The following is a 45,562-nucleotide window of genomic DNA, read 5'->3' as shown; positions in this document are numbered from 1 at the left end:
CTGATCACGGGCGATTGGCAGTGGCCTGTCGGTGGACCCGGACTGCCTTAGCAAGCCAACGGTCACGAGAGTCGCGAAAATCCCGCCGAGACCCGATTATCGGCCTGATCGCAAACTCCGACCAAGCCTCCATTTCTTCACCGCACCCTGATAGGATCCATGGGCGTGACAGGTGACATCGTAGCGAATCCGCTTTGCTTGACATGCCTGGGCTTTTCACCTTGTCTCACCCATAGCTTCAAGAAGGGGAGAGGCCGATGCGCAGCTTGAACGTCTTGATGGCGGTATCCGTGCTCATGGCATTTTCTGTGTCTCCGTCAATCGCAGAGACGAAGAGGATTTTCGCCATTACCTTCGACATGTGCGATCCCATCTGCGAGGGCTTTCAGGCCGAGGTCGAGGAAAGCGGCTTTGATGTCGAGATCGTCTGGCGCGACTATGAACTGGACAAGTCTCGCCTGCCGGGCCTGGTCGCCGAAGCCCGTGAGCTTGAGGCAGACCTGATCCTGACGAACGGCACGAACGCGACACTCGGTGTCGTCGGCACCTTTGACGATCTCGGGGACGACGGATTTATCGGCGAGATCCCCGTCGTGTTTACGAATGTCGCAAATCCCTTCAGCGCAGGTATCGCCGTTGATTTCGATGGCACCGGTCGTGCCAACGTGGCCGGCACGTTCAACCGGCCGGAGGAAGCCCTGAACATCCAGGTCATCAAGACCTATGACGACAGCTTTGATACGCTGGGCCTCCTGTACAATTCGGACGAGGCGAACTCGGTGATCAAGCATGATGAATTGGTGGACCTGTCCCGGACTATGGGCTTCAATCTGGTCGCGGTCGACATGTCCCAGAACGGCGCGCGCCCGGAGCCAGAGGACCTGCCAGCTTGGCTGGACCGACTGAAAGAAGCGGGTGTTCGCTGGATCTATATCGGCTCGAGTTCGTTCCTGCAAAGGAACGCAGACGCGTTCACGCGTGGCGCCATTGTTCGCGACATGGCGGTGGTGAGCCCATACGAGCACCTCGTGCGCAAAAGCGATGCGCTGATCTCCGTGGCAGCGCACCTCAAGGATGTTGGACGGCTTGCCGCGCAACAGGCCCTGAGGATACTGCGCGACGGCGAAAGTCCTGGCGACTTGCCGATCGTTCGCGCCGCCGACTTTGCCATTGTCGTGAACATGGACGTCGCGCGGGAGCTGAACAGAATGCCGCCCTTCGCCTTTCTTCAGATTGCAGATACGGTTCATGACTGACCGCGAAAACTGAAACCGGTTCCGCTGCGCGGAAAAAATCTCGATTGGCCATTGTATGCCTAATACAATGGCCGTTCTGTGGAGAAAGTCGTCATTATTACACCGCGCAGCAATCGACAATATGGGCTCGCTGCCGACATTCTCTGCGGCTCGCACCGACTGGCAGTTTGAGCCCTTTGCGGTCGTCCGCCTCCTGGTATCCTCTCGCATGTGCAGTACGCCGCGAACGGCGCTTTGCGGCCATCCAAAACACGTCCTACGAATGATAGCGGTGCGGGACAAAACCGCCTTGTGCACCTGCAGCTATTGCTTACGCAGCATCGGTTCGCGGTCGCAGTACGCAAATTTCTTGCACGGCGACGCAGACACCGAAGCGGCCGTTCAAAGCAGCTAAAGTTAATAGAAAATCATCGGCACAGTCGCAGCAGCGAAATCAGGCATGCGAGATTCTGCCAAATGTGACTTTCCATCTCTATTGGCTTTGTGGCCTGACAGTCGTTCGCTAGGCGGATTGCAAAAGACCTTGGAACGCTAGCGCGTCGATCGGTAGTCGCTGGGTGATTTGCCAAACTTATCGCGAAACGCGCGGTTGAAGGGACCGATGGACGCAAAACCCACGTCGTAGGCAATTGACAGGATCGGCGTGTCGGCTCGTACAGGATCGGACAGGATCGCTTTAGCTGCATCGATCCTTCGTTCGTTGACAAACTGCGCGAAGTTTCGGTACCCGAGCCCCTTGTTGATCGCTCGCCGGACACGATGTTCCGGCGCATCCACATGTGCCGCAAGTTGTGCAATCGAAAGCCCCTCTTGCCGCCAGATGTTCTCCGCCATGGCCGCCTCCACCCTTTGCAGGACCGCTGCATCGGCGGCTGAAAGTATGGCTATGGGTCTCGGCTTGTTTGCACTCTGACCTGACCACAGATCATCCGAGATCCGGGTCGCCCAGATGAGAAACAGGATCGTCAAACACAGAAATGCTGATGCATGCAGCGGGTACGCCACGGGTGGCAGGTCAGCATCGAGTCGCAGAAGTTCGACCAGCGAAATTCCGAGACCGGTCAGTGCCATCAGCGCCACGAACCATCGTCGAAAACGCCGGCGGCTTTCGACCAGGTCGCCGGCAGCTGTGGACAGTGCGATGTACAGCAACCCCGCATAGAGCAGGACGACAAGGATGCCTCTGACGGTTGCCGCGAAGGGAAGAACCGGCGCAAGCCAGGCGCCAAACGCGACAAGGGCGGCCACTGCGCCGTGCCAGAGCCGGTAATCCGGCCGATCAAGGAACAGTTCCGCCCCGGCCCAGATAGCCAGGATAGGAACCACGCCGGCCGTCATGACGAGAACCGCTTTCAGCGAGGTCCCGTAGAGATCGAGGTTCGGCGTGGAGACCAGCAGGTAGGCGCCCAGCCCGACGCATAGCGCTGGCACCGACAGGCTTCTTGGCCACTGGGTACGGTCAGCCAGGAAGATGAGCGCGCAGAGCGCGAGCGCGGTCACCGCACCGCCTCTGAAGAGCAGGTCAAGTCTCATCAGCAGGTCATCCATGACCAAATCGAACCGCAGACTGGCCGATCGGTCAACCAGGTCGGATCGCCGGATCTCGAGAATCCGCGCCGATTCCGGAAACTTCGCGGTGCATTCCGAAAACGGCGCGCGTTCTTACTCCGGTTCCGCAATGTGGACTGAAGCAACGCAATCAGGAGCACAGAATGCCGGATCAATGCCTTTTCACTCACCTCGCCGGGGTCTTTTCCGGCGTCCTTACCGCAGATTTCCTGCGTTACGCGATTGGCGCAGGTGGCGTGTACCTGATCGTCAACCTCCTTCTCGCCGCCCGACTCAGTGCCCGGAAGATCAGGGCCGGCGATCCGCCCGGCGGTCAGATCCGGCGTGAGGTCCTGGCCAGCCTGCGCACGGTTCTTGTCTTCGCGCTGAACGGGACGCTGATCGTGTTGGGGGCCGAAGCGGGGATCGTCCCGATCTATACTGAGATCGGTGCTTATGGCTGGGCTTATTTGGCCTTCAGTACTGCCGTTCTTATTGTCGCGCACGATGCCTGGTTCTATTGGTCGCACCGGCTGCTGCATTATCCGCCGCTATTCCTGCGTTTTCACCGGCTGCATCACCGCTCGCACAATCCGACGCCCTTCACCTCCTACAGTTTCGATCTGGGCGAGGCGATTGCGAATGCCATCTTCCTGCCATTGATCCTGCTCGTCCTGCCCGCCCATCCGGTCGCGATTCTCATATTCGTCACGCACATGATGCTGCGGAACTCCCTGGGGCATTCGGGGTACGAGCTGTTCCCGTCCAACCGCCATGGCCGACCGCTGTTCGACTGGATGACCACCGTCACTCATCATGACCTCCACCACGCCCACGCGGGTTATAACCTCGGTCTCTACTTCACTTGGTGGGATCGCTGGATGGGGACAGAACACCCGGACTACCACGAAGAATTCCGACGGGTCGCACGGCCGGTTTCGGGACCGGAGGTGCGAGCCATATTTCTCGCCGCCGCCATTCTCATTGGTCTCGGCGCCAGTGAGGCTCGTGCCGACGCTTTGATCGGTGCATATGCCTCTCCAGGTCTTGGGATCATCTTGCAGTTCGCGCCCTGCGAGACTGACAATGCGGGAACCTGTGGTCGGTTGGTCTGGACCTGGGATCCTGCCGATACCCCGCACGCGCAACCGGGCGATAACATCGTCACTGACCTGCGACGTTCTGGAGAAGGCTGGTCGGGTCGACTTCTTAATCCCGAAGACGGGCGCACTTATCGAGGTGCGATTGCGCGGCATGGGCCTGAAACGATCATCCTGAAAGGCTGCGCCGGTCCTTTCTGCACCACGCAACGCTGGCACTCGGTGCGCGCACTCCGCCGCGTCCTCAACAGCGTTGATTGATCCCCATACTCGAAACATGGAGACTCAAAAATGACCAAACCTGAATTCATTGCCCGCCAGGGGCGCCGCCCGACAGGACTGCTCGGCGCCATCGTCGCCCGCGTCATGGCCCGCGAAACGCGACCCGAGAACAACCGTGCCCTTGATTTGCTTGACCTCGCGGATTGTGACCGCCTGATCGACATCGGCTGTGGCCATGGCGAGACGCTATTCACGGCGGATCGAAAGGTGCGTTTGAGGGAAAGCGCAGGTGTCGACTTCTCCGATGTCATGCTGAGGCGCGCCCGTGCCCGCAACCTCGAGGCTGTCTGGGACATGCGGCTCACACTGCAACGTGCCGACACTGCGTCGCTGCCCTTTGACACGAACCGGTTCGACAAGGCGCTTTCGGTGCACACAATCTACTTCTGGCCGGAGCCGGCCGCGCATCTCGCCGAAGCGTTCCGCGTGCTTCGCCCACACGGCCGGTTCGTGCTATGCTACCGGTCGACGGCGGATCAGCGAGCCGTGGACGGGTTCCCCGACACGATCTACCGCTTTCCGAGTGTGCAAGAGACAGAAGACACGCTGCGGCTGGTCGGCTTTGACCAGCCCGAAACGTTGACCGCAAATCTAGCCGGGCGTTTGACGCATTGGACCATCGCCGAGAAACCCGCGCCCGTGGATGGCGTTCGTCAACCGTCTTGCGATGATAGTGCGCCCTGTCGCGACATCGAGATTACGAAGGAATCTTGAGATGACCGGTTACAATTATGAAACGTTTTCGTCTGACGAGGTTGATTTCCACGCCCCCGGCGGTCCGGAGATTGGCACGAAGGCCTCGGATGCGCGCGTGTTTGATACTACAGGCGAGCCTAGCAAGTTGCTGGATTTTGAGGGCGACTTTTTGGTCCTTGAGATCGGAACCATCACGTGTCCTCTGTTCCAAAGCCGCCGCAGAGCAATGTCTGGTCTTCGTGATGTGGCAAGCATTGTTCTTTATGTGCGCGAGGCGCATCCCGGTGCGAACATCGCCGCGCATCGGACGATTGAGGACAAGATCGCGAGTGCCCGCCGCCTCGTCGACGAAGATGGTGAAACGCGCCGCGTTCTGATCGACGATCTGGATGGCACGGCTCATCGGGCCTATGGCGAGCTGCCCAACTCGGTTTTCATCATAAACCGCAACGGCTGTGTCGTGTTCAAATCCGACTGGAACGACCCGGCAGCCACCGCGAAGGCCTTGCAGGCGTTGGGAGCAAGCCAGCCGATCCGCGCAAAAAGCCTCTTCCGCCCTGCAAGGCCCTCGGTCGCGCTTTTCACGCTTGGTCGCGCGGGCAAGGGCTCGGCCCAGGATTTCCTTAGGAGCTTTCCCTAACTCTTCTGGAACAATCTGATCAAGCGCAATCTGCATGTACTGCTTGGCCGTCCCGTTGAGGTGACAGGCGACATCACCTGTTAGCGGAGGATCGGGCTATGCCGAAAGGCTTGTCGCCACCTCGCGCCCGTCCTCGCGCCATTCCGGCAAACCGCCTTCCAGCCGTCGCGCATTGAACCCTCGGCTCCGCAGGGCTGCGACAGCCTGATGCGCGTAGACGCAATAGGGTCCACGGCAATAGGCGACGATTTCGTCCTCCATTGCGAGCTTGGGGAGGATCCCGTCCAACTGCGCCAGCGTGATGTTCAGCGCGCCGGGAACGTGCGCCATGGTGTATTCGTCCTTCGGTCTCACGTCGAGCACGGTGACGGAACCTTCCGCGAGCCGGGCGGCAAGGTCCGCGCGGCTGAGGGGCTCCGGTGCGTCCTCGCCGCCCGATAGACCCCGCAAGATGCGCTCGACCTGCGCGAGGTTCCGCTCCGCCACGATGCGCAGTAGGTCCATCAGCTCCAGCGTCTTCGCGTCGGTCAGCCGATAGATCATCGCCTTGCCTTCGCGGCGGCTGGTGACGAGGCCCGCGCGGCGCAGCTGCTGCAAATGCTGCGAACAGTTGGCGAGGGTCAATCCCGTCTTCTCCGCCAGCCGCTCCACCCCGCGCTCGCCCTGCGCGAGTTGTTCGAGCAGCGAGAGTCGGGCCGGAGCCGACAGAGCGCGGGCGACGCGCGCGTATTCCTCCAGAAGTGCAGTCTTCGGGCAGATTGACACGGGACGCCTCCAGACGGTAAATCATTCAAGCGATAACTTGAATGATAGAGATTCCGTCGCGCCCCACAAGCCCGAAGTCTAAGACCCATGTCCGAGACCATCCTTGCTGTCGAACCGACCATCCGCCTTGCCGCTTTTCTCGGCGTCCTAGTTGCCATGGCACTGTGGGAGGTGGCGGCGCCACGGAGACGTCGGGAGATCCCACGCGTTATCCGCTGGACGAACAACCTGGCTCTCGTGGTGCTCGATACAGTGATCCTGCGGCTTAGCTTCCCGATCCTCGCGGTCGCGCTTGCTGTGATGGCCGAAGAGCGCGACTGGGGTTTGTTCAACAACATCGACATACCGGTCTGGGCTGCCGTCGTCGTATCGATGCTGCTGCTCGATCTCGCGATCTACCTCCAGCACGTCATGTTCCACGCGGTGCCGGGGCTTTGGCGGCTGCACCGGATGCACCACGCCGATCTCGACTTCGACGCGACAACAGGGCTGCGGTTTCACCCGTTGGAAATCCTGATTTCGATGGGGATCAAGCTGGCAGTTGTCGCGGCGCTCGGCCCGCCTGCGGTGGCGGTGCTTCTGTTCGAAGTGATGCTTAACGCCACGGCGCTCTTCAACCACGCCAACATCGACCTGCCGCGCCCGGTGGACCGGGTGCTGCGCCTCTTCGTCGTGACCCCCGACATGCACCGCGTCCACCATTCGGTTGACCCACGCGAGACCAACTCGAACTTCGGGTTCAACCTGCCGTGGTGGGACAGGCTGCTCGGCACCTACATCGCCCAGCCGATCAGGGGGCACGAGGGGATGGATATAGGCATCGAGCAATTCCGCACGCGTCGTGATCTCTGGATAGACAGGATGCTGATCCAACCGTTGCGCGGCCCTGCCAGAGGCGGTGCGCTGGAACCACAGATGTCTGTGAAGGACCGGGCGAGATAAACTTGGGCGACTTGGGGCAAGGCATTCCTTGCGCCCAAATTTGCGAGAATCGCTGAGGTTACCCGACAAATTTCGCTGCTCGCGACGCGAATGGTCGTTCTCTGCGGCTCGCACCGACTGGCGGTCAGAGCCCCGAGCCGACATTGCCGCACAGCGTAGGCGCTGCGGATGCATTCGGCGGCTTTCGGTCGATTGCAGACTATGTTCCTCAGGGTGATGAAAGCGAACACTGCGGGACTAAGCCGACTTGTGCGCATGCAGCTATTGCTGACGCAGCATACGTTCGCTCTTGCGGCGCCGGTGTTGCTGTGGAGCGGCGTAGGTCGCATAAGCGGTCATTCGCAGGACGTTACTGCCTTATTCAGCTGCGGCTAGCTGCTGCAATCCAGGTCGCGCTCAGTTCGCTTTCGATGAAGCGGCCAAAAGCCGCTGAAAGCTCATCGAGATATGCGCCTTTTGAATGCTGCCGAGCGCTTCCAGATCCCCGATTTCCAGGGCAGAGATAACATCCTCAAGCTCCCGGTCGAACATGTAGTATTCTTCGTGAAGGTCCAGTTCCGCGGCAACGGCGGATTTGATCCAGATCCGCTTCGTGGCATAGTACAGCCGCTGGCAGATTTCGCGCAACGGTGCATTCCCAGTCAGTTTCATCAGAGCTTCGAATAGGTCCATGTCGAGCTGCGTGAACGTCCTGGGATCGCCGGAAGTTAGCATTTCCTTGCTGCGCGCGCGCAGGGCCCGGAATTCGTCCATCAGGTCAGCATCCGGTGAAAGTGGCGAAAGTTCGCGGGTCAACCCTGCAAGTTCGACACGGAGCCTGTAGGCCTGCTCAAGTTCATGGATGTCGGCATCGGTGACGAAGGTTCCGACACCGTGAACGGATTTGACGAGCCCTTCGCCCTCCAATCTCGCCAATACCTGTCGGATCGGAGTTCGACTGGTCCCAAATTCGGTGGCGATCGCTTCTTCCGACAGTCGGTTGCCAGGCGGGTAGTCCAGAAGACAAATGCGTTTGCGCAGTTCGACATGGATTTTTGCATAGCGTTCGCGCACCGCCGCACCGGGTGCCGACTTCGAAATCTCTCTGGGTGGCAGTTCACCCATGGATCCGCCTTTCCAACCCATCCAGCATGTCGAGGCACATTTGCAGTTGGTCGAGGGCGAGGTACTCGTCGGGCTTGTGCGCCTGTTCGATCGACCCTGGCCCGCAGATGACCGTCGACATTCCAAGCGATGCATATAGCCCGGCTTCGGTTCCAAAAGGCACGACGTCTGCGCGGTTTGCGCCCGTCAGTTCCAAAAGGACATCGCGGGCTTCGTTTTCCGTTGCGGGCTCAAGCCCTGCGACCTCGCCCATGACCTCGGTTGTGATGCTCGCACCGGGGCTGACTTTTTTCATGGCGGGCAGGAGGACCGAGGCAACGTAGTCCTCGACCTCGGATTTGACGAAAGAAAAGTCCGAGGCTTGCACCGGGCGAAATTCCCATTCGACTTTCGCCTCTTCCGGGATCACATTATGCGCGTGGCCGCCAGTCAAAGACCCGGTGTTAATCGTGGTCCAGGGAGGGTCGAAACGGCTGTGTTGCGGTGTACGCGGCTTCAGTGCTTCGCCCAGTTCCATCAGCCGCGCAACATAGCGCACAGCGTATTCTACCGCATTGACCCCTCGGTCCGGATCGGATCCATGCCCCGCAAGTCCATGGAAACGCGTGGTGTATTCGCAGCACCCCTTGTGCCCCTCGATCACGCGCATCATTGTCGGTTCCCCGATGATGGCAAGCCTGGGCTGGATGCTATGGTCTCTCAGCCACCCCATCAGGGCCTGTGCTCCGAGACAGCCGATTTCCTCGTCATATGTGAAGGCGAAATGGACGGGCCTTGTCAGAGAGAGCGCGGCAAAATCGGGTGCCTTGGCGACAACCGCCGCGATGAACCCTTTCATGTCACATGCGCCCCGCCCGTAAAGTCGACCATCGCGCTCGACCATCTGGAATGGATCGCTTGACCAATCCTGCCCCTCGACTGGCACAACATCGGAATGCCCTGACAGCACGATGCCACCGGGTTCTTCGGGACCAAGGGTTGCGAAAAGATTGGCCTTTCGCCCATCCGGCGAGGTTTGAAGATCGACATGCGCACCGGTGTCGCCAAGCCGCTGGGCGATATCGGCAATCATGCCGAGGTTGCTGTCGGCAGAAACCGTGGGTTGGGCAATGAATTCGCCAAGAAGGGCGCGCGTCTGGTCGAGACTTGCCAATCCTAATCCTTCACGAACAGCTTGCGATCCACGTTGCAAAGCGCCTCTGCCGCGCCGCTGTCGCGAATAAGCAAGGTTTCGGTTGTCTCCAACCCCCAATCGTCCATCCAGAGGCCGGGCATGAAATGGAAGGTCATGCCGGGTTTCAACTCGGTCTCATCCGTAGGACGGATCGAATAAGATCGTTCGCCCCAATCAGGCGGATAGGACAGCCCGATGGGGTAGCCACAACGTCCGCCCCGGTCGATGCCGACCTTGGCAAGCTCGGCGTTCATCGCGCGGGCCACATCGCCCGCGACATTTCCGGGGCGTGCCGTTTCGATCCCCGCTTCCAGACCAGCAGTCAGGGCCTCTGACGCGTCCAGCATCTTTTGTGGCGCCGTGCCGAGGAAAACCGTGCGGCAAAGCGGTGCGTGGTAGCGGCGATAGCAGCCGGACAGCTCGAAGAAAGTACCTTCGCCAGCCTTCATCTCGTTGCCGTTCCAGGTCAGATGTGGCGCGGCGGCGTCGGCGCCCGAGGGCGTCAGTGGTACGATGGCGGGATAATCGCCCCAGGCGTCGCCTACTCCGTAGGCACCGGCCTGCAGAATATCACCGACTAGCTCGTTTTTCTTCATGCCAGGTTCGGCGCGTTCAAGCGCCAGCGTGGCGATCATTTCCGAAATCTTCGCGGCCTTACGGATAAAGGCGATTTCCTCGTCCGACTTTACCGCCCGTTGCCAGTTCACAAGTGCGGTGGCGTCGACGAATGCCGCCTCGGGCAGTTCGGCCACCAGCACAGCGTGGGCCTTGGCGGAATAGTAATAGTTCTCCATCTCGACCCCGATGCGACCTGCACTATGGCCAAGATCGCGCAGACGCGCTGCGAGGTCCTCCATCGGATGCTCGGCGGGGTTTTGCACATAGTGGTCTGAATAGCCCTGAACGCAATCGTCCTCCATCCAGACCGTGCGTCGCCCTCCGTTGGTGTCCTGCATCCGGCCCCACCAGATCGGATCGCTCTCCAGCCCCAGGACCACGCCTTGATGCACATAGAACGACCAGCCATCGTACCCAGTCAGCCAAGCCTGGTTCGAGGGATCGGTGGCAAACAGAACGTCTATCCCGGCTTTTTCCATTGCTGCACGGGTCTTTGAGATCCGGCGATCGTACTCGACCTTGGAAAAAGGAGCATGTTCCAGCGGCATTCCCGTCTCCTTCTTGTGCACAACTCATGACACCCAGGCCTTCCGCGCGATGAGTTTCCTCGAAATACCGGCTCGTTTCCTTGACAGAATCCGCAGCGCCGTGGTGTTGTGTACAACATTGATGTCCGGCGCGGCATTGCGTCAACAAAAAACGGACCAACAGGAAGGATTTGGAACATGTTGAACATGAAAACACTGATGGTGGCAGGTGCGGCACTGGCGGCTTCGGCGGTCACGGCGCTGGCCGGGCCGCTGCAGGATCGGATCAATGCCGGTGAAAGCATCCGAATCGGTTTTGCCAACGAAGTCCCCTGGGCTTATCCCGGTGAAAACAACGCGCCCCTTGGCTTTGTGAATGCCCATGTGCTGGGTGTGCTGGGCGAGATGGGCTATGACAACATCGAACCCGTCGTGACCGACTGGGGCGGGCTGATCCCCGGTCTCAAGGCAGGCCGTTTCGACATCATTACGGGTGGCATGTACATCCTGAAAGAGCGTTGCGAGAACGTCGCTTTCTCCGAGCCGATGGCCAAGGTGGGTGATATCTTTGTCGTGCCCGAGGGCAATCCCAAGGGCCTTCACAACATGGATGATGTTGCTGCGGCAGGTGCCGTGATGGTCACCGGTGCGGGCTATAACACCATCAAGGTCGCCAAGGCCGCTGGTGTTGAAGCCAGCAACATCATGGAAGTTCCCGGCCCGACCGAGATCCTGGCTGCCGTGAAGGCGGGCCGCGCCGATGCGGGTGCCGTCACCTACTTTACCGGCACTTCTCTGGTCGCGGATTCCGGTGGTGGTGTCGAGTTGAGCGATGCCAGCAAGCAACCAGTTGACGGGCTGAACTGGGTGGGTATCGGCTTTGCCCAGGACGACACTGAGTTCCTAGCGGCTTTCAACGCCGCACAGGCCAAGTATCTTGGGTCTGACGCGATGCTTGCGGCTGTCGGCGAGTACGGCTACGGCGAAGGCGCGCTTCCCGACGACAAGTCCACCGAATGGGTCTGCAACAACCGCTGATCGAAATCGTCAGGGGCGGGCAAATAGCCCGCCCTTTTGACAAACGGGGCGGGGGCAGAGATGACATATTGGGAATTCCTGGGGGAGCATGGCGCTCGTTTCATTGACGGCACCCTGATTACGGCTGCGCAATTCTTCCTGTCGGCGATTTTTGCCATCCTGTTCGCGCTGATCGCCGGGTTGATGAAACTATCGAACAACCTAGCGATCCGCACGCCCGCCGTCGTCTACATCGAGGTCTTTCGCGGCACCTCCCTCTTGGTCCAGCTTTACTGGATATTCTTCGTCCTGCCGCTTTTCGGAATAACGCTGGAGAAGTTTACCGCTGGCTTCATTGCTGTCGCACTGAACCTTGGGGCCTATGGCGCCGAACTGGTGCGGGGCGGCATTCAATCGGTGCCGAAAGGACAATGGGAGGCCGCCTATTCCCTGTCGATGAGCCCCGCGAAACGCATGTGGCGGATCATCCTGCCACAAGCCCTGGTCAACATGCTGCCGCCATGGGGCAACCTTTTGATCGAGCTTTTGAAGGGCACGGCGCTGGTTTCACTTATTTCCGTTGCCGACCTGATGTTTGAAGCCAAGCAGATCAATGGCTCGACCTTCCTGTCGGCCCAGGCTTTCGGCACGGCGCTGATCATCTACTACATCTTCGCCCGCCTGATCGTGACGCCGTTCATGCGCTGGCTGGAAGCGGTTATGGCCCGCAAGATGGGGAGGGCCTGAGCCATGTTTGACTGGAAGTGGGACTTTACCATCGAGATCTTGCCACGCCTTGGCTGGGCCACGCTCAACACTCTGATGGCGGCGGGTGGCGGCTATGCCATTGCCATCGTGCTGGGACTGGCACTGGCCCTGGCGCAACGTACGCCCTATCGCCTGCTGACCTTCATCGTGCGCGAGTTTGTCGAGTTCATCCGCTCCACGCCCCTGGTCCTGCAAATCTTCTTTGTTTTCTATGTCGGCCCGCAATTCGGCATCCGCCTCAGTCCATGGACCAGCGGCATGATCGCCATCGGATTGCACTATGCGGCCTATCTTTCCGAGGTCTATCGGGGCGGTCTCGACTCTGTCCCCAAGGGCCAGTGGGAGGCCTGCCGGTCGCTGTCGATGTCGACCCGCGACACCTATTTCCGCATCATCATCCCGCAGGCCCTGCCGCCCGCCCTGGCGGGCATGGGCAACTATCTGGTGGGCATCTTCAAGGATACGCCCATGCTCTCGGTCATCGGGGTGGCAGAACTGATGCATGCGGCCAACGCAATCGGATCCGAACACTATCGGTTCCTGGAACCCTACACGATGGTCGGGCTGATATTCCTTGCCATCTCGCTCCCTTCTGCCGGGCTGATCCGGGCATTCGAAGGCTGGGTGCGCAAGAAGCTGGGAATGACCTGATGGAAGACCTCTCCTCTTATCCCCTTGAGCTCGACGCGGGCGACCGCCCAATGGTGCGGTTTTCCCATGTGACCAAGCGCTATGGATCGCTAACCGTTCTCGACGATCTGAGCCTTGATATCGCCGAAGGGGAAATGGTCTCGATCATCGGTCCGTCAGGCTCAGGCAAAACCACCGTGCTGCGCATGCTGATGCTCGAACGTATACAGGGCGGCGTGATCTATGTCGACGGCCAGCCGCTGACGCATGAAGTGAAGGGCGGCAAACTCGTGCCAGCGTCCGAGAAATACCTGCGCCACGCCCGCGAACCGATTGGCATGTGCTTTCAACACTTCAACCTCTTCCCGCATATGACCGCGTTGCAGAACTGCATGGAGGGGCCGGTGCAAGTGTTGGGGCTGTCGAAACAGGACGCCCGGGAACGCTCGGAGGAACTGTTGGAAATGGTTGGGCTGATCGACAAGAAGGATCAGCATCCCTCGCGCCTGTCGGGTGGGCAACAGCAACGCGTGGCGATTGCACGTGCGCTGGCCATGCGCCCGAAGGTAATGTTGCTGGACGAGGTAACCTCGGCACTCGACCCCGAAGTCATTGGAGAAGTGACGGAAGTAATTAAGCGCCTGGTGGCGGAACACAACCTGACGATCATGATGGTGACCCATCAAATGGGCTTTGCCGCCGACATCTCAGACCGCGTTTGCTTTTTCTATGGCGGCAAGATCGAGGAACAGGCCACACCGAAAGAACTCTTCGGCAATCCGCAACGGGAACGCACACGGCAGTTCCTGAGTGCGGTCAAATCAGCGGACTGATCCGTGGCGGTTTCGTTGGCCGACATCCTCGCCGCGCGACAGGTGATCCGGGGCGTGGCCGATGCAACGCCTTTCGTGCCCTCGCCGTTCATGTCCAAGCGGTGCGGGCAGGATTTCCTTTTGAAGCTTGAGAACATGCAGCCCATTGGCGCGTTCAAGCTGCGCGGGGCATTTAACGCTGTGATGACCCTGCCAAGCGGCACTGCAGGGGTCACCTGCTGTTCCACCGGCAACCATGGCCGAGGTGTCGCCTTTGCGGCGGCCAAGCGCGGGATGCGGGCAGTTATCTGCATGTCGGAACTGGTGCCGCAAGCGAAAGTCGACGGGATCAGGGCGCTTGGTGCCGAAGTGGCGATTGTCGGCACATCGCAGGACGATGCTCTGGCAGAAAGCCAAAGGTTGGTCGAGGCTGATGGGCTGGTGGAAATCTCCCCATTCGACGACCCACTGGTGATCGCGGGCCAAGGCACCATCGGTTTGGAGATGATGGAGGCGCGGCCGGATCTTGATACGCTTCTGGTCCCTCTCTCTGGCGGAGGGTTGGCGGCAGGCGTTGCCGTGGCCGCCAAGTCGATCAACCCGCGCGTGAGGGTCATCGGCATCTCGATGGACCGGGGTGCGGCCATGCACGCCTCGATCAAGGCAGGTCACCCGGTCGAAGTCGAGGAGGTGCCCAGCCTTGCCGACAGTCTGGGCGGCGGCATCGGGCTGGATAACAAGCTGAGTTTTCCGCTTTGCCGGAACCAACTGGACGAAATCGTTCTGGTGACCGAGGACGAGATCCGCGACGCCATGCAAGTGCTGTTCTTCGAAGACCGGATCGTTGCGGAAGGCGCTTGCGTTGTCGGTATCGCCGCGACACTGGCGGGCAAGCTGCCCAAACCCTCTGGGCCGGTCGGCACGATCATCACCGGGCGCAACCTCGATATGCAGATGTTCCACAGGATCATGGGGGGTGAGGATATCGTGCTCGGTCATGTCACTTTGAAAGGCAAATGCTATGGCGAATGACATCCGTATCGTGACCGAGGCCGAGTTGCGTGACGTTGTGGCTCTGGACCTGACAACGGTGGATGTGATCGAGCGCGCTTTCGCGGCGCTGGCATCGGGCAAAGTCGTTATGCCGCCGATTCTGTCGATGGAGCTGGCCGAGGCGAACGGTGAGGTCGATGTGAAGACGGCCTATATCCCGGGTTTCGACGGTTTCGCGATCAAGGTCTCGCCCGGGTTCTTCGACAATCCAAAGCTGGGCCTACCAAGCCTCAACGGCTTGATGATCCTGTTTTCTGCCAAGACCGGGCTGGTTGAGGCCGTGTTCCTCGACAACGGATATCTTACCGACATCCGTACGGCGGCGGCAGGCGCTGTTGCGGCACGCCACCTGGCCCCGGCTGAGGTGACAACGGCAGGCGTGATCGGCACTGGCGTTCAGGCGCGTTTGCAGGTCGAGGCTGCGCATCTTGTGCGCCCATTCCAGAGGGTGCTGGTGCACGGTCGCGACTCCGGCAAAGCGGCGGCTACCGCCGCGGACTTGGCCGAAAAACTCGGGATTGAGGTGGAGGTGACCACCGATGCAAAGGCATTGGTTCAGCGCTCGCAACTTGTTGTCACGACCACGCCTGCGCGGGACCCAGTCCTGATGTCCGATTGGATGCATCCGGGGCTCCATATCACCGCCATGGGATCGGACCAGACCGGCAAGAACGAAATTGACCCGAGAGCACTGGCCGTCTGCGACCTTTACGTCGCAGACAGGCTGAGCCAATGCGAGGTTTCGGGAGAGTTAGAAGCGGCGCGCTCAGCGGGGATCGCTCCCAAGGATTCGCCAGAACTGGGCGAAATCGTTTCGCACAAGCACCCCGGGCGCCAATCCGACGATGCTGTAACCATCGCAGACCTCACTGGCACCGGCGCTCAGGACACAGCCATCGCAACCCATGTTTACGCTGCCATGGGGGCGGCTGGCACGGTAATTTCCACATGAGGCTCGGAGTGTTTCAAGCGGCCTGCGGTAGCCTTGGTTTGGATGAACGTCTGTCGCGTCTTGAGGGCGCATTGAAGGGGCAAACGCTCGACCTTGTGGTCTGTCCGGAACTGTTCGCCACGGGGTACCACATCGAAAACGGTCACGGAGCATTGGCCGAACACAGCGATGGATGCTATCTCGACGCGTTCTCAGCCCTGGCCAAACGTCATGAAATCGCAATCGCCTTTGGCTACCCGGAAGCGGCAGACCGGACATATAACGCGGCGGCGGTGGTCAGTGCGGACGGCACCCTTCTGGCCAATCACCGAAAACGCCTCGCTTCACCCGGCAGCTTTGAAGAACACTCCTTCGCAAACGGGAACGCTCCTACCCATTTCGATCTGGCCGGATTGCGCATCGCTGTTGCCATCTGTTACGAGATCGAGTTTCCGGAAACGGCGCGGGGCGCGGCACTTGCAGGTGCTGACCTCCTGATTGTACCGACCGCTCTTGTCGCCCAATGGCCAGTGGTTGCGGAACGCATCGTTCCCGCCCGCGCCTTCGAAAACGGGCTGTGGTTGGCCTATGCCAACCACGGCGGTAGCGAGTTGATGCACGAATATCTGGGCGGCAGTCGGATCGTTGCACCGGACGGGGACGAAGTCGCCATCGCCGGTCGCGGCGAGGAGATGTTGACGGCAGAAGTCGATGCCAAAGCCGTGGCCAAGGCCCGGATGCGGCTCCCCTACCTGCGCGATTGCGCGGCGCTTTGAAGGAAACTCTATGCACGCAAATCCATTCTCCGACGAAGAACTTGCCACCCGCCTGAACAAACTGCGTTCTGAAATGGCAGCGCGCGGGCTTGATATCGCGGTGCTGTCCCAGCCCGAGAGCGTTTTTTATCTGATCGGCCTGGATCACTGGGGGTATTTCGCACCGACGCACCTGATCGTGCCCGCAGCGGGCGAGATGGTTTTGGTTACCCGCCAGATGGAACGGGTCACCATCGAAAATCAGGTACGCAACGCCCGGTTCGCCGGTCACAGTGACAGTGAAAGCGCCGCTGGCAAGCTGGCTGGCGAGCTTGTCGCGCTCGGAATAGCTGGCAAACGAATGGGGTTCGAGGTCGAGACCTCAGGTTTCACCTATCAAGCCGGGCAGGAGTTGTTCGAGCAATTGGGGGCTGCCGAGTGGGTTAACATCTCGGGGCTGGTTGATACGCTCCGCCTCGTAAAATCACCCGAGGAACAGGATTTGATGCTGGCCGCCGCCAAGGCTGCCGACGCCGGAACCGAGGCCGCGATTGCCGCCATCCACGACGGCGCACGGGAGGCCGACGTCGCCGCCGAATGCCTCGCTGCCATGACCCGCGCAGGCGGCACGCCGCCAGGGTTTGGCCCTTTCATCCGGCCAGAGGCGCGGATTGCGGAAGAGCATACAAGCTGGGGAGATGGTGTGTATCGCGCGGGCGAAAAGGTCATGCTGGAGGTGGCGGGCTGTGTCTCGCGCTACAACGCACCCATGGGCCGGTTCGTCCATCTGGGCCACATCCGCGACGAAGACGCCGAGATGGCCGAAATTTCCAAACGCGCGTTCCAGGGCATTTTGGATGGCCTCAAGCCGGGTGTCAGAGCGCGCGACGTCTATGACGCTTGGCAGGCCGTGGTCGACGCGGCAGGCATGCCCGAGTATCGGCGCCATCATTGCGGCTATCTGGTCGGCATCGGTTTCCCGCCTTCCTGGACCGGGGGCAACAAAGTGACAGGCCTCCGCCATGACAGCGATCTGGAGATCAAAGAAGGTATGACTTTTCACGCCATGTCCTGGTTCACCGAAACCGGCCGGGGCGATTATTTCGTCTCGAACTGCGTGCTGTTGGGCCCGGATGGAGCGGAAGTTCTTACCAAGACACCCATGGGGCCGAATGTGGTTGCTTGAACGGGCTATCCTGTCCTCTGATGTACCATGCTCACCACGTTCCACACCACCAGCGCGCCGATGACGATGGCACCGCCCGTCAGCGCCCATGGGCCGGGGTCTTCCCCGATCACGGCCCAGACAAGGATCGGAGCGAGGACAGATTCGAGCAGGACCAATAGGGAGACTTCGGCCGAACTGATATAGCGTGGCCCCAGGGCCAAAAGGCAAGAGGCGGCACCAATGAAGGCGCCATGCCCAAGGAACAGCGGCCATTGTGGGGCGAAGGCCTCCATCGGTGCGGCGAAGGGGGCCAGCAGGCAGGCGGCCCCGATATAGGCAAAGGGAATGGCCGGGATCATCGAGGTCGCCTTGACTCTGCGTACGGCGGTCAACGCGGCAGCAAAGGCCGCCGAGACATAAAGCGCCCAGATGTCGCCCTTCCAAGAGGCGATCTCGTTTTCGCCCGACCCATACGCGATAACCCCCAGTCCGAAAATCACCACTGCCATGGTCAGCGCCATCCGCAACCGGATCGGCTCGCCCAGAAAGATCCGGCTGAAAGCGGCGGCAAAGACGGGCATCGAAGCGAAGATGAAGACCACGTTGGCCACGCTCGTTTGCGTGACCGCCAGCACGAAGGCGGGGGCCGTGGTCCCGATCAGCGCGGTATAGATCACCCCCGGCCAGCCGGTGGCCAAAACGGCGCGAAACCCGCGCGTTCCCTGAACCGCGAGAAGGACGGCAAGAACCAGACACCCAGCAGTCAGACCCCGCCAGAAAGCGGTGACCATGGGTTCGGCCTCGATCAGGCGGACGAAAAGCGAATCCGGCACGACCAGCAAGATGCCCAGCGTGGTGACAATCAGCCCTTTCAGATGGTCGTTCATCTTTTCACTACCCCGTCCAATCGCATTACCAGAGTGCCCCAGAAACGCCAGTGGCACCCGCCACCGCTTTGCGGTAATATTCACCTATCCCAAGCAATAAAGGCATTGCGCGCTGCTGCCTGGGAAGAGCGGAGCTTGACCGTTCGATCCATGGCCATTTTGCCGGGATCACTTGCGCGACAGGCTTCCTGATCTGCAACCGGCGGCGCGCCCGCCCAGACAATAGGTGAGCCATGCTCAGAAACGACCAGCTTGACGCCTGGGATCGCGAGAACTTTTTCCACCCCTCTACCCACTTGGCCCAATTCGCCCGCGGTGATCTGCCGAACCGGATCGTGACCGGCGGCAGCGGATGCCATATCGAAGATCGTGACGGCAACCGCCTTCTGGATGCCTTCGCCGGGCTCTATTGCGTGAACGTCGGCTACGGCCGCCCCGAGATTGCTGAGGCGATCGCGGATCAGGCCCGCGAGCTGGCTTATTACCACTCCTATGTGGGGCACGGCACAGAGGCCTCGATCACGCTCGCCAAGATGGTGCTGGACCGTGCGCCTTCGAACATGTCGAAGGTCTATTTCGGCCTGTCAGGCTCAGACGCGAACGAGACCAACATCAAGCTGGTCTGGTACATGAACAATATCCTGGGCCGACCCGAGAAGAAAAAGATCATCTCGCGCTGGCGCGGCTATCACGGATCGGGCCTGATGACCGGGTCGCTGACCGGGCTGGAGTTGTTCCACAAGAAGTTCGACTTACCACTGACGCAGGTGATCCACACCGAAGCGCCATATTACTTCCGCCGGTCAGATCGAGACATGAGCGAAGAGGCGTTTTCGGCCCACTGTGCGGCGGAACTTGAAGCCCTGATCGAACGCGAAGGCGCCGATACCATTGCGGCCTTCATCGGCGAGCCGGTCCTGGGCACCGGCGGCATCGTACCGCCGCCCGCCGGATATTGGGACGCCATTCAAGAGGTTCTGGACCGCCACGACATCCTTTTGATCGCCGACGAGGTGGTCACCGGGTTTGGACGTCTGGGCACCATGTTCGGATCAGAACATTACGGCATTCGCCCTGACATCATCACCATCGCCAAGGGACTGACCTCGGCCTATGCGCCGCTTTCCGGTTCCATCGTCTCGGACAAAGTCTGGGCTGTCCTGGAACAGGGCACGCACGAAAACGGCCCCATCGGCCATGGCTGGACCTATTCCGCCCATCCCATCGGCGCTGCGGCGGGTGTGGCCAATCTGCGCCTGATCGACGAATTAAACCTTGTCGCCAACGCAGGCGAAACCGGTGCCTATCTGAACGCCGCCCTGAAGGACACGGTAGGTGCCCATGCACAGGTCGGAGACGTCCGGGGCGAAGGCATGCTCGCCGCCGTTGAATTCGTAGCTGACCGTGACGCCCACAGGTTCTTCGACGCGGGCGAAAAGGTAGGCCCCCGCATTGCGGCGGCCTTGCTGGAGGAAGGCGTGATCGCGCGGGCCATGCCCCAGGGCGACATCCTGGGTTTCGCGCCGCCGTTTTGCCTCACGAAGCTGCAAGCCGACGAGATCGCCGACAAGACGGCGCGTGCGGTGAGGTCTGTCCTGGGCGGCTAAAGCTAAAGGCTTCGGAGGCGGCGCACGGTCGCCTCCGGATCGCTTGCCATGAGACCCAAGAGCTTGAAGGCCGGACCACCTGGTCGACGCTGCCCGTTCTCCCAAAGACGATAGCCATTGGTACTCATGCCCATCAGGCTAGCCATGTCTTCTTCCGAAAGTTCCGCCTTTTGCCGCACGGCTCGGGGTTCAAGCGGCTTTTGCTTTTGCGACGTCTCGACATCGGCATTCATGATCGTGCTCCTTGCCTCAGTTGGGCGTTTTGCCCGACCTCCGCTCAAGCGTGCCGGGATTCTCTTTTTTGTCGCTGCGCTGATCGCAGTTTTTTCTCGATACGTCCGATGCGTTGCGCTTTCTGTGACATGTCCGAGCGCAACTGTCGAAGCTCATCAAGGATGTCCTGCACCCCGTCGGCCAGAGGTGCGGTATTGTCCAAGGGGGGCGGGATACCATCTCCTTCGCCGTTCAGAAGCCAACTGATGGATACCCCAAGTAGGCCCGACATCATCTGGGCCTTGTTGGCACGCGGTTCGGTGCGGTCGTCCTCCCAGTTCTGGACGGTTTTCAGCTTGACGCCGAGCTTGCGCGCAAAATCCGATTGAGACAGGCTCTGCGCCTCACGCGCAGCGGTGATCCTGTCGCCAAAGGTCGCCATTTCCTCGCCAAAGTAGGTCGTTGGTTCGATATCTTCCATGCTCAAGCGGCTTCGGCCAATTCCGCTGCAAGTTCGATTGTCACAAGGTTCTGGTTCTTGTGCCGGGTCTGCGGAAACAGAGCCTGCGTGACGAAAGGCTCGATCTTCATCTTGGAACGCTGCCAGTTCGCGAAACGCCGAAACAGGGCCCAATTGTCTTCCTCGTCCGACGGAATGCACGTCTGAACGCGCGTCACATTCAAGCAGGCGTCCTGGCGCATCAGATGCCCCAGCATCAGCGACGAAAGCCCGGTATCTTCGGCAGGTTCACTCACTTCGACGGTCCAGATGAACAGGGTTTCGGGATCGAAAGGCAGAACATAGGCCAACGCCCATCCAACCAGTTCACCATCCAGTTCAGCCACGACGGAAGTTTCTGGGGAAAACCTGTTTGCAACCAGGCTGCCATGAACGTCACCCATGCCTTCCGATCCTGTACCTTTGGACAGTGCGCTTATCCCGGCTTCGTCTTGTGCATTGGGTGCGCGAAGGGTGGGAATGGGTTGTTCGAAAAGCTCAAACGGATGTTTCATGGACATTACTCCTAAATACTTTGGAATGCGAAGTACCACATCGGGGCGTAAACTTCAAATTTCGGCGCTTTAAGTGGAAAAACGCAGCCAATTATGGGGCGATCTCAGAAATTTACTTTAGTTAACAAAGTAGAGCGCCTCGCCAATCCGTTGATTAGTCACAGCAATCTGGACAAGGTCGGCCAGATTGTCGCATCAATTGGCTATGGATCGTACAGACAGCAGCCTGGTGGCCCTGCGCCGCATTCTAAGGGCAACCGAAATATTCGGGCGTGAACTCGCCAAATCCGCAGGTCTGACAGCGGTGCAATTCCGGGTGCTTCAAGTGGTGGGCGAAACCGGCCATTCGACCGCGACGGCGATCTCGTCTCGGATGCGCGTCTCGCAGGCCACCATTACCGCTCTGGTCGACAAACTGGTGTCCCATGGCATGGTGACGCGCGAGAAGTCCCAGATCGACCGCCGCCAGACAGACATCGTCATCACCGATCTTGGGCGCCGCACCATCGAAAACTCGCCCGATCCCCTGCAACAGCGCTTTGTCCGCCGCTTACATGATCTGGAGGATTGGGAACAAGCCATGCTGGTCGCATCTCTCGAACGTGTGGCAGCCATGCTGGACGCAGAAGAACTCGATGCCGCGCCAGTCCTTGAAACCGGCGATCTGCGCAAGCAATCGTAGGGGAGGACTGCAACCGGTGCGGATGAAGGTTCTGTCCGTATTGGTGCCCAAAACGTGTGATAGGTCCTGAAATCGGCTGGCAAAAAACGTCCAGGTCTTAGGGGGCAGTCTTGTAGGTACGTTCGGATAGCGGCGCCTCTGCAATAACCTGTTTGAGCCGGCGGATCATGAGGCCCTCGGCCCGGTTGAGGCGCTTGGCTGTGTTCGTCACCAGATAAATATCTACTTCTGGCGGGTCTTCGTAAGGTGGCAGGCGCCACAAACGTCCACTGGCCACGTCTCGTTCCATCACATGGATCGGCAGGGATCCGATCCCCAATCCACATTCGATCATGCGCCGCACCTCCTCAAGCTGGGAGGACCGTCCGACGACATCGTAGTCCAGCCCCCATTTGCTACGCAGCAATGCAACCGGGCGCAGGGCATCGTTGATGTCCTCTGTATCGAAAGAAACGGTCGGGTAGTCGCGCAAATCGGACATTTTCAGTTTGTCTTTGCCGAACAGCGGATGTGAGGGGCCACAATAGAAGCCAAAGAATTCCCGATAGAGTAGATCGTGCTCCACGTCCGGAAATTTGCGATTTACCAGACAAATACCGAAGCTTGCGTTTCGTTCGCGCACGGCCTGGATCACTCTTGCGCTGGTATCGATCCTGATATTGAAGCGGATTTTCGGATGGTCGCGGCTAAGTTCCTTCAATTGGTCGTCCAGAAGCGGGGTGACGACATGGCTGGCCAGAAGGATGCGAATCTCGCCAGAGATTTCGTTCACCGCCTCGCGCACGGCCTCGGGCAGCCTGCCAACGCCGCTAAACATGTCACTGCACTCGGAGTAAAGCCGACGACCTGCAGCGGTCAGACGGAACGTGCCATGCCCGCGATCGACAAGTCGACAGCCCAGTTCCGTTTCGAGCCGCTTCAGCGCAAGGCTGACCGAAGGTTGCCCACGCAACAACCTGTGCGCCGCCAGGGTGATGCTTTGCTCTTCGGCAATCACAAGGAAGGTCCGCAGCAGGTTCCAGTCCAGCTGGAAAACGAACTTTGCATCAATACTAATAGACATTAACGAAACCAATCCTCGATATTTAAGCTATCAATTTCCTCAATTCACCCTCTGCATGCAATAGTTTTTGCAATCGGGGGAAATAGCCTTGTCAGACGCAAAAATGCCTGTCGACCGCCGTCCTTGGCTGTTGTTGTCGCCTGCGCTGGTGTTCATCACCGTGCTTGTTGTGATCCCCATGGCGTTCATCCTGGTCTACTCGTTTTATGAAAACATCGACCTCGCCGTGGATGTGCCTGCGTTCCAGATCGGCAACTGGGAGGAGCTGTTCACCGATAGCTATTACCATACCGCGATCTGGAAAACGCTTCGCCTGTCGCTGATCGTCACGGTGCTGGCCGCCGTTCTGGGCTATATTCCGGCCTATGTAATCGCGATGACCAAGTATCGGCATAAATGGCTGCTTCTGCTGCTTCTAATCCTGCCGTTCTGGATCAGCTTCATCATCCGCACGCTGAGCTGGATTCACATCTTCGGCAATCAGGGCGCGCTGAACGGGTTGATGAACCTGCTTGGCCTCGGCGATCTGCCGGTCCAGATCATGTACACCGAATTCACTGTGATCGTGGGATTCATCCATGTGTTCCTGCCGTACATGATCCTCAACGTCTACGTCAGTCTGGAAGGCATCGATGAGAACCTCGAACCCGCCGCGCGCACGCTGGGCGCGACCCCGTGGCAGGCGTTTCGGGAGGTCACGTTACCCTTGTCCTTGCCGGGTCTGGCCGCCGGATCGCTGCTGGTTTTCGTTTTGACCGGCGGCAGCTATGTCACTCCGCTGATCCTTGGCGGGCCCAGCGATTTCCTCTTCGGCAATTTGGTCTATGACGCCGTGGTGACCGAGCTTAACTGGCCCATGGGCGCAACGCTCTCTTTCACTTTGCTGTTTCTCTTGGGCAGCGTGGTCATCCTCTACAGTCGGCTGATGGGCATGAACCAGCTCGCCAAAGCGTTCGGATAGGGGCAAGATGAAACCACGCATCTGGAAATTGCTTAAATTCTACACCCTGCTGGTCTACGCCTTCATGTTCGCGCCCATCGTCGTGGTGCTGATCCTTGCGTTCAACTCTTCGCAATTCGGAGGGTTTCCCATCGAAGGGTTGTCGCTGCGCTGGTTTTACAAACTGGCGGAGAACGAAGCCATCGTGCGGGCGTTGCGCACCTCGCTGTCGCTGGGGCTGCTGACGGCGCTGATTGCCACGTCGCTGGGTATCCTCGCCAGCATGGCGCTGGTGCGCTACCAGTTTCGCGGCAAGCAATGGATTACCACTTTTCTGATCTCACCAGTTCTGGTGCCGGAAACTGTGCTGGCGGTCGGTCTGCTGATCTTTCTGCGCTGGCTTCATATGCCGCGCAGCTTCGGCTTGCTGCTGATTGGGCACTCGATCATCGCACTGCCCTTCGTGGTTCTGGTGGTACAAGCGCGGCTGATCGGCATCCGAAAAGACTATGAGGAAGCGGCCCGATCCCTGGGCGCAAGCCCGCTTCAAACCTTCTTCCAGATCACCCTGCCGCTTCTGATGCCCGCGGTCTTTGCGGGTGCCCTTTTTGCCTTCACCATATCTTTTGACAACATCACCGCCACCATCTTCTGGCGACCTTCGGGAATGGAGACGGTACCAACACAAATCTTCGGGATGCTCCGCAATTCCGTCAGCCCGGAAATCAACGCTCTGGGTTTCGTGATGATCTGCATCACAGTGGGTCTTCCGCTACTGGCGGGCGGATTGGCCCGGTACTTTTCACGCCGAAAAATCTGAACCAACGACAACATGGGAGACGATAAATGACCAAGAAAATCGACAGCGTGACCCGCTACGAGCGCCTGCGCGAAGCCGTGGGGAATGGCGATGTGGATCGCAGGACATTCTTTGGCCTTTTGGGTTCGGCCGGGATTACTGCCGGTCTTTCGGGCGGCATTATGACCACGATGGCCACTCAGGCCCGAGCCGCAGGCACTGAATTGCACTTCGAAGGTTGGGGCGGCGTCGTCTCCGAGGCGCTGCGCAAGAACGCCTTTGATCCTTATGAGGCCGAAACCGGCAACAAGGTGATCGACGCGACCTTCGGCGGCGAAAACGAGGTGCTGACCAAGGTGAAAGCTGCCGGTAGCACGGACGGGCACAACATCCTGCACAGCTCTGGCATTACCTGGTACAAACGCTGGGTAGACAACGGCTATCATGTCAAGCTTAACGAAGGGAACATTCCCAACCTCGCCAACGTGATGCCCGCGATGATGGAGCCGTTCCGCAAGATCACGCCGGATGGGCTTTCGGCCGTGCCTTATGACTACGGCACCACTGGCATCGCCTACAACACCGAGCATGTGAGCAAGGAAAAGGCGATGGAGCTGGGTGCCAACCTGCTGCTCGACCCCGAACTGAAGGGCAAGATCGGCGGATGGGGCGGCGACTGGGCCAACCGGGCCTGGTATGGCGCGCTGCAATCAGGTCAGGACCCGAACGACATTCAGGACTGGGACGCGGTTTGGGACAAGGCCCGTGAGCACCGTGACCTCGTACTGAAATACTGGTCCTCGGGCGCGGAGCTGATGGACCTGCTAGCCAAAGGCGAGATCTACGTGACCGAGGCCTGGTCAGGCCGTGTCGCGGCGCTGCAGGCACAGGGCCATCCGATCGCTTACATGGATCCACCCAACGGTTTGGCGTGGATGGAAACCATGTTCGTGATGAAGGGCTCGCCTATGGAAGAGGCCGAGGCACTTCTGAACTTCATGCTGGCACCGGAAACCGCCATTGCCGTGGCCGTGGGTCAGAAATATCCGCCATCGCTCGACCCGACGAAGGTGGACATGCCCGAGGGTGTCACAAGCCTGCCCGCCTTCGACCCAACCGGCAAGCTGGAAGGTCTCGTCTTCCGCGATCCGTCGGCGTGGAACCCGCACGAGAAGGAACAAGGCAAACAGTGGAACCGCGTCCAGAAGGGCGGCTGATCCAGTCACCGGGGCGGGCCGCCGGAGGGTGGCCCGCCTTTTCCCGATAACAAACGGACGATTTTGATGGCGCGCGTAGAACTAGTCGATATTCAGAAGTCTTATGGCGCGGTGCAGGCTGTGAAAGAGGCCAACGTGGTCTTCGAGGAAGGCTCGTTCACCACGCTCCTTGGCCCGTCGGGCTGCGGCAAGACAACTATCCTGCGCATGGTCTCCGGACTGGAAGCGCCCACAAGCGGCGATATCCAGATCGGTGGCAAGCGGATCAACGATGTGCCGATTCATAAGCGCAATCTGGGGCTCGTGTTTCAGAACTATGCGCTGTTTCCACATCGGACGATTGGCGAGAACATCGCTTTTGGCCTGAAATACCGCGACGTGCCAAAGGCGGACGTGGCGCGCAAGGTGACAGAGGCGCTCGACATCGTGCGTCTGCCCGGCGTCGAGGACCGCTATCCCAGCCAGTTGTCCGGTGGCCAGCAGCAGCGCATCGCGTTGGCGCGCGCCATCGTGATCGAACCGGACGTGTTGCTTCTGGATGAACCCCTGTCGGCGCTGGATGCCAACCTGCGCGAGGACATGCGCGTTGAACTGAAATCTATTCAAGACCGCATCGGCGTCACCTCGATCTTCGTCACACACGATCAGTCCGAAGCCCTCGCCATGTCGGACAAGATCATCGTCATGAGCGCGGGCCAGATCGAACAGATCGGCACCCCCGAATCGGTCTACAACAGACCGGCCTCTGAATTTGTGGCGGGCTTTCTGGGCGCCGCTAACCTGCTGGACGCCAAGGTTGCCTCCCGCGCCGCCGATCATGTCGTGCTGGAGACGCCGGAGTTCGGGCGTACCCCCGTGCCCCTCAGTCATGCCGGTACGCTAGGGGATAGCCCTGTCGCCAAGCTCATGGTGCGCGCCGAAAAACTCAAGCTGGTTCCGGCAAGCGGGGACGGCGTGGCTGCACAGGTGGACGCAGTCGACTATCAAGGCCAGCTTGCCCGCTATTTCCTGCGTATCGGAGAAACAAGGCTCCAAGCCATGAACATGATTGACGGAGCGCCCTTTGGTGTTGGCGACTCCGTCTCGCTCCAGCTCAATCCTGACGCCTGCTGCGCCTTGCCCGTATCGGGTGCCTTGTGAGCCGGCTCTTTTATCAAACACGCCTGGAGCGCCCCGCGCTTGAGAGGGCTGAGGGCATCTACCTGTGGGATACATCCGGCAAACGATATATCGATGGGTCGTCAGGTGCGATGGTCAGCAATATCGGCCATTCCAACCCCCGCGTTCTGGACGCCATGCGAAAGCAGATGGAGAGCTCAACCTTCGGCTATCGCCTGCATTTCAAAACAGAGGCCTCCGAGAAACTGGCGGACAAGGCGGCCGCATTGGCCCCCGAGGGGCTGGACCGCGTGTTCTTTGTCTCCGGCGGGTCCGAGGCGACCGAGAGCGCCATCAAGATGGCCCGCCAATATGCACTTGCCCAGGGCGACGGGCAACGCTTCAAGGTGATCTCGCGAACGCCGTCCTATCATGGCTCCACGCTGGGCGCGCTGGCTGTGACAGGCTACGGCCCGCTTACCGCGCCGTTTGACCCGATGATGCGCCCCATGCCCAAAGTGCCTGCGCCACGTGCCTATCTCGACGGGCTTGATCCCGATGACCCCGCCACAGGTCAGCATTACGCGCAAATGCTTGAAGACATGATTGTCGCCGAGGGGCCTGAAACGGTTCTGGCCTTTATCGTAGAGCCCATCGGCGGGGCTTCCACCGGTGCGCTGGTGCCGCCTGCTGGCTACATGCAGGCCATCAGAGATATCTGTACGCGTCATGGCGTCCTGCTCATCCATGATGAGGTGATGAGCGGCGGCGGGCGCACCGGGCGCTTCTTCGGTGCCGATCACTGGGGTACAACGCCAGACCTCATCTGCCTCTCCAAAGGATTTGGTGGCGGCTATGTGCCGCTTGGCGCAATGATCGCGCGCGATTACATGGTCGAAGCGGTGCTGGACGCCGGGGGCTTTGCCCATGGGCACACCTACGCGGGTAACCCGCTGGCCTGTGCGGCGGGGCTTGCCGTGATCGAAGAGATCGAAGCCGAGGGGCTGACGCAGAACGCTGCCGAGATCGGAGAACTGCTCAAAGGGCGGCTCGAAGCGCTCATGCAGCGCTATCCGATCATTGGCGATGTGCGTGGTAAAGGTCTGTTGCTGGCGTTCGAGCTGATGGCAGACCGCCACAGCAAAACCGCGCTGCCGGCACAGCTCAACGCCTACAATCGCCTCGTCGAGATCGCCTATGAAAACGGCCTGATCATCTATTCGCGGCGCACGCGTAGCGGCTATTCCGGCGATCACTTCCTGGTCTGCCCGCCTATGATCACCACGCCCGAACAGGTCGATGAAATCATCGAGCTGCTCGACGCCTCGCTCGGCACGTTCTTCGACGAGTTGCCTGCAAATGTCGCCTGAAGGAGACTGCCCATGGACAAGACAATCATCTCCTGCGCCATTACAGGCTCGATCCATACGCCCTCCATGTCGCCGCATCTGCCATGGAAGCCCGAGGACATTGCCGCGCAGTCGATTGAGGCCGCCGAGGCAGGCGCCACGATCCTGCATCTACATGCCCGCGATCCGAGCGACGGGCGCCCCTCAGCGAGTGCCGATCACTTCGGGGCGTTTCTGCCGCAAATCGCCGCGGGCTGTGATGCGGTGATCAACCTTTCGACTGGCGGCAGCGCGATCATGACACTCGAAGACCGGCTGGCCGGGCCTCTGCGGTTCCAGCCTGAGATGTGCTCGCTGAATATGGGCACGATGAATTTCGCGCTCTACCCCATGGCCGAAAAGGAGCGCGATTGGCTCTTTGACTGGGAAGAGCCCTTCTTGCGCGGCACCGATGACTTGGTGTTCAAGAACACACCACGCGACATTACGGGCGTTCTGAAGCTCATGGGCGAGGAGCGCGGCGCACGCTTCGAGTTCGAATGCTATGACATTGGCCATCTCTACATGCTGCGGCACTTTGTAGATCGCGGTTTGATCGAGACACCAATCTTCATCCAGTTTGTTTTCGGCGTGCTCGGCGGAATGGGTTCCGACCCTGAAACGCTGGACCATATGATTGCACTGGCCCGCAAACTCTTTGGCGAGGATGTCATGTTCTCGGTTCTTGCCGCCGGGCGGCACCAGATACCGATGGCCACGCTCTCCGCCGAGCGCGGTGGGCATGTACGCGTCGGGCTGGAAGACAATCTGATGATCTCCAGGGGCGTGCTTGCGCCAAGCAACGCAGCACAGGTGCTGCAAATCCGCGAGATCATCGAAAAGATGGGACGCGCCATCGCCACATCAGATGACGCCCGCGCGATGCTTGGCCTCAAGGGGCGCGAAAACACGAAGATATGAGCATCAGGATTGAAGCCGTCACGCCAGACACCCTGGAATGGCTCGAAGAGGGGCTTCGTGCCTTGGCGCAGGACCTGGAGGATCCCTATCGTCTTGCGTCGGCGGCACTGGAACGCGCGCTCTTCTCGGACACGCCCGCCTGCAGCGGCACGCTGGCATTCGACGGAAAGAAATTGTGCGGAGTTGCGCTGTTTTCACCGATGATGTCGACGGCGCTTGGCTATCCGGGGGTTTATGTGTCCGATCTCTGGATCGCGGAGGAGGCACGTGGCGCCGGGTTCGGGCAGGCGATGCTCGGCTGGGTTGCGACGCGGGCCCAGTCGCTCTGGGGCAGCGGCTACATGCGACTTGCCGCTTATGATGAGAGTCCGCGTTCCATAGCCTTTTACGAGCGGCTCGGTTTTTCACGCCCGCATGGTGAAACAAGCCTTCGCCTCACCGGCGCTGAATTCAAAACCCTGACGAGGACGACATGAGAGCCTTTTACGATGACCGCCAATGGGAACACGATCCCAAACATTTCATGGCCAATGGTGCACTTTTGCCCAACCCCGAACAGCCCGAGCGCATCGCGCGACTGAAGTCCGGGGCAGAGGCAGCCGGGTGCAGGTTTGAAGCACCGCCCGATGCCGGAATAGGCCCGATCGCCGCCGTGCACACGGCCGAATACCTTGCCTTTCTCAAGAACATCTACACCCGTTGGCAGCGGATCGAAGGTGCAGGTGATGAGGTGATCCCAAACATCCACCCCGCAAGCCGCACTGACGGCTATCCCAAGTCCGCCGTCGGTCAGGCGGGCTTTCATCAGGCCGACACGGCCTGTCCCATCGCCTCAGGCACATGGAAGGCGGCCTATTGGTCTGCACAATCCGCAGTGGCAGGTGCAGATTCCATCGCGCAGGCCGCAGGTGCGGCCTATGTGTTGTCGCGGCCACCGGGGCACCATGCTTTCGCGGACCTCGCAGGCGGGTTCTGCTTTCTGAACAATTCCGCAATCTCCGCCGAGCGCCTTCTGGCAGCAGGCCACAGACCCGCGATCCTTGATGTGGACGTCCATCACGGCAACGGGACGCAAGGCATTTTCTATGATCGCGGCGATGTGCTGACGGTCTCGCTGCATGCCGACCCCGTGCGGTTCTACCCGTTTTTCTGGGGTCATGCGCAAGAGCGTGGCGCGGGCGCTGGACTTGGCACAAATCTCAACATCCCGTTGCCGCGCGGCACGGGCGACGATGACTATCTCAAGGCGCTCGGTCCGGCGCTCGAACGGATCGAGGCCTTCGGCTGTACTGCCCTTGTGGTCGCACTTGGCCTCGATGCCTCCATCGACGACCCGTTCAAGGGTCTTGCTATCACCCCTGACGGTTTCGAACGCCTCGGCGCGGCTATCGCCGGACTGGCGCTCCCCACGGTGTATGTACAGGAAGGCGGATATCTTTCGGATGCGCTCAGCGGAAATCTGACGCGCTTCCTGAAAGGTGCGCGTGGCACGTCATGACGCAGACGGTTGATATCGTTGTCATAGGTGGCGGTATTGCGGGGATCAGTGCTGCAGCGGCGCTTGCCGAACATGCGAGCGTCAAGGTGCTCGAGGCCGAGGCACAGCTTGGCCATCACGCGACGGGGCGCTCTGCCGCGGTGTTCATTCTGAACTATGGCAATACCACTCTGCGCGCGCTCAATGCTTTGTCCTATCCGGCGCTTGCAGGGGACCTTTTGGGGAACAGTGTCTTGTCCCCAAGGGGCGAACTTCTGGTTGCCACGGCCCAGAGCCTTCCTGCACTGGAAGCCTATCTTGACGGCTCCGAAGGGGTTGAGCGGATCACGCCCGACGAAGCCCGCAAGATGGTGCCGGTTCTCCGCCGGGAAAGTCTTGTCGCGGCCAGTTATGAGGAACAGGCGCTTGGGATCGACGTTGATCAGCTTTTGCAGGGGTGTCTGCGGCTCTTTAAGTCGCGCGGCGGGCAAGTTGAAACCAATGCGGCCGTTCAAGCGCTTGAACAGACTGGTGACGGCTGGCGTATCGAGACCCCAAAGCGCGGCATACATGCCAAGATCGTCGTGAATGCGGCGGGTGCCTGGGCCGACAAGATTGCCGCGCTGGCTGGGGTAAGGCCGGTCAGTCTGCAACCGATGCGCCGCTCTGCCGTTATCATGCCGATGCCTGCAAACCTCGACGCCTACAAGCATTGGCCGCTTTTCGCTTCGGCCGCCGAGGACTGGTACGCCAAGCCAGAGGCTACAGGCCTGATGATCTCTCCCGGCGACGAGGACCCGGTCGAGGCGCAGGATGTCTACCCCGACGACATGGTGCTGGCAGAAGGCCTCTACCGGTTTGAACAAATGGTCGATTTGCCAATTGTGCGGCCCAGCCACAGTTGGGCGGGCCTGCGCAGTTTCGTACCCGACCGCAGCCCAGTCTGCGGCTTCGACCCTGAGGCGACAGGCTTCTTCTGGCTGGCCGGTCAGGGCGGTTACGGTGTCCAGACATCTCCTGCGCTCGCCGCCTTGACGGCATCGCTTTGCACCGAACAGACCTCTGATTTCCCGGCCGACCTCACCGCTGCCTTAAGCCCCGCCCGTTTCGGAAGCACCGTAAACTGATTTTTTGCAAAGATTTCCCGCACAGGCGGAAGTCCTGCGGGTTTACGGTGGTTGGCCCCGCAACTTGTCCATGCTTGAAAAGGACTTGCTGCCCCCGGCACGAACGGCCGCTCTTTCCGCCGCATTGCAGTGCTCAAGATGATGCGCACGCGGCAAAACCTGTGCTGCGTGCGCACGCAGCATAAAATTCGAATCCACAGGTTGGGCTCAGTCGTTGAATCCGCCGCCCCCGGGCGGAATGCCCGCTGTCGATTAACCAACGGCGCGCAATCATCTTGAAGGTTCGAAATATCCGTGCATTTGCAGATGTTTTTCAGGCAAGTGCTGAAACCTTGCGAAAGGCCGGTCTCGAAGCGCGATGGTGTCGCGGATCGCTGCGGCACCGCATGGCGGGAGAGAGCCCAGACCTACTGATGCAGCACAGAGCGCTAATGATTACAAATGCGTGTGAAGCAGACGTTGTCGCAGGTCATGACGCAAGAAGCAGTCGTTTCTGCTGGTCTGTCGATGCCGCGATGGGGTAAGCATCATGGCAATTCGCAAAACTGGCACGTAGAAAGAAGGGCCGGTCACTTCCATTCCTTGGTTTCCCGAGCGAATTCTTCGAGGTAGTCGACCAATGCGTTTGAAGCGGCAATGGCCGCCGTCGTGTCTCCGTTTGCGACATCAAGCAGCAACCGAGCGTGCAGCTCGGCCGCAATGTTGAAGTCTTCTTTCTTCATGTGGAAAATCCAGAAACGGCGCGACAATCCCTGGACAACACGCATCGTTTTCTTTGAAAATTCGTTGTGACATGCCTCGACAACCAGGTCATGGGCCGTTCTAACAGCCGACAGGGCCTGGGGACGCGAGGCAGGCGGAGCCTTACTGACTTCTAACAACTCTTCACCGAAGGTCCTCATGATCTGCCGGTCCTCTTCTGTGGCCCGGATTGCCGCATATTCGGCGGCAAAGTTCTGCAAGGGGCGCCGAATTTCGAGCAACCGCAACTGAACATCCGGTTCCACTTCGGTAATCTGAATGCCACGGCGTTGCTTGATGACCACAAGGCCCTCGAATTCGAGGCGCTGCAATGCCTCGCGCACGGGGGTTCGGCCGAATCCGACGACTTCAGCAAGCTCTTTTTCGGAATACATCACGCCCGGCTTCAACTCGGTCAGGACGATCATTTCCTCAAGCTTCTGAAAGGTGGCCTCGGCGTCTGAAAGGGTTTTCACGGTCTTGTCCATATCTCTATATTTGCCTGCAATCCCCATGCCTTGTCCACTTCATCCGACCCAAATCAGGAAAATGGCAGCTCGCACAGGGTGCCGCCAAGCACACGCCCCTCTTTTCGCACCTCGACATGGTCGCCCGGGCGATACACCCGGGAAACCAGAGCGAAGCCGATGTTTTGGCCAAGCTTGCGCGACCAGGTGCCGTTGGTCATGTCACCGACCTTGATCCCACCAACCTGGATGTCGTACCACCGCGCATGGTTCGGCGACGGCATTTCGCCCTCAAGAACCACACCCAGCTGGTGACGCCTTGGACCCTCGTCCTTGATCCGGCGAAGTGCCTTGATGCCGATCACGCCGTCATCCACGTCCAGATCAACATACTTGCCAAGCCGGACCTCGAAAGGGTTGGTCGCATCATCGGAATCCCCACCGTAGGACAAAAGGCCGCTTTCGATCCGTTCACAGGGGTTTGGGTATCCCGGACCGATCCCGAACGGCGCGCCCGCCTCACGCACGATGTTCCAAAGCTCGGTTCCGCGGGATCCGTCCATCAGGTAAATCTCAAAGCCGCCTTGTTTCGAGAATCCGGATCGGGCGATCTTGACCGGAATGCCGCCGATCTCGGCATCGCCGAACCAGAAGTATTTCAGGTTCCGCACCCAATCCCCGAAGATCGACGCCACGACATCTGCCGCCATCGGGCCCTGAACGGCCATCGGCGAAACGTCGGGTTCGGTGATGTCCACCTCAAATCCGCGTTCGGCAGCGATGCAGCGCGCCCAAAGTTTGACGTCACTGTCCGCGATCGAGAACCAGAACAGTTCGTCGTCCAGCTTGTTGACAACCGGGTCATTGATAAGAGTTCCGGCGTGATTGCACATCGGTACATACTTGCCTTGGCCAACCACCTGTCCGGAAAGATCGCGCGGAGAAAGGATCTGTGCGAGACGCGCAGCGTCGCGTCCCTTGATCTGAACCTGCCTCTGGCCGCCTACGTCCCACATGCTGACACCGTTCATCAACCGGTCATATTCCGCATCGGCATCGCCATATCCCAGTGGGATCAGCATCTGGTTATAGGGCGTGAATGAGGTGACGCCTTCTGCAAGGGTTGCCTCGTAATAGGGCGATGGGCGCAAGCGGGTATGAGGGGCGATTTCCGGCATCTTGGGGCCTTTTGCTTTCCGGTCAAACCGGGTTTGGTTGAAAGTGGTTTTTGAAGGTCTGGCGCAACGCCTGACGGTCGAGCTTGCCCAGCACCGTTCGAGGCAACGCTTTGAGAGTGACGACATCATCCGGAAGCTGCCATTTCGCGAACCGACCGGTTGACATGAGCTCTCGAGAAATTCGCTCGATCTCGATCGCTTCTCCGGCCACGGCCACGCAGAGGGGTCGTTCTCCCCATCGCGGATGTTGCACACCGATGACGACGCATTCCTCCACTCCGGCGATCTGCGAAATCTGCCTCTCCAGCGCGGCTGGGGAAACCCACTCGCCGCCGGACTTGATCAGGTCCTTCTTGCGGTCCTGCAGGTGCAGGGTGCCGGTTCGGTCAATCTCGGCCGTATCACCGGTTGCGAACCAACCGGCCTGTCGCGCCGAGCCCTTTTGGCCGTGATACCGCTCGACGACACACGGGCCGCGAACCAGCAGTTCCTGCGTTCCATCTTCGGACTCTGCCAGCGAAAGTTCGGTCAGCGGCAGCGGCTGGCCCTGCATTGGCGGGACCTCGCCTACTTCGGGCGGCAAGTGCTGCATCGTCGCCGCACTCAGCGTTTCCGTCATGCCCCAGCACAGCATGGAGGTGACACCTGCCGCCCTGAGGATCGACAAGGTTTCAGAACGCGGTGCCGTGCCGCCCATCAGGATACGCAGCCCGGTGAGGTTTGCCTTTCGCAAGGCGATTTCCGGGGCAATGCGGGCAATCACCTCGGGAACGGCGCCGGTGAAGGTGATCTTCTGCTGGGTCAGGATGTCCGGAACTTGATCTGCCTGGATCGGCCCTGAAAGCACCGAGATATCCGCCCCGCACATGAATGCCGAATAGGGAACACCCCAGCCTGCGCCGTGGCAGAAAGGAACCATGAGCAGCACATTGTCGGAATGACTGATGCCGTAGCCATCGACCATTGCCTCGGTCAGGGCGTGCAGCGTCAGCGCGCGGTGAGAATAGCCGACACCTTTGGGCCGCCCCGTGGTGCCACTGGTATAACAGAGCACGGCTGGGGCATTTTCATCGGTTACCGCAGCCTCAATCGCATCAGGGTTCGGCGGGCCAGACCCCAGAAGGGCATCGAAACTGGTGACGTCTCCGCCCGCACCTTCACTCAGAGACAAGATATCCAGATCAGGGCGGGCCTTGCGCAATTCAGCAAGCAAATCGGCGAATTCGGCATCAATGAACAATAAGCGGTCGTCAGCGTCTTCAAGGATATAGGCGATTTCCTCGACCGGCAGACGCGTGTTGATGGCGTGGAACACGCCGCCCGCCAGCGGCACGGCCCACATCAGCTGCAAATGCCGAATTCCGTTTGCGGCGAGCGTCGCAACCCGTTGGCCGGGTTCGAGACCACGCGCCTGCAACGCGTTTGCCAAGGCAAGAACATCGTGGGCGAACTGATCATAGCTTTGTTCGACAACCGATCGGTCCGGACCAAAGCACCGTATGCGGCGCCCGGTACCGATGGTACGGCCGCGCTCGAAAAGTCGATAAAGTGTCAGTGGATCGGTCATTCCATTCTTTCCACAATACCCTCAGACCATGCCGAACTTCCGAAGCGTGGCTTGTGCGGCTCCGGTTGCGAGACAACGCTCGAATGACGCCATCGCGCGGTCGTCCATCTCAACCGCATCCCGGTCAATCGGCCCCGCGCACAGCTGTTTGGTTGCCGCAACCGCGTGGGCCGGTAGCGCAGCCAGCCGGGTGGCATAGTCGAGTGCGGCCTTGGCCGCGCTGCCTTCGGCCAGGAAGTCCGCTAACCCGATCCGATATGCGGTTTCACCGGAAAACCCTTCTGCCCCCCAAAGGATATGCCGCGCCGTATAGGCCCCCAGTCGCGCCTGCATCGCGGCAATGCCATAGGCGGCGTTCCAGCCGATGGGAACCTCTGGAAGGGCCCATTTTGCATCCGCGCTGGAAAAAACCACGTCACAGGATGCAGCATAGACCGCGCCACCGCCGATGGCGTACCCGTCGACAGCGGCAATGATCGGTTTCGGGTGACGATTGAAGCTGCGGGCCAGCGCCGCCATTTCGCGTTCGTCTGCGATCATTTCTCCGACGCTCTGACCGGAGAGAGCCTTGAGATCGCTGCCTGCTCCGAAGCCATGCGAATATCCCTGCAAAACAATTGCATTGACACCTTCATCGCGGGCGGCGCGCTCTAGCGCCCCGGCCAGCGCCCGTGTCACTGCAAGATCCATTGAATTGCGCCGCTCGGGCCGGTCCAGCGCCAGGGTCAGAACCGCCCCGTGATCGATCTCGCGCAGGCCTTCCGTCATCAGATTTTCACTCCAAACCGGGCATATGAGGCCCTGGCGACCTCGTGCTTGCAGCTTTCATGAAACATCTGGTTGGCCATCAGATCGAGCACCTGGCTGTTTTCACCCGCCGCCGGTGCACAAAGCCGCTTGGTCGCCGTAACGGCGTGTTCCGGCAGTGCCGTGAGCTTGGTCGCGTATTCGTGCGCTGCCTCGGCCGCGCGGCCCTCGGCAAGGAAATCCGCCAATCCCAGACGAACGGCTTCTTCGCCATCGAACGGATCGACGCCCCAGCAGACATGGCGGGTCACATAAGGCCCGCAACGGGCGAGGAATGCCTGGACACCCCAGCCGGGGTTCCAGCCCAACGCCACCTCGGGCAAATGCCAGCGGGCGTTCTTCGCAGTGAAAACCACGTCGCAGGACACCGTGAACACCATGCCGCCGCCCATGGTGAACCCGTCCACCGCCGCGATCACCGGCGTATCCATGAAACAGAACGAGCGGGCCACGGCAGCTTTTTCACGTTCTGCCGCGGAGATCTGGTCGAGGTTGAACGTGGCGAGTTCCTTCAGGTCGCTGCCGGCACAGAAGCCATGTTCCTTGCCGCGCAGGATAATCGCCTTGATCTCCGGGTCGCGGTCCAGTTCCGCCGTGACCTCGGCGATCCTGTGGGCAAGCCCGAGGCTCATGGCGTTGCGGACCTCGGGGCGGTCGATGGACAACGTGGCGACAGCGCCATCACGGGTGATTTCGAGCATGAAGGTTTTCCTTTACGTGAAGAGTTTCGGATCCATCGGGGGGATTTGATCGGGCACGCGCACCGGCGCAAAGCCCATCAAGTCGAGCACCTGGGCTTTCGGGTCGATCCCCGGGGCAACTTCGAGAAGTTCCAGACCGTCCGGCGTCACCGCAAAGACGGCACGTTCGGTGACAAAATGGGCGGTCTGACCACGCTCACGCACACCGGTCAGCAGCGGGTAGGTGATCTGTTCGACACTTGAGACGAATTTCGAAACCTTGCCTTCCTGCAGGATCGTCAGCTTGCCCCCTGTGGCGTCGACCTTCAGCCCGCCGGTGGTGAAGGTGCCGTTGAAGATCAGGTTGGTGGCGTTGTGTGCGATGTCGATGAACCCGCCCGATCCGGGATTGGCGCTCCCGAATTTCGAGACGTTGATATTGCCCTCAGCATCAAACTGGGCAAAGGCCAGCGCGCAGGTTTTGCACAGGCCCGCATGGATCGCATCAAACTGGGTTACGCCATCAAGCAGGGCATCGGGGTTGTAATTGGCCGAGAACTGCCAGCCCGAGGTGACGATGCCTCCGTATGAGCCGTGCTCGGTGGTGGAGGGGTAGTCATAGATGCCATCGCCATCGAACCGGCCTTCGGTGGCAAAGATCGTCGGGATCGAGGACGAGGCGCCGAACCCGTAGATCGTCAGTTCATTTTTATTGATCATGCTGGCAGAACGGCGGGCAATCACCGTCGGCGCACCGGGTTTCAGCGGTTGCAGCTCGCGCGGGTCCATCCGCGTCTGGCCCAGGAACCGGGCGTCGTCCTGAATGCCGGTGACCAGTTGCTGGTCAGGATCGACCACCACTTGATCGACCAGGACCCCGGGCACCTTGACCATATGCGCATGGCGCTCGCCGGGTTCATAGGTGCGCTTGACCTGGGCAATCACCTTGCCGCCGCAGGCCTTGACCGCCAGCGCGATCGCCAGGTTGGACGACACCAGGGGATCGTCCTCAAAACACAGGTTGCCGTGTTTGTCGGCCGACGTTGCCCGGATGATGCCGTAATCGAGATGCTGGCTCGGAAAGAAAAGGTGCGGCTTGCCGCGGAAATCGATCTTTTCGACAATGTCTTCGGTGGTACGCGGTGTGACCTTGCCGCCATCCAGATCGGGGTCGACAAAGGTGCCGATGCCGACCTCGGTCAGATATCCGGGGCTGCGCCGCGCAATCTCGCGCAGCCAATGCATCATGACGCCGATATGAAAGGTGTAGGCCTCGATCTTGTTGGCCCGGACCTGCCCCATCGACCGGGGGCGTTCGCCGGTCTTCGGATCGGGCGGGTTGATGAACGACCCGGTGATCAACCGCTTGGTCATGCCGTCGTGCATCAGGTTATCAATGCCCTTGATCGCGCCGTTGTCGCCCCCGAAGCAGGGGACATAAAGCGTCAGATCGCCCGGCGCACCGGTATCAAGGTAACGCTGCCCCAAGCTGCGCAGCAGCTTTTCCGGGACGATCCAGCCGATGACGCCAACGATGGCCAGCATGGCACCGGACGGAATGTCGGCAACGGCGGTTTCGAATTCGGTGATCTTACTCATGGGATCCTCACATCAACACGGATGGCAGCCAGAGGGCGATTTGCGGAAAGGCGATCAGCAGTCCGATGGCCAGCGCCTGCAGGAAGATGAACGGCCAGAATGAGCTGTAGATGTCGCCCATCGTGATGTCGTCGGGTGCGACACCTTTCAGGTAGAATGCGGCCGGGCCGAAGGGCGGCGTCAGATAGGACATCTGCATGTTCATGGTGAACAGAACGCCGAACCAGATCGGGTCATAGCCGAAGCCGATGATGATCGGCACGAAGATAGGCATGGTCAGAAGCAGGATGCCGATCCAGTCCATGAACATGCCAAGCACAAAGAGGATCAGCATCATCACGATCAGGATCGCCAGCGGCGACCAGTCGAGCCCGTTGATGGCCGAGGTGACATAGGCCGCACCGCCGAAGAAATTGTAGACGCCGATGAGGGCGGTTGCGCCGAACACGATCCACATGATCATGCCACAGATGCGCAGGGTCTGATTGCAGACGTCCCGGATGAGACCGAGCGAGAAGGTGCCCTTGACCGCGGCCGAGATCAGCGCGCCGATGACACCCATGGCGGCGGCTTCGATAAAGGACGTGATGCCGGTATAGATACAGGTCAGCACCCAGGCGGCCACGGCGACAGGCAAGATGGCACCACGCATAACCGCCATCTTCTCGGCGCGTGGCATGTCGCGTTCTTCAGGCGGAAGCGGCGGCGCCTTGTCCGGCCAGATCGTCGCCGTCACCATGACATAGACCACATATAGGCCGGCCAGCATCAAGCCGGGCAGTAGCACGGCAAGGAACAGCTCACCCACACCAGTATCCGTGGTCAGCCCATAAACGATCAGCACGATCGACGGCGGGATCATCGTACCGAGGGACCCCCCGGCACAAACAACGCCCACGGCCAATTTCTTGTCGTATCCGCGTTTCAGCATTTCCGGCAGGGCGATCAGGCCCAAGAGGACGATCTCGCCGCCGATGATGCCGGACATTGCGGCCAGCAGAACCGAAACCGCCAGTGTCTGAACCGCCAGTCCGCCGCGTATCTTGCCGCCCAGCATCGACATGGCACGAAACAGATCGTTGGTGACCCCTGATTTCTCCAGAACCAGCCCCATCATCACGAAGAGCGGCACCGCCACGAAGGAAAAATCCGCCATCAGATCGTAGATGCGGGTGGCGATGAGGCTGAGACCCGTCGGGCCGAACTCCATCAGGATCAGGGCTGCGGCCATGATCCCCGTGGAAAAGGCCAGCGGCACGCCCGCGAACAATAAAAACAGGATGCCGATGACAAGGATCAGCGTGATCAGTCCGATACCCATGATCCTATGCCACCAGGCGTTTCATCGAACGGAAGATTTGCGTCACGGCGATCACGCACATGATGCCCGCGCTGACCAGCAACACGGATTTCAGGATCATCGGCAAGGGCGAGTCCCAACTGGTTCCGGTTGTTTCATTGAGTTTGATCGACAGGCGTGCATTGACCCATGCGCCATAGCCCACCAATGCCAGATAGGCTGCGGCAACGATGGCCGCCAGCAAGTCCAGCCACCGCTGCACCCGCTCAGGCACGTTGTCGTAGATCGCGGTAATCCTGATATGGCTGCCTTCGTAAAGCACAACGATGCCGCCAATCGCGAAACAGCCCCCAACCAGCATGACGACCATGTCCTGCACCCAAATCCGCGGTGCATTAAAGCCGTAACGCATCACCACCTCAAAGCCGATGATGGCGACGCAGATGGCAAAGCCATAGCTGGCAATCTCGACCGGTTTCAGCACCCAGGGGAGAGACGGGCTGCGCGCATCGGGCTCTGGCAGTTCCATGGTGGTCCTCGAAGAAAAAAGCCGGGCCGATCACGGCCCGGCAGTTGGAAGAGATCAGTCGATCTGACCGATGGATTTCAGCCAGGCGATCTGGCTTTCGTAGACTTCCTGGGCGTGGGGGCTTTTTGCCGCCGTTGCTGCCCAGATTTCCTGTGCAGCCGCGCGGAACTTGGCGCGTTCTTCCGGCGCCCAGTCGATCAGGGTGATGCCCTTTTCTTCGGCCGCCGCCAGCACCTCGGCGTCTGCCTTTTCGAAAGTCTGAAGCATATCAAGCGCCAACGTCCGCACACCAAGTTCTAGAAGGGTCTGGGTTTTGGCATCCAGGCTGTTCCAGGTTTCGAGATTCATCGATACGTCGCCCATCGGGATCGAGTGGATGCCCGGATAGATCGCGTAGGGTGCGACATTATGCAGGCCCGCGCCGTCGTTGATCGAAATCGTCGACCAGTCCGTGGCCGAGATCACACCCTTTTCGAGCGAGGTGTAAACCTCGGAACCGTGCACCGAAACGGGCGCCGCTCCGATTGCCCGGAAAAGATCGGAAGACGGCCCCTCAGGCATTCGTATCTTCACGCCTTCAAATTCGGCAACCGTACGGATCGGTTCCTTCATGGGGATGGATTCCACGCCCCACGGCACCGGCCCGATAAAGTATAGCCCATGCTCGGCATAGATATTGCGGGCCAGTTCAAGGCCACCGCCCTGATAGTACCAGGTGAGAAACTGATAGACGTTGGAATAGCCCGCGTTCATTTCGCACAGCAGGCCGAAGGCCGCGTCGACACCGGCATAGTAGCATGGCGTGCTCTTTTGCATATCGAGAATGCCCGAGCCTACGGCCTGCAGCGTCTGGTTGTGGGCGACAATGGCCTTGTTGGGAAGGACAGTGATGTTGATGTCCCCGCCCGAGGCCGCAGTCATGTTAGCCGCGAATTGTTCAATGACGAGTTGAGGCGCAGATCCGCCGCCCCAGAATGACTGGAGTTTCCAGTCGTAGCTGTCCGACAGCGACGCTGTCGCCGACAGAGCCAGCGCTGCAGCACCAGCCATCAGGGATTTTGCAAAATTCATGGGTTTCCTCCTAGGGTTGGACATTGATTGCTTTTGGAAAGTCCGCAAAATCAGTCCAGTGCGGCCCCTTCGCGGTTCAGGATGTCGCGAACGTCTTCGCCTCGGATGTTGCGCAGGGCGACGCCGTCACGCAGCGCGATGTCCGCTGCCACAGCCGCCGCGTGGCCATAACCAAAGCATTGTGCAGTGACCCTGGCAGAGGCCAAGGCCTCGTGTTCAGCGGAAAGACAGCGCCCGGCGACGATGATGTTCTCGCCAATCTCGGGAATGAGCGTGCCGAAAGGAATTTCGTAATAGTCGTCCAGCAGCCATTCGACCTTGGGCTTCTGGCCGGAATGCAACTCGATCGGCCAGGGGCAGCGCACGACACCATCGGCATGTTTGTGGCGCCCCACCACGTCCTGGTTGGTCAGACGTTTGACCCCGACAATCGAGCGGGTCTGGCGAATACCGACCTCGACCCCGGTATCGACGACATAGCTGTCAGCACAGCCCGGCACCTTGTCCTTTAGGAACCGCGCATATTCCCGAACCTGATGGCGGGCGACGATTTCTGCTTCTGTGTGATCAACCGGGTTGGTCACATCCAGATCGCGCCCGTCACGGCCCAGGATGCGGGTGGCGTTGACCATGAGCTCGTTCGGGCGCGAGGTCGGAAAGATCCAGATCTTCTTGCGCGGAAGATGGTAATTGCCGCTGTTCTCGGCCTCGATCAACGCCTCGACGACGTGTGCCGGGCTGATCGTGTTATCGCCCCAGTACTCCAGGTAAGCGCCCACATCGACATTGCCCAACCGGAAGATCATCGTCGGGTTCTGGATGGTGCCGTCCTGCCCCTTGGTGGTCGCCCAGCCGGCGCGGTGCACGACATCGGCGTCGCCACTGGCATCAACAACCAGCTTGGCTTCAATCCTGGCCAGGCCGGATTTCGTGTCAACTATCACGCCACGCACGGCAGCCCCATCTCGCAGCACGCCCACGACGCGGGAATGGTAGAGAATGTTCACGCCTGCATCGGACAAAAAGTCGTCCGCGTTTTCGCGCCACATGTGCGGGTCATGCGTGACCGTCCAGGTCTTGCCATAGCGCTGCGGTTCCGTAAGACCGCCACGCGCGATCAACCGCTTGCGGAACTCGTCGGCAAAACCGAACACGACTTGCTCGGCACGATTGGCGTTCCGATCGCTGGACATGTAGAGACCGCAAATCGTGCCCGACATACCGGCAACCGCTCCACCGCCGCAGAAACCGTAGCGCTCGATCATGAGAACCTGATGCCCTTTTCGGGCGATGTTCGTTGCTGCCGAGACACCCGCAGCGCCACCACCGGCAACGATCACGTCAAACTGGCCCAGGCTTGGGATCGCTGCTTCGTTAAGCACTCCTTGAATCGCGTAATCGTCGGAAAGCATGGCGTCGCCCTGTTCGAATTATTGATACCTCATCTGATATATCATTAGATATAGTTCGGTCAATGAATCTGGCAGCGCTCCTAATTACCAGCGCAAGGCAGTCTCTATGGGTTTGAAAACATGAAGAATAATCGAACAAGGAACTTCTGTAAGGAACGACCCTTCAGCACATTTCCAGGCTCACGGTTTCTGCTTTCAGATGCCAACGCCGGAAAGTGGCCAGTTGATTCCCTCGGTTCCAGGACGGATGTCCTTGGCGTTCGGAACTATCCTTTGCGATAGAACACACTGTGAAACTTCAGACAGATTGAGATTGCGCAACGAGATATCGAATGGCCGCTGCGGGGACGTTGCGACGGTGTGTCGGCGACAAAGGAGAGGACCTTCCTTGTGCCATTTCTCTTGAAGCGAAATACCGCAATGCAAAGCAAACCAGACACTGCAGTCAATTAGCTAGATGCTCGCTCAGTCCGCGACTCGTTCCTTGCCTGAAGAAGTCTCGCTGCGCCTGGCACGAATGGCCGCTCTTCTCGCTGCATTGTCGTACTAAAGATGATGCGCGCGCGGCAAAATCTGTGCTGCGAGCGCGCGCAGCGAGAAAATCAAATTCACAGGATGGGCTCACACTTCGGTTTTGCCGCCCATGCGCGAACTACGGCTCCTGACTTGCCTATGACCACGCATTGAGCAACATGATACAAGATCAAAGACTTGGCCCGATCCCCCGGATGACCGGTCTCGATCAGCCTGTTGCACCGGCATTGCCACGCGGGCGTTAGGCGGTTCTGAGCCCTATTTGACCTTACATAGTCCACATCTATATTGTTGCTTATCTGACGCCGATGCCAGATCCAGGAAAAAACTAGACGAGACCGATGCATGAAAATTGGCGAATTGGTACAAGCAACTGGTCTAACCGAGCGAATGCTGCGCCACTACGAGCAGCTTGGGATCATTACGCCTGGCAGATCTGAAGGCGGTACGCGTCAATATGATGAAGAGGACCTCGCGGTTGCACAGCTCATGCGACAGTTGCGTGCGCTCGATATTCCGTTGGAAACCGTCGCGGAGATCGCGCAGGAACGATCAAAGCATTCAACCGGGAATTCTTCTTGTCTCTCCGTTGGCGCCTTGCTCGAAGACCTGGCTGAGCAGTTGAGCCGAAAGGCCGAGCGGGCACTTTCACTCCGGCGGACAATAATGGATGCCGAGAAATCAGTTCAGGAGTGCAAGGGCTGTGAGAATGTCCCTAGCTCCAAGACCTGCCCGGACTGTCCCATGAACCGCATGGCAGAAGAAAACCCAGTGGCCGCCTTGATCTGGGATTAGGTTTAGAGGCGGAAGACCTGTCCAACGATCGGCCAAAACACATCGAATTCGGCGTCGTCGGAGAAAGGCATCTCGTCGTAGTCAGGTTCCTCAAGCGAAACTCCTGCTCGCAGTGCATTCTGCACTGCGCTCCATTTTGCAAACTCTGCTTCAAGGGCAGGTAAAGTCATCTGGCGCCGCATCATTGCAGCAGGCACCTCGATCACGGTGCCCGGAAGCGACAACCCCTCATATCCTGAAATCACCCATTCGCGCGCGCATTCCCAATGGGGGCCAATGACTTCGAAAAGAGTTTGGTATGCAGCCCGTACACGCGGAGGCAGTGAAATCTCGCCCCACGCCAATGCTGCGAAAACGCCACCCGTTCGCACAACTCGTTGAGCTTCGGCAAGATGTGCCGAAAGATCAAAGTGGTGTAGCGCCTGCATGGAAAACAGCAAATCGACACTCTGCTCTCTCACCGGAAGCTTCTCGGCAGCTGCCTTAACAACCTTGACCGGCGTCTGTTGCAATCGGGGTGGCGCCACGTCCGTCGCCACCACAGTGGTAAAGTAGGGTTTTAGGAATGCCGACAGCTCTCCAAGACCTGCGCCACATTCGACGCAGGCCCCGTTCTTTTCGGGGAGGGTCGCCAACCATTGCATCAATCCACGTGGATCAAGC

The 45,562-nt window shown here is 59.8% G+C and carries 46 protein-coding genes; 25 read left to right on the top strand and 21 right to left on the bottom strand.

Annotation, left to right across the window (positions count from 1 at the left end):
* Positions 1-257 precede the first annotated feature (257 nt).
* Positions 258-1,256 (top strand): ABC transporter substrate-binding protein, encoded by a 999-nt coding sequence (locus AC2FLX_RS15400; RefSeq protein ID WP_496747197.1) that lies wholly within the window; start codon positions 258-260, stop codon positions 1,254-1,256.
* Positions 1,257-1,787: 531 nt separating this feature from the next.
* On the opposite strand, the gene AC2FLX_RS15395 is transcribed toward AC2FLX_RS15400, so the two are convergent.
* Positions 1,788-2,804, bottom strand: a complete 1,017-nt coding sequence (locus tag AC2FLX_RS15395; RefSeq protein WP_496809916.1) for a helix-turn-helix domain-containing protein — start codon at positions 2,802-2,804, stop codon at positions 1,788-1,790.
* A gap of 164 nt (positions 2,805-2,968) precedes the next feature.
* Here AC2FLX_RS15395 and AC2FLX_RS15390 point away from each other — a divergent pair, with 164 nt between their 5' ends.
* The 3 genes from AC2FLX_RS15390 to AC2FLX_RS15380 are packed head-to-tail and all read left to right on the top strand — an operon-like array spanning position 2,969 to position 5,522.
* Entirely contained in the window at positions 2,969-4,165 is a 1,197-nt protein-coding gene (locus tag AC2FLX_RS15390; protein ID WP_496809917.1) for a sterol desaturase family protein, read from the top strand.
* A gap of 30 nt (positions 4,166-4,195) precedes the next feature.
* On the top strand, positions 4,196-4,900 hold the full coding sequence (locus AC2FLX_RS15385) for a class I SAM-dependent methyltransferase (RefSeq protein WP_496809918.1): 705 nt from the start codon (positions 4,196-4,198) through the stop codon (positions 4,898-4,900).
* Between the two features lies 1 nt (position 4,901).
* The gene (locus AC2FLX_RS15380; RefSeq protein WP_496809919.1) at positions 4,902-5,522 is read left to right on the top strand and encodes a deiodinase-like protein; all 621 of its coding nucleotides are present in this window, start codon (positions 4,902-4,904) and stop codon (positions 5,520-5,522) included.
* A 96-nt stretch (positions 5,523-5,618) separates the two neighbouring features.
* Here the strand turns inward: AC2FLX_RS15380 and AC2FLX_RS15375 are convergent, their stop codons facing one another.
* Entirely contained in the window at positions 5,619-6,287 is a 669-nt protein-coding gene (locus AC2FLX_RS15375) for an ArsR/SmtB family transcription factor (protein WP_496807998.1), read from the bottom strand.
* Positions 6,288-6,374: 87 nt separating this feature from the next.
* On the opposite strand from AC2FLX_RS15375, the gene AC2FLX_RS15370 reads away from it, so the two are divergent.
* On the top strand, positions 6,375-7,229 hold the full coding sequence (locus tag AC2FLX_RS15370) for a sterol desaturase family protein (RefSeq protein ID WP_496754474.1): 855 nt from the start codon (positions 6,375-6,377) through the stop codon (positions 7,227-7,229).
* A 396-nt stretch (positions 7,230-7,625) separates the two neighbouring features.
* On the opposite strand, the gene AC2FLX_RS15365 is transcribed toward AC2FLX_RS15370, so the two are convergent.
* Genes AC2FLX_RS15365 through AC2FLX_RS15355 form a run of 3 tightly spaced genes read right to left on the bottom strand, consistent with a single transcriptional unit; the run spans position 7,626 to position 10,673 of the window.
* Positions 7,626-8,333: a GntR family transcriptional regulator gene (locus tag AC2FLX_RS15365; protein ID WP_496809920.1), complete on the bottom strand. Its 708-nt coding sequence runs from the start codon at positions 8,331-8,333 to the stop codon at positions 7,626-7,628.
* On the bottom strand, positions 8,326-9,486 hold the full coding sequence (gene argE / locus AC2FLX_RS15360; protein ID WP_496809921.1) for an acetylornithine deacetylase: 1,161 nt from the start codon (positions 9,484-9,486) through the stop codon (positions 8,326-8,328). Before argE ends, AC2FLX_RS15365 begins: the two co-directional genes overlap by 8 nt.
* A gap of 2 nt (positions 9,487-9,488) precedes the next feature.
* A complete protein-coding gene (locus tag AC2FLX_RS15355) occupies positions 9,489-10,673 on the bottom strand; it encodes a M24 family metallopeptidase (RefSeq protein ID WP_496809922.1) in 1,185 nt (394 codons plus the stop codon).
* Positions 10,674-10,850: 177 nt separating this feature from the next.
* Between AC2FLX_RS15355 and AC2FLX_RS15350 the strand changes: the two genes are divergently transcribed.
* The 8 genes from AC2FLX_RS15350 to AC2FLX_RS15315 are packed head-to-tail and all read left to right on the top strand — an operon-like array spanning position 10,851 to position 17,804.
* Complete coding sequence (locus AC2FLX_RS15350; RefSeq protein ID WP_496809923.1) at positions 10,851-11,690, top strand: transporter substrate-binding domain-containing protein; 840 nt, start codon at positions 10,851-10,853, stop codon at positions 11,688-11,690.
* Between the two features lie 60 nt (positions 11,691-11,750).
* Positions 11,751-12,416: an ectoine/hydroxyectoine ABC transporter permease subunit EhuC gene (gene ehuC, locus AC2FLX_RS15345; protein WP_496809924.1), complete on the top strand. Its 666-nt coding sequence runs from the start codon at positions 11,751-11,753 to the stop codon at positions 12,414-12,416.
* Between the two features lie 3 nt (positions 12,417-12,419).
* A complete protein-coding gene (ehuD, locus tag AC2FLX_RS15340) occupies positions 12,420-13,088 on the top strand; it encodes an ectoine/hydroxyectoine ABC transporter permease subunit EhuD (protein WP_496809925.1) in 669 nt (222 codons plus the stop codon).
* Positions 13,088-13,900 carry an ectoine/hydroxyectoine ABC transporter ATP-binding protein EhuA gene (gene ehuA, locus AC2FLX_RS15335; RefSeq protein ID WP_496809926.1) on the top strand — a complete coding sequence of 271 codons (813 nt, stop codon included), beginning with the start codon at positions 13,088-13,090 and terminating at the stop codon, positions 13,898-13,900. The genes ehuD and ehuA overlap by 1 nt, the downstream gene beginning before the upstream one ends.
* 3 nt (positions 13,901-13,903) lie before the next feature.
* Positions 13,904-14,911: a hydroxyectoine utilization dehydratase EutB gene (gene eutB, locus AC2FLX_RS15330; protein ID WP_496809927.1), complete on the top strand. Its 1,008-nt coding sequence runs from the start codon at positions 13,904-13,906 to the stop codon at positions 14,909-14,911.
* The gene (locus AC2FLX_RS15325; RefSeq protein ID WP_496809928.1) at positions 14,901-15,884 is read left to right on the top strand and encodes a cyclodeaminase; all 984 of its coding nucleotides are present in this window, start codon (positions 14,901-14,903) and stop codon (positions 15,882-15,884) included. The genes eutB and AC2FLX_RS15325 overlap by 11 nt, the downstream gene beginning before the upstream one ends.
* Before the next feature lie 8 nt (positions 15,885-15,892).
* Positions 15,893-16,639 carry a nitrilase-related carbon-nitrogen hydrolase gene (locus AC2FLX_RS15320; RefSeq protein WP_496809929.1) on the top strand — a complete coding sequence of 249 codons (747 nt, stop codon included), beginning with the start codon at positions 15,893-15,895 and terminating at the stop codon, positions 16,637-16,639.
* A gap of 10 nt (positions 16,640-16,649) precedes the next feature.
* Positions 16,650-17,804, top strand: coding sequence for a M24 family metallopeptidase (locus AC2FLX_RS15315; protein ID WP_496809930.1), 1,155 nt, complete (start codon positions 16,650-16,652; stop codon positions 17,802-17,804).
* A gap of 5 nt (positions 17,805-17,809) precedes the next feature.
* Here the strand turns inward: AC2FLX_RS15315 and AC2FLX_RS15310 are convergent, their stop codons facing one another.
* A complete protein-coding gene (locus AC2FLX_RS15310) occupies positions 17,810-18,673 on the bottom strand; it encodes a DMT family transporter (RefSeq protein WP_496809931.1) in 864 nt (287 codons plus the stop codon).
* Positions 18,674-18,906: 233 nt separating this feature from the next.
* On the opposite strand from AC2FLX_RS15310, the gene AC2FLX_RS15305 reads away from it, so the two are divergent.
* Positions 18,907-20,280, top strand: coding sequence for an aspartate aminotransferase family protein (locus AC2FLX_RS15305; protein WP_496809932.1), 1,374 nt, complete (start codon positions 18,907-18,909; stop codon positions 20,278-20,280).
* Between the two features lie 2 nt (positions 20,281-20,282).
* On the opposite strand, the gene AC2FLX_RS15300 is transcribed toward AC2FLX_RS15305, so the two are convergent.
* The 3 genes from AC2FLX_RS15300 to AC2FLX_RS15290 are packed head-to-tail and all read right to left on the bottom strand — an operon-like array spanning position 20,283 to position 21,507.
* On the bottom strand, positions 20,283-20,513 hold the full coding sequence (locus AC2FLX_RS15300) for a helix-turn-helix domain-containing protein (protein ID WP_496809933.1): 231 nt from the start codon (positions 20,511-20,513) through the stop codon (positions 20,283-20,285).
* Positions 20,514-20,557: 44 nt separating this feature from the next.
* Positions 20,558-20,974 (bottom strand): helix-turn-helix domain-containing protein, encoded by a 417-nt coding sequence (locus tag AC2FLX_RS15295; RefSeq protein WP_496809934.1) that lies wholly within the window; start codon positions 20,972-20,974, stop codon positions 20,558-20,560.
* A 2-nt stretch (positions 20,975-20,976) separates the two neighbouring features.
* A complete protein-coding gene (locus tag AC2FLX_RS15290; protein WP_496809935.1) occupies positions 20,977-21,507 on the bottom strand; it encodes a GNAT family N-acetyltransferase in 531 nt (176 codons plus the stop codon).
* Between the two features lie 205 nt (positions 21,508-21,712).
* On the opposite strand from AC2FLX_RS15290, the gene AC2FLX_RS15285 reads away from it, so the two are divergent.
* Positions 21,713-22,189 carry a MarR family winged helix-turn-helix transcriptional regulator gene (locus tag AC2FLX_RS15285; RefSeq protein ID WP_496875461.1) on the top strand — a complete coding sequence of 159 codons (477 nt, stop codon included), beginning with the start codon at positions 21,713-21,715 and terminating at the stop codon, positions 22,187-22,189.
* Positions 22,190-22,286: 97 nt separating this feature from the next.
* Here the strand turns inward: AC2FLX_RS15285 and AC2FLX_RS15280 are convergent, their stop codons facing one another.
* Complete coding sequence (locus AC2FLX_RS15280) at positions 22,287-23,252, bottom strand: LysR family transcriptional regulator (protein ID WP_496811489.1); 966 nt, start codon at positions 23,250-23,252, stop codon at positions 22,287-22,289.
* 88 nt (positions 23,253-23,340) lie between these two features.
* Between AC2FLX_RS15280 and AC2FLX_RS15275 the strand changes: the two genes are divergently transcribed.
* The 9 genes from AC2FLX_RS15275 to AC2FLX_RS15235 all read left to right on the top strand — a co-directional run bounded on the left by AC2FLX_RS15275 (position 23,341) and on the right by AC2FLX_RS15235 (position 32,219).
* Positions 23,341-24,213, top strand: a complete 873-nt coding sequence (locus tag AC2FLX_RS15275) for an ABC transporter permease (protein ID WP_496811490.1) — start codon at positions 23,341-23,343, stop codon at positions 24,211-24,213.
* A 7-nt stretch (positions 24,214-24,220) separates the two neighbouring features.
* Positions 24,221-25,012, top strand: a complete 792-nt coding sequence (locus tag AC2FLX_RS15270; protein ID WP_496811491.1) for an ABC transporter permease — start codon at positions 24,221-24,223, stop codon at positions 25,010-25,012.
* A 26-nt stretch (positions 25,013-25,038) separates the two neighbouring features.
* Positions 25,039-26,208: an ABC transporter substrate-binding protein gene (locus tag AC2FLX_RS15265; RefSeq protein ID WP_496875460.1), complete on the top strand. Its 1,170-nt coding sequence runs from the start codon at positions 25,039-25,041 to the stop codon at positions 26,206-26,208.
* A 66-nt stretch (positions 26,209-26,274) separates the two neighbouring features.
* Positions 26,275-27,348, top strand: a complete 1,074-nt coding sequence (locus tag AC2FLX_RS15260) for an ABC transporter ATP-binding protein (RefSeq protein WP_496810868.1) — start codon at positions 26,275-26,277, stop codon at positions 27,346-27,348.
* Entirely contained in the window at positions 27,345-28,676 is a 1,332-nt protein-coding gene (locus AC2FLX_RS15255; protein WP_496810869.1) for an aminotransferase family protein, read from the top strand. The genes AC2FLX_RS15260 and AC2FLX_RS15255 overlap by 4 nt, the downstream gene beginning before the upstream one ends.
* Positions 28,677-28,688: 12 nt before the next feature.
* Complete coding sequence (gene kce / locus AC2FLX_RS15250; protein ID WP_496810870.1) at positions 28,689-29,615, top strand: 3,5-dioxohexanoate:acetyl-CoA acetone transferase; 927 nt, start codon at positions 28,689-28,691, stop codon at positions 29,613-29,615.
* Positions 29,612-30,091 (top strand): GNAT family N-acetyltransferase, encoded by a 480-nt coding sequence (locus tag AC2FLX_RS15245; protein ID WP_496810871.1) that lies wholly within the window; start codon positions 29,612-29,614, stop codon positions 30,089-30,091. The genes kce and AC2FLX_RS15245 overlap by 4 nt, the downstream gene beginning before the upstream one ends.
* Complete coding sequence (locus tag AC2FLX_RS15240; protein WP_496810872.1) at positions 30,088-31,113, top strand: histone deacetylase family protein; 1,026 nt, start codon at positions 30,088-30,090, stop codon at positions 31,111-31,113. Before AC2FLX_RS15245 ends, AC2FLX_RS15240 begins: the two co-directional genes overlap by 4 nt.
* Entirely contained in the window at positions 31,110-32,219 is a 1,110-nt protein-coding gene (locus AC2FLX_RS15235; RefSeq protein ID WP_496810873.1) for an NAD(P)/FAD-dependent oxidoreductase, read from the top strand. The genes AC2FLX_RS15240 and AC2FLX_RS15235 overlap by 4 nt, the downstream gene beginning before the upstream one ends.
* Before the next feature lie 569 nt (positions 32,220-32,788).
* On the opposite strand, the gene AC2FLX_RS15230 is transcribed toward AC2FLX_RS15235, so the two are convergent.
* The 10 genes from AC2FLX_RS15230 to AC2FLX_RS15185 all read right to left on the bottom strand — a co-directional run bounded on the left by AC2FLX_RS15230 (position 32,789) and on the right by AC2FLX_RS15185 (position 43,570).
* The gene (locus AC2FLX_RS15230) at positions 32,789-33,436 is read right to left on the bottom strand and encodes a GntR family transcriptional regulator (RefSeq protein ID WP_480747848.1); all 648 of its coding nucleotides are present in this window, start codon (positions 33,434-33,436) and stop codon (positions 32,789-32,791) included.
* A 65-nt stretch (positions 33,437-33,501) separates the two neighbouring features.
* Positions 33,502-34,605 carry a glycine cleavage T C-terminal barrel domain-containing protein gene (locus tag AC2FLX_RS15225; RefSeq protein WP_480747849.1) on the bottom strand — a complete coding sequence of 368 codons (1,104 nt, stop codon included), beginning with the start codon at positions 34,603-34,605 and terminating at the stop codon, positions 33,502-33,504.
* Between the two features lie 22 nt (positions 34,606-34,627).
* Positions 34,628-36,172, bottom strand: a complete 1,545-nt coding sequence (locus AC2FLX_RS15220; RefSeq protein ID WP_480747850.1) for an AMP-binding protein — start codon at positions 36,170-36,172, stop codon at positions 34,628-34,630.
* Positions 36,173-36,193: 21 nt separating this feature from the next.
* Positions 36,194-36,940 carry an enoyl-CoA hydratase/isomerase family protein gene (locus AC2FLX_RS15215; protein ID WP_480747851.1) on the bottom strand — a complete coding sequence of 249 codons (747 nt, stop codon included), beginning with the start codon at positions 36,938-36,940 and terminating at the stop codon, positions 36,194-36,196.
* The gene (locus AC2FLX_RS15210; RefSeq protein WP_480747852.1) at positions 36,940-37,680 is read right to left on the bottom strand and encodes an enoyl-CoA hydratase/isomerase family protein; all 741 of its coding nucleotides are present in this window, start codon (positions 37,678-37,680) and stop codon (positions 36,940-36,942) included. The genes AC2FLX_RS15215 and AC2FLX_RS15210 overlap by 1 nt, the downstream gene beginning before the upstream one ends.
* A 12-nt stretch (positions 37,681-37,692) precedes the next feature.
* The gene (locus tag AC2FLX_RS15205; protein WP_480747853.1) at positions 37,693-39,258 is read right to left on the bottom strand and encodes a CoA-transferase; all 1,566 of its coding nucleotides are present in this window, start codon (positions 39,256-39,258) and stop codon (positions 37,693-37,695) included.
* A gap of 7 nt (positions 39,259-39,265) precedes the next feature.
* Complete coding sequence (locus AC2FLX_RS15200) at positions 39,266-40,579, bottom strand: TRAP transporter large permease (protein WP_480747854.1); 1,314 nt, start codon at positions 40,577-40,579, stop codon at positions 39,266-39,268.
* Positions 40,580-40,583: 4 nt separating this feature from the next.
* Entirely contained in the window at positions 40,584-41,087 is a 504-nt protein-coding gene (locus tag AC2FLX_RS15195) for a TRAP transporter small permease subunit (RefSeq protein ID WP_480747855.1), read from the bottom strand.
* A 54-nt stretch (positions 41,088-41,141) separates the two neighbouring features.
* The gene (gene dctP / locus AC2FLX_RS15190; protein ID WP_480747856.1) at positions 41,142-42,158 is read right to left on the bottom strand and encodes a TRAP transporter substrate-binding protein DctP; all 1,017 of its coding nucleotides are present in this window, start codon (positions 42,156-42,158) and stop codon (positions 41,142-41,144) included.
* A 50-nt stretch (positions 42,159-42,208) separates the two neighbouring features.
* Positions 42,209-43,570 carry an FAD-dependent oxidoreductase gene (locus AC2FLX_RS15185; RefSeq protein ID WP_480747857.1) on the bottom strand — a complete coding sequence of 454 codons (1,362 nt, stop codon included), beginning with the start codon at positions 43,568-43,570 and terminating at the stop codon, positions 42,209-42,211.
* An 879-nt stretch (positions 43,571-44,449) separates the two neighbouring features.
* Between AC2FLX_RS15185 and AC2FLX_RS15180 the strand changes: the two genes are divergently transcribed.
* Positions 44,450-44,899, top strand: coding sequence for a MerR family transcriptional regulator (locus AC2FLX_RS15180; RefSeq protein WP_480747858.1), 450 nt, complete (start codon positions 44,450-44,452; stop codon positions 44,897-44,899).
* A 2-nt stretch (positions 44,900-44,901) separates the two neighbouring features.
* Here AC2FLX_RS15180 and AC2FLX_RS15175 read toward each other — a convergent pair.
* Positions 44,902-45,562 (bottom strand): class I SAM-dependent methyltransferase (locus AC2FLX_RS15175; protein WP_496875459.1); only part of this gene is annotated, 661 nt, incomplete at its 5' end.

The sequence above is a fragment of the Ruegeria sp. YKSF57 genome (genome assembly GCF_059612585.1).
Note: the sequence above shows the minus strand (reverse complement) of the source record. Positions and strands in the feature narration are given on the sequence as shown.

Excerpts from the sequence above, each read along its gene's own strand:
- AC2FLX_RS15240 (WP_496810872.1), top strand. The coding sequence starts at position 30,088 with ATGAGAGCCTTTTACGATGACCGCCAATGGGAACACGATCCCAAACAT.
- AC2FLX_RS15370 (WP_496754474.1), top strand. The coding sequence starts at position 6,375 with ATGTCCGAGACCATCCTTGCTGTCGAACCGACCATCCGCCTTGCCGCT.
- AC2FLX_RS15295 (WP_496809934.1), bottom strand. The coding sequence starts at position 20,974 with ATGGAAGATATCGAACCAACGACCTACTTTGGCGAGGAAATGGCGACC.
- AC2FLX_RS15205 (WP_480747853.1), bottom strand. The coding sequence starts at position 39,258 with ATGAGTAAGATCACCGAATTCGAAACCGCCGTTGCCGACATTCCGTCC.
- AC2FLX_RS15210 (WP_480747852.1), bottom strand. The coding sequence starts at position 37,680 with ATGCTCGAAATCACCCGTGATGGCGCTGTCGCCACGTTGTCCATCGAC.
- AC2FLX_RS15200 (WP_480747854.1), bottom strand. The coding sequence starts at position 40,579 with ATGGGTATCGGACTGATCACGCTGATCCTTGTCATCGGCATCCTGTTT.
- AC2FLX_RS15260 (WP_496810868.1), top strand. The coding sequence starts at position 26,275 with ATGGCGCGCGTAGAACTAGTCGATATTCAGAAGTCTTATGGCGCGGTG.
- AC2FLX_RS15265 (WP_496875460.1), top strand. The coding sequence starts at position 25,039 with ATGACCAAGAAAATCGACAGCGTGACCCGCTACGAGCGCCTGCGCGAA.
- AC2FLX_RS15325 (WP_496809928.1), top strand. The coding sequence starts at position 14,901 with ATGGCGAATGACATCCGTATCGTGACCGAGGCCGAGTTGCGTGACGTT.
- AC2FLX_RS15180 (WP_480747858.1), top strand. The coding sequence starts at position 44,450 with ATGAAAATTGGCGAATTGGTACAAGCAACTGGTCTAACCGAGCGAATG.
- ehuA (WP_496809926.1), top strand. The coding sequence starts at position 13,088 with ATGGAAGACCTCTCCTCTTATCCCCTTGAGCTCGACGCGGGCGACCGC.
- AC2FLX_RS15380 (WP_496809919.1), top strand. The coding sequence starts at position 4,902 with ATGACCGGTTACAATTATGAAACGTTTTCGTCTGACGAGGTTGATTTC.
- kce (WP_496810870.1), top strand. The coding sequence starts at position 28,689 with ATGGACAAGACAATCATCTCCTGCGCCATTACAGGCTCGATCCATACG.
- AC2FLX_RS15305 (WP_496809932.1), top strand. The coding sequence starts at position 18,907 with ATGCTCAGAAACGACCAGCTTGACGCCTGGGATCGCGAGAACTTTTTC.
- ehuC (WP_496809924.1), top strand. The coding sequence starts at position 11,751 with ATGACATATTGGGAATTCCTGGGGGAGCATGGCGCTCGTTTCATTGAC.
- AC2FLX_RS15390 (WP_496809917.1), top strand. The coding sequence starts at position 2,969 with ATGCCGGATCAATGCCTTTTCACTCACCTCGCCGGGGTCTTTTCCGGC.
- ehuD (WP_496809925.1), top strand. The coding sequence starts at position 12,420 with ATGTTTGACTGGAAGTGGGACTTTACCATCGAGATCTTGCCACGCCTT.
- AC2FLX_RS15385 (WP_496809918.1), top strand. The coding sequence starts at position 4,196 with ATGACCAAACCTGAATTCATTGCCCGCCAGGGGCGCCGCCCGACAGGA.
- AC2FLX_RS15185 (WP_480747857.1), bottom strand. The coding sequence starts at position 43,570 with ATGCTTTCCGACGATTACGCGATTCAAGGAGTGCTTAACGAAGCAGCG.
- AC2FLX_RS15310 (WP_496809931.1), bottom strand. The coding sequence starts at position 18,673 with ATGAACGACCATCTGAAAGGGCTGATTGTCACCACGCTGGGCATCTTG.
- dctP (WP_480747856.1), bottom strand. The coding sequence starts at position 42,158 with ATGAATTTTGCAAAATCCCTGATGGCTGGTGCTGCAGCGCTGGCTCTG.
- AC2FLX_RS15365 (WP_496809920.1), bottom strand. The coding sequence starts at position 8,333 with ATGGGTGAACTGCCACCCAGAGAGATTTCGAAGTCGGCACCCGGTGCG.
- AC2FLX_RS15350 (WP_496809923.1), top strand. The coding sequence starts at position 10,851 with ATGTTGAACATGAAAACACTGATGGTGGCAGGTGCGGCACTGGCGGCT.
- AC2FLX_RS15315 (WP_496809930.1), top strand. The coding sequence starts at position 16,650 with ATGCACGCAAATCCATTCTCCGACGAAGAACTTGCCACCCGCCTGAAC.
- AC2FLX_RS15225 (WP_480747849.1), bottom strand. The coding sequence starts at position 34,605 with ATGCCGGAAATCGCCCCTCATACCCGCTTGCGCCCATCGCCCTATTAC.
- AC2FLX_RS15235 (WP_496810873.1), top strand. The coding sequence starts at position 31,110 with ATGACGCAGACGGTTGATATCGTTGTCATAGGTGGCGGTATTGCGGGG.
- AC2FLX_RS15245 (WP_496810871.1), top strand. The coding sequence starts at position 29,612 with ATGAGCATCAGGATTGAAGCCGTCACGCCAGACACCCTGGAATGGCTC.
- AC2FLX_RS15195 (WP_480747855.1), bottom strand. The coding sequence starts at position 41,087 with ATGGAACTGCCAGAGCCCGATGCGCGCAGCCCGTCTCTCCCCTGGGTG.
- AC2FLX_RS15215 (WP_480747851.1), bottom strand. The coding sequence starts at position 36,940 with ATGACGGAAGGCCTGCGCGAGATCGATCACGGGGCGGTTCTGACCCTG.
- AC2FLX_RS15290 (WP_496809935.1), bottom strand. The coding sequence starts at position 21,507 with ATGAAACATCCGTTTGAGCTTTTCGAACAACCCATTCCCACCCTTCGC.
- AC2FLX_RS15220 (WP_480747850.1), bottom strand. The coding sequence starts at position 36,172 with ATGACCGATCCACTGACACTTTATCGACTTTTCGAGCGCGGCCGTACC.
- AC2FLX_RS15270 (WP_496811491.1), top strand. The coding sequence starts at position 24,221 with ATGAAACCACGCATCTGGAAATTGCTTAAATTCTACACCCTGCTGGTC.
- AC2FLX_RS15300 (WP_496809933.1), bottom strand. The coding sequence starts at position 20,513 with ATGAATGCCGATGTCGAGACGTCGCAAAAGCAAAAGCCGCTTGAACCC.
- AC2FLX_RS15280 (WP_496811489.1), bottom strand. The coding sequence starts at position 23,252 with ATGTCTATTAGTATTGATGCAAAGTTCGTTTTCCAGCTGGACTGGAAC.
- AC2FLX_RS15395 (WP_496809916.1), bottom strand. The coding sequence starts at position 2,804 with ATGGATGACCTGCTGATGAGACTTGACCTGCTCTTCAGAGGCGGTGCG.
- AC2FLX_RS15400 (WP_496747197.1), top strand. The coding sequence starts at position 258 with ATGCGCAGCTTGAACGTCTTGATGGCGGTATCCGTGCTCATGGCATTT.
- AC2FLX_RS15355 (WP_496809922.1), bottom strand. The coding sequence starts at position 10,673 with ATGCCGCTGGAACATGCTCCTTTTTCCAAGGTCGAGTACGATCGCCGG.
- AC2FLX_RS15285 (WP_496875461.1), top strand. The coding sequence starts at position 21,713 with ATGGATCGTACAGACAGCAGCCTGGTGGCCCTGCGCCGCATTCTAAGG.